The following is a 43,842-nucleotide window of genomic DNA, read 5'->3' on the forward strand; positions in this document are numbered from 1 at the left end:
AACTATATCTACTTGTTATTGCCATTACTGTCCCACTTTATATCGTGCGTCGTCTATCTATGCATGGTGCTGTCGCCGTCTTCAATTTTTGTTTATACCCCCTAATCTTCTCCTATTTTTACCTTCTTGTACCAGCATTTATTCCATTTGTCACCTCCCTGGACAATTCACTGGCGTTGAGTGCGAATTCGTTTCAGGTAATTGATCAGCTAGCCGCTTGGAGCGTTTCCATTTTCTTTCTTGGATATATTTTATCTAAAGAACGTCACATCGCCTTCAACCAGAAACTAATATTCCCTGCTTTTTCCGTTTCCGTCTCACGAATTATTCAGGTAATTACAATTATCGTGTCCATGGTAATTCTTATAAGGCATGGCCCAGACCTGTATTCAATTTCCGGCGATCGAGGTATTTCTTATGAGTACTATTCAACAGAAATACTAAACGCATATAGACTCCCTGTGGTTTTTTCGTTTTCCATAATTAGTTCAACCTTCCTTTATCTACATCACCGAAATATAAATTACCAACTTCCAATCTTGATATTCTGCATCTTAGATGCATTGCAAGGAGGACGGGGGTATTCCTTTGCCGCGGTCACAATTATTGGGTTAAATTACCTAGCACTTAATATGAATAAATTCAAGCGAACCATCGGTATGGTACTCATATTTGTTGCGGCACTATTTCTATCTGCATTTATCCGGCGGTTTATGGCGGTAGACGAAACGGCTGACCCTATTGTCATATTGTTGGGTGAATTTTTTTTCACCCGTTTAACCGCTCAGATTACCTACGATACTTTTTCATCGCACGGCGATCTATTAACCTATTTGCTACTCGCCATGTCGAAAATGCTGCCGCAGTTTATCGTTGCCCCACTATTCAGCGAGGCTGTGCTAACCCCATACCACGTACTGGTTAACCAATGGGCGGATGCTGGTTTTGGCTTGGCCGGCAGTGTAATGGCTGAAGCTATCTACTACGGCGGCGTAAAATTTGGAATAGCAAGCCCGTTAATAATTTCTGCTATATTTCTGACAATAAATAGATCCACGCTAATTCTTCGACTTCCTGGCTATTTGTTCTTTCTGGTCGTAACTTCGTCCATGTACCTGATATTCAGAACAGGATTTTATACAAATTTTTTCTCGATCATATACGTGTTTTTATTTTATTATTCGATAATAATTTTCCCGTCACGCAAGAAACGGGTGTTTTTAGTTACCAAGAAAAGATAGTTGTATAAAATGGCAAAACGAGAAAAGATTCTCTTGTTTTTCACCGGCTTATATCCATACGGCCGGCAAGAAGCATTTATCGAGAATGAAATACCGTTCTTGGCAGAATGCTTTGACCACATTTGTTTATTACCGCAATTCTCGGCAGATTCATGCCGAGAGGTTCCGCGCAACGTTGCGATTACACCACTCCCTGAGATTCGGAGTTGGAAAAAGGCTGCAACCATTATTTCCAGGGCCGCCCTATCGATGATTTTTTGGAGGAATATCCATGAAACCATGGCCGGTTGCGATATTTTGTATCGACTACGAACGTTGGCGTCCTATGTTGGATTGGCTGGTGTTTATAAAGATTTCGTAGTAAGTAAGGTTATCCAAAAATTACCGAAGGACGCGGATATTTATCTCTATTCTTACTGGATGGACAGAAACGCATTGACCATGTTTTTTATCCGAGAACAAATATCAGTTAAAAAAATTGTTTGCCGCGTCCATAGATTCGATGTCTACGAAGAAATAAATCCGGATTCGTATTTGCCGCTAAGAGCATTGCTTCTTCGGCGCATAGATACCGTCCATTCGATCTCTAAACATGCGGTAGATTATCTGGAGAGTCGTTACCCAGGCTTAGCAAATTATGAAATCTCGCGGCTCGGCACCACGCGCGGTGATTTTCACGAACATATACAAAAGGAATCAAATGTCTTTCATATCGTTTCTGTATCGAATGTTATCCCCGTAAAACGAGTCCAATTAATTCTTGAAAGCGTGCAGTCATTTTCACGCCTAGCTCCACTGACCCGCGTTAAGTGGACTCACTTTGGCGATGGCTTGCTGTTTGAAGATCTTAAGCGGCAAGTTAGTGAAATTGATCTTCAAAATCTTGCTATTGATTTACGGGGCGGTCAATTGAACGCGGTTGTAAAGCAGTTTTATGAGCAAACACCAGTTGATCTATTTATAAACCTTAGTGAGTCAGAAGGAATCCCCGTTTCATTCATGGAGGCGATGAGTTTCTCGGTACCTGTGTTGGCAACAAACGTAGGTGGCGTTGGCGAAATACTTGATCCGTCCTGCGGCTATCTATTGACTGGAGCCATAACGGCTGATCAGGTCGCGGCTCGGATTCACGAAATCGCGACCGATCCGGTTCAGTTGCGGGCGCTTTCAGCGCGCGCACTGGCTGTGTGGAAAGACAAGTACAGCGCTGATACGACTTACCGCAGCTTCTGCGACAATTTGCTGAGCGCGATGTGATGGGCCTAAGAGCCAGATTGCTGCCCTTGCTTGGAGGTAATGTTTTTGCGCAGCTTCTACAAATAGCGGCGATTCCACTCCTGACACGTTTTTACGGTCCCGAGCGGTATGGGGAATATGGTCTTTTCGCTGCAAGCCTCCTCTTTTCCAGCATGGTCGCCACATTACGCTACGAGCTGGCGATACAACTGCCAAAGAGTGACTCATTGGCAAGCTGTATCGCAGCTTTATGTCTAGCGATCGCCAGCATGCTTTCGCTGGTTGTCTTCGGGCTGGCCTTTGTTCTGCTTCCCCGAATAAGCAACATTGTCGATGTCGGCCAGTTCTCCATCCTGCTGGCAGCAAGCACTCTGTTTTTGGGCGTCCACAATATTCTTAATGCCCTATCGCTGCGCTTTGGTCAGTACCGTATCAACGGCTTAGTCAAGATCGTTCAGGTCGGCGTCGGGTCTGGCTCTGCTCTTCTGCTGTATTGGGAAGGAAACAATAGATTTGGATTAATGTACGGGAACGTACTTGGCTACCTCATGGCGAGCTTGCTTCTACTCTTGCGATTGCGAAAACGGCTACTCTTTACTTCAGTGGGTGGTGACACTCTGCGTGCAATAAGAGTCGTTGCAAAGCGCTATTCTAGTTTTGCCATTTTTAATGCCCCGCAGGCATTGTTAGATGGGATGAGACCAATGCTAGTGGTTTCATTCATACAGAACACCTACGGCGGTAGCGCCGCAGGGTTCTATCACATTGCAAATCAACTCTTGCAAACCCCTGCATCAGTAGTTACACAAGCCTTTTCGCAGGTGCATTTCCGTTACCTTGTAGAGAGCATTGGCACAAGCGGTATTCGGCCGCTGATGCGCCGTCACCTGCTTCTACTAAGTTCGGTGGCTTTCGTCGGGGTTTTAGCGACTTTTCTAACAGCTGCACCACTGACAACACTTCTTTTCGGTTCTAAGTGGATTGGCCTCGATCAAACGTTAACTGCCTTAATCGTACTTGTGGCTGTAAATCTTATAGTTGCCCCCTTGGTTTTTGTGTTTCATGCAAAGCGCAAGCATCGCGAGTTTTTCGCCTGGGGCAGCATCTACAACTTGATGGCGATCGCCTCAATTTGGTTTGGCTGTAGCTATTTTTCGGAAGTAAACAATGCGTTGCGTTTCTATGCATTTGTTTCTTCTTCGATCTTGTTGGCGATCGGAGTGCATTCTGTAAAGCTTAGTCTAGAACAAAAATATTAAGCGAAAATTTCATAAGTGGGGTCAGCCAATCAGATGAAAGTATTATATCTTGCCGAATGGGACGTTTATTCCAACAGTGGTGTAGTTAGAAAAATTAGGGCCCAATTTGATTCATGGAAATCCTTAGGTGTGGATGCCCGTCTTGTGATTGTCTCACCGAGAACTATTGAGAAGAACCCGTTGATCTCTGGTGATGGAATCACAGTAATCTCGCATCGACGCGCTCGTTTCGGGATTGGAAAAATATTTAAGGCTCTGGCACTCCGCTCGGCAAAAAAAGCTGTACTGGAATTTTTGCCTGATGTTATCTATTACCGCCAGTCATCCTGGACCCCCGGGATTCTAAGCCTTTTGAAAGTTGCACGTTCTGTTGTAGTTGAAATCAACTCAAATGATGTGTTTGAGGTGCACCAGAACGGCTGGCTTAAGGCACGTTATCACTTAACTACTCGGACCTGGCTGATTGGAATTGTTAATGGATTTGTCTGCGTCGGCAGAGAATTGGGAGATTTTTACAATCAATATGGCAAGCCGGTTTGTGTAATTGGTAATGGTTTCGATACGAGTTCGGTATCGAGTCGTCCGCCGCCCTTCAACTTAAGACCTCAACTGATCTTCGTCGGATCAAAGGGGCAAACATGGCACGGGGTTGATAAATTGCTGAATGTTGCTGCTGTGCTGCCAGAAATGGACTTCCACATTGTTGGACAAGACGTCCAGGATGTTCCGGTAAATGTCAAAGCACATGGTTTTTTAACGTGGTCTCAACTTGACGATATTTATAAGAAAATGGATGCGGGATTTGGGAGTCTGGCGCTCCATAGGATAGAAATTGACGAAATAACTCCACTCAAAACGCGTGAATATCTGGCGTATGGTATTCCTGTAATTGGCGCCTATCATGATATTGATTTAGAGAATTGCTCGTACTATTTGCAACTACGCAATCAAGAAAATGGAGTTATAGAGTCCGTCGATTTGATTCGAGATTTTGTCTGGAAATGGAAAAATCGATCGATTGATAATAATGATGTAGTCATCAGGATTGGCTCGATGAACAAAGAGAGAAGGCGGTTAACTTTTTTCAAAAATATATCCATATCCTAAGTATTCTGCGGCTTCGGGAGTGAAGCCGGTTGTAAACTTCACAATTAGTCAATGGAGTCGGCCCAGTGATTGTAGGTATCGATGCTTCCAATATAAGGGTAGGAGGGGGAGTCACTCATTTAGTCGAGCTACTTCGAATTGCTGATCCAATAAAATCAGGAATTCAGAAAGTGGTAGTGTTTGCCGGAAAAAAGACACTTGACAGGATTGAGGCTCGTGAAGACTGGCTTCGAAAAGTTCATGTTCCTGATTTGGATAAAGGGCTCGCCTTACGAATGCTGTGGCAGCGCTTTAGGTTGTTATCCGCACTGAAAGATGAGGACTGTGGTGTTCTGTTGGTTCCTGGCGGCGTCCACTCTGCGGGCTTTTCCCCAATAGTGGCGATGAGCCAGAACCTGCTACCTTTCGAATGGCGAGAGCTTAGGCGCTATGGTTTGTCGTGGATGGCGCTAAAAATGACGTTGCTGCGATTTGTTCAAGGCAAGACGTTCAGGGAAGCCGGCGGAGTCATTTTTTTGACAAACTATGCCAAACGCGCCGTCACTAATGTCGTAGGGGAAGATCTTCGCAGCATTGCTGTCATCCCGCTTGGTATCCACAATCGCTTTTTGGCCTCGCCAAAAGACGCGTTGCCGATTTTACGTTATTCAAACGACGATCCATTCCGTCTGCTTTATGTGTCGGTCATCGATGTTTATAAACACCAATGGCACGTTACTGCCGCGGTTGCCAAACTTCGCAGCCTTGGATATCCGGTTGTTCTTGACTTGGTTGGTTCTTCGCTCCCGCGCTCTTTAGTTCGGCTTACGGAGGCGATTGCCCAGGTGGACCCCACTGGTACATTTATTCGATATCGCGGCCCGGTCGCACATGAAGAATTGTCATTGTTATACAGGCAGTGCGATGTGAATGTATTCGCATCAAGCTGCGAAAATATGCCGAATATTCTGATTGAAGCGATGGCCTCCGGATTGCCAATTGCATGCTCGAACCGGGGCCCGATGTCGGAGGTCCTGCGCGATGCGGGGGTCTATTTTGACCCAGAAAACCCGGATGAAATTTCGTCAGCGATCAAGGCGTTAATTGACTCGCCCGATGTTCGGGCAGCGAACGCAAAAAAGGCATTCGCGTATGCGCAAGAATACTCTTGGGAACGTTGCGCGGAGATGACTTTTGCATACTTACGTGACGTGGCAACCCGTGATTAACGGCAGGCCATATTAAACGTAGTGGAATTCAGGAGAAGTTTATGAAGGTGTTGATTCTGGGTGTTAGCGGCATGTTGGGAAACACCATGTTTCGTCGACTTTCCCTAGACCCTTTGCTTGCGGTCTTTGGTTCGGCGCGCACCAGCCACAGTGCGAGGTATTTCTCAAATGAGCTTCAGAAACAAATGGTGACCGGCGTGGATGTCGAGAATCACGACTCGCTTGTCAACTTGTTTGCAAAGATTACGCCGGACGTTGTAATTAATTGCGTCGGCCTTGTTAAACAGCTTTCGGACGCGAACGATCCATTACAAGCTGTGCCGATCAACTCTTTGTTACCTCACAGGTTGGCGGCACTTTGCAAATTGGCATCGGCTCGGTTGGTTCACATCAGCACGGACTGTGTCTTTTCCGGCGCTGCAGGCGGATATTTGGAGACTGACTTCCCCGATGCCTATGATCTTTATGGGCGAACCAAGCTTTTGGGGGAGGTCGACTACCAGCATGCAATCACGCTGCGCACCTCAATCATTGGCCATGAACTCGACGGTGCTAGGAGCTTACTGTGCTGGTTTCTCGCACAGCAGGACTCAGTAAAGGGATTTACGAAGGCCGTTTTCTCCGGTCTTCCAACGAATGAGCTGGCCCGGGTGATTCGCGACTTTGTGTTGCCAAATCCGCATCTTCATGGGCTTTATCACGTTGCATCGCAACCTATCGACAAGCATGCGCTGCTCCGTTTGGTTGCAGATATCTACGGCAGGTCCAATGAAATCATTCCGGACGATTGCCTGGTAATCGATCGCTCGTTGTGTGCAGATCGTTTCCGTGAGGCAACCGGGTATGTGGCACCGGCGTGGTCAAAATTAGTGCAAGAGATGTGTGAATTTAAGTAACGGAGATTGCTATGTTTGCTGGAAAAGTATTGATGATTACTGGTGGTACAGGCTCTTTCGGGAGTGCTGTTCTCAATCGTTTCCTCGAGACTACTGTTAGAGAAATTCGTATCTTTAGCCGCGATGAAAAGAAACAGGAGGACATGCGGATCGCCTACAGCAATCCGAAGCTCAAGTTTTACATTGGGGATGTTCGAAACTATGATTCCATATCCGAGGCGATGAAGGGCGTGGATTACATCTTCCATGCTGCTGCCTTGAAGCAGGTCCCTTCTTGCGAGTTCTATCCGATGGAGGCCGTTCGTACCAACGTTCTTGGCGCCGAAAATACAATGAATGCGGCGGTTGCAAATGGCGTAAAACGGGTGGTTGTATTGAGTACGGACAAAGCGGTTTATCCAATCAATGCAATGGGGATTTCCAAGGCGATGATGGAGAAATTGATGGTTGCCAAGTCCCGTATGCGCGATGCAGGCGAGACGGTGCTATGTGCGACGCGCTACGGGAACGTGATGGCTTCTCGTGGCTCGGTGATTCCGCTGTTCATTTCCCAAATCAAAGCAGGCACACCATTGACGGTTACAGACCCGTCGATGACGCGTTTTCTGATGTCCCTCGAGGATTCGGTCGACCTGGTGTTGCACGCATTTGAGCACGCACAGCAGGGCGACATCTTCATTCAGAAGGCCCCCGCCTCGACAGTGGAGGTGCTCGCTAATGCCCTAAACGAACTGTTTGGCAAGAAGACTGAGGTCAAGATTATTGGAACCCGACATGGTGAGAAGCTCTATGAGTCGCTGGTTTCCCGCGAGGAAATGGCTAAAGCTGAGGATAGGGGTCGGTATTACCGTATCCCGGCTGACAACCGGGATCTGAACTACAACAAGTATTTTGTGGAGGGTGAGACAAAGATCTCGGAATTCGATGACTACACTTCACACAATGCCGAGTGCCTCGATTTGGATGGTGTTAAAAAACTGTTGCTTGAGCTGGACTATATCCAGGAGCAGCTGCATGCTTAAGGTAATGACCATCGTTGGAACACGGCCAGAGTTGATCAAGATGAGCCGCGTTATAGCCGAGATGGATCGGCATACTCAACATTTGCTTGTTCATACGGGACAAAACTACGACTACGAGTTGAATCAGGTTTTCTTTGAAGATTTAGGTATTCGTAGGCCTGATTACTTCTTGGAAGCCGCTGGCGCAAATGCTATTCAAACAATTGCGCAAGTTATTTCAAAGAGCGATGAACTGTTTGAAAAGGAACGACCAGATGCAGTTCTGCTCTACGGGGATACAAATTCCTGCTTGGCTGTTCTCTCCGCTAAGCGCAGGAAAATTCCAGTATTTCATATGGAGGCAGGCAACCGGTGCTTTGATCAGCGAGTTCCTGAAGAGCTAAACCGCAAGGTTCTGGATCATCTCTCCGACATTAATATGGTGCTTACTGAGCATGCGCGGCGCTATCTTCTTGATGAAGGTATCCGACCCGAGACGATTATTAAGACGGGCTCGCATATGGATGAGGTGTTGGGTTTTTATATGCCCCGCATTCTTCAGTCGGATATTCTTTCACGCCTTGGGTTGGTCACAAATAAGTACTTTCTGGTTAGTGCACACAGGGAGGAGAATGTCGATTCGCCGGAAGCTCTCAGCGACTTGCTGGATGCCTTGAATGGTCTGGTGGATAAACATGGGTTCCCAGTTATTTTTTCGACTCACCCACGCACTAGAAGACGTCTTGAGGAAATTGGGCTCTCTGGCTTGAGCAACAAGGTTGAGTTTAGTAAGCCCTTTGGCTTTCATGATTACATTTTTTTGCAGATGAACGCTTTCTGCGTTCTTTCGGATAGCGGAACCATTACGGAAGAGGCTTCAATCCTGAATTTACCGGCTGTGATGATTCGCAATGCTCATGAGCGACCTGAGGGCATGGACGTTGGCACCTTGATCATGTGTGGTTTGAAGAGGGCTCAGGTATTGGATGCAGTTCGCGTTATTGCTGAGCAATATGTTCCGGGGAATAGATCAGTACTTCCTGTTGCTGAATACTTGAATCCCAATGTTTCCAGGCAGATAGTCAGAGTTGTGCTCAGCTATGTGGACTATGTGAATCGTACGGTCTGGTCAAAGTGAGGTTTCAGTGCGTATAGCTCTCCTTTCAGACGCGTATCCGCCCATACGAACCTCGGGTGCCGTGCAACTCAGGGACTTGGCGCAGGAGTTTGTGCGCCACGGGCATGGCGTAACGGTCATGGTGCCGTCTCAGGATCTGGCAAGCGCGTGGTCGCTTGAGTCGCTCGATGGGGTGCAGGTGCTACGCCTCGCCGCACTGCGCACCAAGGATACGGGCTACGTCAGGCGCACCTTGGGCGAGATGCTGCTGTCGTTCATGATGCGGCGTGGTTTGAGGACGAGCCCGCTGTGTGACGTTAAGTGGGATGGCGTCATATGGTATTCGCCGACGATTTTCCTCGGACCGCTGGCGGCGTCGCTCAAGCGTTCGTCGCATTGCGACGGCTATCTGATCTTGCGCGACATTTTTCCTGAATGGGCAGTGGATATGGGTCTGCTTAGCAAGGGGCCGGTCTATCGGTTCTTCAAGCTGGTTGAGCAGTATCAATATGCCGTGGCTGACACCATTGGTGTGCAGTCGCCCTCGGGTCTGCCTTACATGACGCCTTGGTCGAAAAAGCCAGGGCGACGCCTCGAAGTCCTGCAAAACTGGCTGGCACCAGCGCCGAATACCGGTTGCCGGCTTGCGATTTCCGAAAGCAGCCTGGCCGGGCGGAAGATTTTTGTCTATGCTGGAAATATGGGCCTGGCGCAGGGGATGGATGTGGTGCTCGACCTGGCAGAGCGCCTGATTGATCGAACGGATATCGGTTTCCTGTTCGTTGGTCGTGGCAGCGACGTAGCTCGCCTGTGCGCACTTGCCGCGGAGCGTGGACTAAGCAATGTGCTTTTTCACGACGAGGTCGAGCCGTGCGAGGTGCCGGGTTTGCTTGCGCAATGCCATATCGGGCTGGTGGTACTCGATCCACGCCACAAAACGCATAACGTTCCGGGCAAGTTCCTGACTTATATGCAGGCGGGGCTGCCGGTTCTGGCACGAATCAATGCTGGTAACGATCTGGCTGATCTGATCCGTAAGGAAAACGTGGGTACCGCCTGCATTGGTGATTCGCTTGATGAGCTGCAGGCGCTGGCGCTTGGGCTTTGCGACAACGTCGCTGGGCGAGCAGCAATGTGCGAGAGGGCGAAAACTCTGTCCGATTCTCGCTATTCGGCAAGAACTGCGGTTTCGCAGATTGTTTCGGCTTTGTCGGCAAGACCGTAGCTGGTATGGCCTCGCGACTGCGCCTCTTTTGGTGGAGCCTCGCGGGCTTTCTGCTGTTCTTCTTCTCCCTCGGAACAATTCTCTCGCTTCACACAGGCTCGGCAGGATCGATTCAATTGGTAGTAGTACTCGGTGGCGGCGGTCCGGAGCGGTTTGCCACCGGCTTGCAGATGATCCAGTCGGGCAAGGGCACTGACCTCTTGCTGATCCATCCGCTGGCGTCGCAGATCAGGGCGGCCAAAGAGGCCGCTGGGGCTGATCGGATGGCGGTGTTTACCGACGTGTTGTCGCACAGTTCCTGGGATGAGGCAATACGGACTCGAGCCTGGATGAGTGAGCACGGCGTTACGCGCGTCGCGGTGGTGAGCGATCCGCCGCATCTGCTGCGGCTGGCCTATATTTGGTCGCGCGTGTTTGCTGGCACCTCTCTGAGTTATTCACTGGTTGCGACCCAGCCGGCTTGGTGGTCCGCCTGGTGTTGGTGGGCCAACCGCGAGTCGCGCCTGTTTGTGGGCAACGAGGTGCTGAAACTGGCGTACTACGTTTGGCATTACTGAAAACGCTGATCCGGATCGTTGGGATCGTTTCTCCGCGCTTCCTGTGCGCTGGCGGTTCGTGAAAGAGGAAGCATAGAGATGCAGGCGGTTGGAAGACGCAGCCGAGGCGCAGACGATCGTCAGGCGGGCCTTGATCATCGTTCCGGCCACCTACCGAGGAGCGCCGCACGCCAGTCCGGAGTGGTCTATCCGCGGTACGCAATGCCGAGGTCGCCGGCGAGGCTGGGGTGCGGCGCTTCCAGCGTCGTTCCACCCGAGGGCGCGCGTGCTCTCGCCACTTCGCCGGAGCAGTGCCGCGAGCGTGGCGCGGCCGGAACGATGATCAAGGCCGTCAGGCGCCTCGGCCGGCGGGCTTGGAGTATTTTCGGTTGGGCGTTGGTACCAGGGGCGCAAACCACAGCAATCTGCAGGAGCCCGATTTATCGGGCGATAGGCGTTTGGATGCCGGTGCCGGGTGGGGAATGGCCAAGGTGTTTTCGCGGTTTGGAGGGCTTATCGCCCGATGAATCGGGCTCCTACAGGGGGTTGCGGGCAAGTTCGAGATCCCATTCCGGTGAGAAATGTTCTGACGACGCGATGCTGAAGTCGCCGCTTCCCGAATTACTATACTTTCTGGAGATATGTATAGTAACCGCTGAAGGAGCCGGGAATGCGATTCACGGATTTGTCTTTGTCGGCACAAACAGCGTTCGCAGAATTGAGCGAACAGGCGCACGCGGGCGAACTGCGCCTCGCTCTATCAGGCTTCCCGGGCAGCTTCCACAAGCGCTCGATAAAGGGGCGCCAGTACTGGTATTTCGGCTACCGTGATCTGCATGGCAAGGGGCGAATGGCCTATGTCGGCCCAGATAGTGCGCGGGTGCGTATTTTGGTCGATCGCTTTGCGACCCGGAAAGGTAGCCAGCCCTTGCGCCCCTTGACCGGCGCGGCAGTTGCCTTGGGCTGCGAAGTCGTGGCATCGAAGCACTTTCGCATGATCAAGCGTCTGGCTGATTATGGTTTCTTTCGCGCGGGAGGCCTGTTGATCGGCACGCATGCCTTCATTGCCATTGGCAATGTCCTGGGTGTGCGTTGGGCCGATAGCCAACGTACTCAGGATGTTGATTTCGCTCATGCCGGCAGGAACGTGTCAATTGCCTTGCCGGCCAAGTTGCAGTTGAGTGTCCACGATGCCTTGACGTCCCTCGAAATGGGTTTGCTACCGATTCGACAGTTCTTCGCTGGTGCGGGCGCGCAGTACCGGAATCCGAGTGATCCGGAATTGCGCCTCGACTTTGTCAGTTGCGCGCATCGCAAGGATGAGCCGCTGCTTGTGCTCACCGAGCTCGGTTTGGCGCTGCAACCGCTCAAGTTCATGGAGTTTGCTTTGCAGAATTCTACCCAGGGGTGTGTTCTGGCACGGGACGGTGCGTGCACAGTCAAGCTGCCGGACCCGGCCCGCTACGCCGTTCACAAGCTGATCGTGTACGGGGAGCGTCCGCTCAGGGAGCGCACAAAAGCGAGCAAAGATCTGCACCAGGCCGCCTGTCTGGCATCTTTTTTTGCTACGCGGGGGCCGGTGGAGAGCTTTAACCTAGAAACCTTTGTTGATGACACGAGAGCCCTTCGACACGCCCGCTACGCGGGCTGCTCAGGGCGAACGGAAGCTTACCCGTTGGGTGAGCCAAAAAATCCCGTTCCTGCTGAGCCTGTCGAAGCATGAACGGGATTTTCCCCCGCCAACAGAGGTTTTTAGGTTTAACGAGGCGTGGCGCGATGCCCTCGCGCGTGGCCACGGTTGGAAGACAAGGGCCCTGCAAGGCAAGACTGCTCTCCTGTCGCTGGCTCCTGATCTCGATGACAAAATGCTGTGGATTAACGATTGACGGTTGCGCGCGAAATCGGGGCGTGTATTGTGTGCTTGGGCGCTTGTAGGAGCCCGATTTATCGGGCGATTGGGCGTTTGGATGGCGCAGGGGCTCGGGCCGGCGTTGTCGCGGTTTGAAGGGCTTATCGCCCGATGAATCGGGCTCCTACAGTGGTGCACGGGTTGTGCACGTATCCTGGAATGTTCGTTCGCGCCTGCGTGGCCCTGCTCGATTTCATCGGCTCCGCCCGAATGCCGGGGTCCGGCGGACTTCGCCGTGGCGTGCAGTGCGACTGACAATGATGTTCCTGCAGAGTGTCAATAATATACATACGCACGAAAATTTCGTGAGTATGTATAATTCACCGGATGTTCCCTCGGCATCTCCTCTCGACGCTGCATCGCCTTTCGGGCTGCTTTCCGGTGGTCGTTATTACCGGGCCAAGGCAGTCGGGGAAAACAACGCTGGCCAGGGTCGCTTTTGGTGATAGGCCTTACGTCAGCCTGGAAGACCCGATCGAAAGGGCGTTCGCCATTGAAGATCCGAGAGGGTTTCTGGCCAGGTTTCCGGACGGAGCGGTGTTTGATGAGGCACAACGGTGGCCGGAGTTGTTCTCTCATCTGCAAGGCGTCGTGGATCGGTCGCGGCGACCCGGGATGTTCGTTCTGACCGGATCGCAGCAGTTTGGATTGCTTGCCGGTATAACCCAGTCCCTGGCGGGACGAGCAGGGTTGACCCACCTCTTGCCGTTGTCTCTTGCGGAGATCCCATCGGCAAAGGAGGCGGTGACTTCGCTCGATGCCCTATTGGTGAGGGGCGGCTATCCTGCTCTGCACGCTTACACAATCGATCCGGCGGACTGGTTCGCCAGCTACGTGGCCACCTATGTAGAGCGCGATGTGCGGCAGGTGCTGAACGTGCAGGATCTGTCGACGTTTCAGCGTTTCTTGCGCCTGTGCGCAGGACGTACGGGTCAGTTGCTCAATCTCAGTGCCCTGGCGGGTGAAGCGGGAATTTCCCAGACCACCGCACGTGCGTGGCTGTCGGTACTCGAATCGAGTTATCTGGTGTTTCTCTTGCCGCCATATCACCGGAACTTCGGTAAGCGACTGGTCAAGACGCCCAAGTTGTACTTCACGGATGTGGGGTTAGCAGCCTGGTTATTGGGCATTCGTTCGGCCGACGTGCTAGCGCTGCACCCCTCGCGCGGTGCCTTGTTCGAGACGCTGGTGGTCGGCGAGTTTCTCAAGGCGCGCTTCAATGCCGGGTTGCCGGCCGATCTCTATTTCTGGCGGGACAATAACGGCCTGGAGGCTGACCTGGTTTTTGAGCAGGGCCAGCGCCTGCAAACGATTGAAATCAAGTCGGGCCAGACTGCTACGACTGACTACATTCGCGCCGGACAAAGGTCGGCGCACTTTGCCGGCGACGCGGCCGCTCCTCCGTGGCTGGTTTACGGCGGGGATCAGGCTTATGTACGAAGCGGCTTGAGGGTGATGGGCTGGCGAGAACTGACCAATGATGTCGACTTGCTATCAACATAAAGGGACAGAATCGTCAACTCATGGTCGCATGCTTCCCACGGTAAATTTGTTCTGCTGCTCACCTGCTGAATTACCGTCATTCCCGCGTAGGCGGGAATCCAGTTCGTTTATCCAGATCGGTCTTTTAACATCTGGATCAGATGGATGAATCTGGATTCCCGCCGCGGCAGGGGGCTTTCAGCCTCGTTCGACGAACACGGCGTCCAGGGTCTGTGCGTCGAGCACGCGTTTCGCCCATGCCTCCATGAGCGCCGGTTCGGCGTGCGCCAGTTTGGTCTCGACCCAGGCCGGCGGGGGGCCGAAGCGCCAGGTCAACAACTGCGTCAGCAGGCGTGCCTCGCCTTTCTCGATCCCTTTTTCGATCCCTTTCGCGATCCCCTTCTCCATCCCCTTCTCTATCCCTTTTTCCATCGCCTGCTGTTCCCATTGCTCTGCAATCGTCAGCATCAGTTCACCTCCACCACTCAAAGTCTGCGTCACTGCCTGGCGCAATTCGTCACCGGTCAACCGGTCGATACTCGCCGCCTGCGCCAGGTACCGCAGCAGCGTGCGCACATAGTCCAAGCCATTCGAACTCTGCGCCAGGTCCCGCAGCAGTCCCAGAATTTCCGGCAGCCGGTCGCGCAACTCGTCCCGGAAAATGTACTTCAGGGTCAGCAGCGCCGTGTGCAGCATGACTGCACCCTGCAGTTCGTCGTCGCGGTAGCCGCTCAGGTCGATCAGGTGATACAAACACGCCGGCACGTAGGCACGCAGCCCGGGAGCGTCTACGACCTCATCGGCGAACTGCTGGCTCACGCCCCAGGTCGCCGTGCCGTGATAGACCACGACCGGCACGATCACCGGCAGGCGGCCAGCATTCCCGGCGTTGAGCCATTGTTCCCAGATCCGCACCCGGTAACGCAGCAGGTCCAGTCCGATGCGCGACTCGACATAGCTCTTGTGTTCGAACAGCACGTGCACATAGCTCGTCCCGCCACCGTGGAGGTCGACGGCGTAGAGCAGGTCCGCCGGATGCAGCACCAGTTCCGGGTCGAGAAACGAGTCCTTGGCCGCGCGCAACGTCTTCCAGTCCAGCGCCTGCACCGCGGCCGCCGGCAGATAGCGCTCCAGAAATTCCGCCGCCACCTCGGCTCGCCCGAACACTGCCTTGAAAAAGCGGTCGTGCGGGCTATTCAACGTCGTCATGTTCGCCCTCCACCAACCCGTTGGACTTCATCCTACCACTGTCAGGACTGACGTCGCTACTCGGAAACGAGAGGAAATTCGGGGCCGGTGCACTCAACTGTCCACCAGCCCTCGCAACCTGGCTCACGCGTTGCGCCAGGGGGATACGCTGTTATTCGCCACCGAATGAAGTGACTTCAAGAATCGTCGCCGCGGTGCATCACGGAACGCTACAGTTCATCGGCGTCGGCACGCCGCCCGACGAGGACGGTTCGGCCGATCTCCAGTACGTGCTGACCGCGGCGCGCAGCATCGGCCAGCACATGAGCGACTACCAGGGGATCGTCGACACGAGCACGGTGCCGGCCGGCACCGCCGACCGGGTGCGCGCGGCGGTCCAGGAAGTGCTGGCGGAACGCGGTGTCCGCGTGGACGTCGCCGTCGTCAGCAACCCGGAGTTCCTCAAGGAAGGCGCCGCGGTCGAGGACTTCATGCGTCCCGATCGCATCATCATCGGGGCCGACGACGAACGCGCCAGGTTGTCGATGCGGGCGATCTACGCGCCGTTTTCGCGTAACCGCGACAAGCGGCTGCGGATGGATACGCGCAGCGCCGAACTCACCAGGTACGCGGCCAAGGCCATGCTGGCGACGCGCATCCGTTTCATGAACGAACGGGCGCGGCTGGCCGAGCGCGTCGGCGCCGACATCGAACGGGTGCGCCACGGTATCGGTAGCGATCCGCGCATCGGCATGCACTTTCTCTACGCCGGCACCGGCTACGGGGGATCGTGTTTTCCCAAGGATGTCAAGGCGCTAGTCCGCACGGGCCACGACTTCGGCGTCGACCTGCGGGTGCTGACTGCGGTCAAGGCGGCGAACGATACCCAGAAGCGGGTGCGGGTCGACCAGGTCGTCGCCCGCTTTGGCGACGATTTACAGGGACGCCGCTTCGCCCTCTGAGGCCTAGCCTTCAAGCCGGACACCGACGACCTGCGCGAAGCGCCGAGCCAGGTGATCGTGCACGGGCTGCTGCGCCGCGGCGCGGCGATCCGGACTTACGATCCGCTGGCGATGGACGAAGCGCGGCGGGTGTTCGGCGACCTACCGGGGCTGAGCATCGCCAGCCACCAGGCGGACGCGCTGCGCGATGCCGATGCGCTGCTCATCGTTACCGAGTGGCGCGAGTTGAAGAGCCCGGACTTCGAGCAAATGCGGGCACTGCTCAAGCAGCCGCTGATCTTCGACGGCCGCAACCTCTTCGACCCCGCCCTGGTCCGCGGCCTCGGGCTCGAGTATTACGCCATCGGGCGAGGGGAGGGGCCTCGGGAGAGGGCGGGGCAGGACTGTCACCGAATTCCAAGCTGAAAAGGTGGAGGATGCAACGGGGCTTGATGTACAATAATTCTGTACAAGTTATCTGGAGTTGGACATGACCATCGAGACAACCTATAGCCAGGCCCGCGATCAGTTGAAAGCGCTGATGGATCGGGCCGTGGATGATCGCGAGATTGTGGTGGTGCGTCGCCGTTCCGGCGGGGCGGTGGCCATGATTGCTGCGGACGAACTGGAGAGTCTTACAGAAACCGCTCACCTTCTGCGTTCCCCCAAGAACGCAGAGCGAATGCTCTCTGCCCTGGGACGCGCTCGGGCGGGCGAGGTGCAGCCGACGCCTGTGCATACCCTGAAGCAGGAACTGGGGCTTGATGGCTAAGGTCGCCCGGCTTGCGGTTTTCCAGCCGGAATTTATCGAGGACCTGCGCTATTGGGTGGAGACTGATCGCCGTACAGCCAGGCGTCTGCTTGAACTGGTAGAGGCGGTGTTGGGGGATCCATTTGACGGGATCGGCAAACCAGAACCTTTGAAGTACCTGGGGGGTGACGTATGGTCGCGGCGCATCACTCAAGAGCATCGCTGTGTCTACCTGGTGAAAGCCGATCGCGTGGAGTTCTTGCAGGGGCGGTATCACTATTGAAACTCACGTGACTCGGCGGCGCCGCTAGCCTGGCCTAGGAAAAAAGCGAAAAAAGGGGACAGAAAAAAGGGAACCCTATAGTTAACTCCCCACGAGCCCTCGCCACTTCCCCGGCGTTGCGTTAGCCGGATACGCTGTCGATCGCCACTGAATGCGTCTACAGCGGCAACAGCCGCATGCCCTTCGCCGAACGCGACAACGTCGATCACCTGGTAATTCGGGGACAGTATATGTATCTCTGGGGGCTTTTGGCCGCAGGTAGACAGCAAATGTAGATACCGTCCGCACTATTGCGCGAACATCGCGTCGGCGCGTGGGGCCAGGACGCTCCCGCTCTCAGACCGTCGTGGGAGTCCCGCAGGGGATGTTGAACGACCGATTGACTGGCGCAACGAAGGAATCCGGGTCAGCGTGCGCGCTACCGCGCAGCCGCTCATGAATCGTGATCGGCCGGATGCGCTGATAGTGGGCCTGAACAAGGATGGCACGCTGGCGGCGCCGGGCGTCAAGGCGGCTTTGGCGACAGCGTTGTTCCCTGCAGGACATCTGTCGCTGGCCCGCTCGGCGCGCCTGGCCGGGATGACGATGTCGCACTTCGCCGCCCATGTTTCACGGCTCGGCATCGCGGTCATCCAACTGGATGCCCAGGAGGCCGTCAGCGACCTGGATACCCTGGAGCAATGGCTCGCATCGTCCTGACTAACGCGAGTCCGCTGATCGGTTTGTCGCTGGTGGATGGTTTGCCATGGCTGGCTGCGTTGTTTGGCGAAGTATGGATGCCCGAGGAATGATGGATGAGCGGGCCGGGCGGGCAACCCGCGCTGGAAATGGGCCTCCAGGTAGCCGGCACGGCGGCGGTCATCGGCATGGCCAAGACCCGAGGACTCGTCGCCTCCGCTCGAGACGTGTTCAGCGCCTTGCACCAGTCCGACTTCCGTATTTCCGCCGAAGTGATCCGGATGGTGCTGACCCGAGTGGGTGAGTAGCCAAGTAACGGTTCATCCTAGAAACCTCTGTTGATGACACGAGAGCCCTTCGACACGCCCGCTACGCGGGCTGCTCAGGGCGAACGGAAGCTCACCCGTTGGGTGAGCCGAAAAAATCCCGTTCGTGCTGAGCCTGTCGAAGCATGAACAGGATTTTCCCCCGCCAACCGAGGTTTTTAGGTTCATCGTTCACAGGTGGTGGCGGGTGGGAGGATGCAGCCAGGCTTTCCGTCCGCGCTACGCGATGCCGATGCGCTGCTCATCGTTACCGAGTGGCGCGAGTTCAAGAGCCCAGACTTCGAGCAAATGCGGGCACTGCTCAAGCAGCCGCTGCTCTTCGACGGCCGCAACCTCTTCGACCCCGCCCTGGTCCGCAGCCTCGGGCTCGAGGATTACGCCATCGGGCGAGGGGAGGGGCCTCGGGGTGGGTGGCGCTGGAGCGGTAGAGGGCGGCGGCAGGGGCAGCGGCTGGGCGGTCCGAGTTTGCAAGTGAGAATACTGTCACTGAATTCCGTCCACCGTATTCGCTACCGCAAGCGACTTGGCGGCGTTGGCAGGGCAATTTCCGCTTGCTTATGCCCAATATGGGTTTTAACATGCCCAAGATGGGTACGATAGAACAGCCTGATCCGTTGCATCAACCAGCCAGCATGGCGGACTCCCTGTTTTCGTCCACCCGGCAGCGGGTGCTGGGCCATCTGTTTGGCCAACCGGAGCGGAGTTTTTTTGCCAACGAGCTGATCGGTCTGGTTGGAGCGGGATCCGGGGCAGTGCAGCGTGAACTGAAGCGGCTGGCCGAAAGCGGGCTGGTAACGGTGACGCAGCGCGGCAACCAGAAGCATTTCCAGGCGAATCCTGCTTCGCCCATTTTTGCCGAGCTTTGTGGCATCACGCAGAAAACCTTCGGGCTCGCTGGGCCGCTGCGCGAGGCGCTCGCAGCGCTGGCTGATCAGATTGACGCTGCTTTCGTGTTCGGGTCGGTGGCAAAGAAAAGCGACACCGCGGCGAGCGACATCGACTTGATGGTGATAAGCGACAGCCTGACTTACGCAGACTTGTTCGGGACGCTGGAAGCGGTGGCCGGCAAGCTTGGCCGACCCGTAAACCCTACGGTTTATTCGCCTGCGGAACTGGCTCGTCGGGTTGGCGAAGGCAATGCCTTCGTGACGCGGGTGCTGGCGCAGCCCAAGCTATGGCTGATCGGGGATGAGCATGACCTCGTCGCCGCTTGAGAATCTGTGCTGGCCAGGCAAGCCGCTGGCGAAAGAGCCGCCGGATGCACGTGAGGTTGCAGGCTTGAAGCGCTCGGCCCTCGCTCGTCTGAAGGATGCGGAAACCCGGCCAATTCGCTGGAAAGCCGCTTCGACCTGGCCTATAACGCGGCCCATGCGCTCTGCCTGGCTGCACTGCGTTGGCATGGCTACCGGGCCGGCAACCGCTACATCGTGTTTCAGGTGCTGCCGCACACCTTGGGTCTGGGCCCGGAGGTTTGGCGTGTGCTGGCCAAATGCCATGCAACCCGCAATCTGGGCGAGTACGAAGGCGATCTGAACGTGGACGAGCGGCTCGTCGCCGACCTGATCGAAGCCTGTGGCAAGGTCGCCGCCCGACTGGGCGGGGTAACACGTAATTCGGGTAACACGTAATGCCGTAATTCGGAAACAGTATATGTATCTGGGGTGTTCAGGATCCTTCGACGAATACGGCGTCCAGGGTCCGTGCGTCGAGCACGCGCTTCGCCCACGCCTCCAGTAGCGCCGGTTCGGCTTGCGCCAGTTTGGTCTCGACCCAGACCGGCGGGGGCCCGAAGCGCCAGGTCAACAACTGCGTCAGCGGTCGTGCCTCGCCTTTCACGATCCCTTTTTCCATTGCCTGCTGTTCCCATTGCTCTGCAATCGTCAGCATCAGTTCACCTCCACCACTCAAAGTCTGCGTCACTGCCTGGCGTAATTCGTCACCGCTCAACCGGTCGATACTCGCCGCCTGCGCCAGGTATCGCAGCAGCGTGCGCACATAGCCCAAGCCATTCGAACTCTGCGCCAGGTCCCGCAGCAGTCCCAGAATTTCCGGCAGCCGGTCGCGCAACTCGTCCCGGAAGATATACTTCAGGGTCAGCAGCGCCGTGTGCAGCATGACCGCACCTTGCAGCTCGTCGTCTCGGACCAGCGCGTGCCGCTGCTCGATTTCATCGGTGCGATCGAAAGCGCTTTCGGCAAGACGGCGACAAAGCGGCTATTGCCGATGCCGGATAGCGACGACCAGGCCACTTGGGCCGAGACGTCGTTGCTCAAGGATTGGATCGACTTCTCGCACCGAGCATCCCCCATTGAGGAAGGCGTCAGCCGCTTCGTCACCTGGTATCGCGACTGACGAGGTTTGAGCGAGGTCTCGGGGAATAGTCTGCTCCGCCCGAATGCCGGGGTCCGGCGGACTTCCCAGTGGCGTGCAATGCGACTGACAATAAGGTTCCCACAGAGCGTGGACAATATACATATGCACGAAAGTTGCGTGAATATGTATAATTGCTCGGATGTTCCCTCGGCATCTCCTCTCGACGCTGGATCGCCTTTCGGGCTGCTTTCCGGTGGTCGTTATTACCGGGCCAAGGCAGTCGGGGAAAACAACACTGGCCAGACTCGCTTTTGGCGATAGGCCTTACGTCAGCCTGGAAGACCCGATCGAAAGGGCGTTCGCCATTGAAGATCCGAGTGGGTTTCTGGCCAGGTTTCCGGACGGAGCGGTGTTTGATGAGGCACAACGGTGGCCGGAGTTGTTCTCTCATCTGCAAGGAGTCGTGGATCGGTCGCGGCGACCCGGGATGTTCGTTCTGACCGGATCGCAGCAGTTTGGATTGCTTGCCGGTATAACCCAGTCCCTGGCGGGACGAGCAGGGTTGACCCACCTCTTGCCGTTGTCTCTTGCGGAGATCCCATCGGCAAAGGAGGCAGTGACTTCGCTCGATGCCCTATTGGTGAGGGGCGGCTATCCTGCTCTGCACGCTTACACGATCGATCCGGCGGACTGGTTCGCCAGCTACGTGGCCACCTATGTAGAGCGAGATGTGCGGCAGGTGCTGAACGTGCAGGATCTGTCGACGTTTCAACGTTTCTTGCGCCTGTGCGCAGGACGTACGGGTCAGTTGCTCAATCTCAGTGCCCTGGCGGGTGAAGCGGGAATTTCCCAGACCACCGCACGTGCGTGGCTGTCGGTACTCGAATCGAGCTATCTGGTGTTTCTTTTGCCGCCCTATCACCGGAACTTCGGTAAGCGACTGGTCAAGACGCCCAAGTTGTACTTCACGGATGTGGGCTTGGCCGCCTGGTTATTGGGCATTCGTTCGGCCGACGTGCTAGCGCTGCACCCCTCGCGCGGTGCCTTGTTCGAGACGCTGGTGGTCGGCGAGTTTCTCAAGGCGCGCTTCAATGCCGGGTTGCCGGCCGATCTCTATTTCTGGCGGGACAACAACGGCCTGGAGGCTGACCTGGTTTTTGAGCAGGGCCAGCGCCTGCAAACGATTGAAATCAAGTCGGGCCAGACTGCTACGACTGACTACATTCGCGCCGGACAAAGGTCGGCGCACTTTGCCGGCGACGCGGCCGCTCCTCCGTGGCTGGTTTACGGCGGGGATCAGGCTTATGTACGAAGCGGCTTGAGGGTGATGGGCTGGCGGGAACTGACCAATGATGTCGACTTGCTATCAACATAAAGGGACAGAATCGTCAACTCATGGTCGCATGCTTCCCACGGTAAATTTGTTCTGCTGCTCACCTGCTGAATTACCGTCATTCCCGCGTAGGCGGGAATCCAGTTCGTTTATCCAGATCGGTCTTTTAACATCTGGATCAGATGGATGAATCTGGATTCCCGCCGCTGCAGGGGGCTTTCAGCCTCGTTCGACGAACACGGCGTCCAGGGTCTGTGCGTCGAGCACGCGTTTCGCCCATGCCTCCATGAGCGCCGGTTCGGCGTGCGCCAGTTTGGTCTCGACCCAGGCCGGCGGGGGCCCGAAGCGCCAGGTCAACAACTGCGTCAGCAGGCGTGCCTCGCCTTTCTCGATCCCTTTTTCCATCGCCAGCTGTTCCCATTGCTCTGCAATCGTCAGCATCAGTTCACCGCCACTCAAACGCCACTCCCTCGGTCAACGACGACCACCGCGGAAGCCACCGCCACCGAAGCCGCCACCGCCAAAGCGATCGCCACCCCCGAAACCGCCACCCCCGAAGCGATCACCGCCACCAAAGCCGCCACCGCCAAAGCGACTATCACCGCCTGCGGCCCCGGCGAAGCCACCGAAACGGTCATCGCCGCTGCTCCTCGCCGCCGCTTCCCGGTCACCCCACGACGAAGCACCGGGCGAACTCGACCATCCGTTTGACGAGTGTTGCTGCCAGCCATCGCCGGTGTTGGTGTGCACGTTGCCGTTGATATCGGCATAATGGTTGTTGCCCATGGAGCCCGTGCTCCAGGTGTTGGTCTTGCCGGTGTTGGCGTTGTAGGTCGATCCTTCACCGGCGTGGGCGTAGCCATCGGGGCCGGCGGTCGTCGCTCCGCTGCGCTGATACGTGCTGCCGCCGGCGCCGGTGGCCGAGACGCTCGACGCCGTCGATCGCTGTCCGGAATAGACGTTGTCATTGCTGGCGCGGGCCACATTCCCGGAACCACCGGCGGCGGTGTTCATCGTGCGGTCGTAGCCGCGCGTGTAGTTGCCGGTGTTGGCGTTGAACTGTTTGCCTGCGTCGTAGCTGCCGGAGGTGCCGGTGCGCTGGTTGTAGTAGCTGCCGCTGGCGGTCGTTCCGGCGACGCCGCCACCGGTATACCACGAGCGCGTGCCGGCGGTCACCGTGTTGCCCCAGTGGCCGTAAACATTGGCGCTGGCGGAAGCGCAGCACGGGTAGCCACCCCAGTACGCCGGATGGTAGTACGCGCCGTAGACGGCATATGCGCCGCCGTAGTAGGGCGTTGCCCAGGCTGCCGTGGCCAGTCCGACGGCAAAGCCGAAGGTGAAGCCGACATAGGGGTTGTAGACCGGCGCCGCAGCGACGGTATAAGTCACTGGCGCCGGGTACCAAACCGAGCCGATCCACGGCGTGTAGGCGTAGCCGGTGCCGTACACAACGGTTCCCGTGGGCTCGACGACGGTGCCGAGATAGCCGGGGGTATAACCCGTGTACACCACGCTTGGCGTCGCTTCGTAAATGCGCACATAGGTGACGTAGTGCAGCGGTGACGACGGCGGGATCGTGTAGATGACCGCAGGTACCGAGCTTGCGACCCGCCATGGCCCGGTCAACTGCGATGCGGTGAACCATACGCCGGCCGAGACCGCGTAAAAGCTGTTCGCGTTCACCTGCACGACCGGCACCGATGCGTTGGCGACATAGGTCAGCGGCGTGCCGGGAATCTGCGCGTACTGCGGAGGACCATCGAAGGACGGCGTGAATTGCGGCCCGTTGTTGAGAGGAACGGTCGCCGTCTGCGGGATCGAGTTGGCTATCGCCGCTTCCTGTGCCTGTGGCGTACCAGCCACTGAAGGTAGCACGGCAGCGGCCGCCGACCCGGTCGGAATCTGCGCGAAGCCTGCTGGCAAGGCATTGCTGGCGACGAAGGTCCACGGTCCGGTGAGCGCAGCGGCGCGGAACCAGCGACCGGCGAGGAGGACGTAGTAGGCGTTGTTGTCGAGGTCGATCAGCACGTCGTTGGTCGTGTTTGCCGCCCACAGCAGTTGCGTGCCGACGACCGGAACGAAATCGGGTTGGCCATTGAAGATGACCAGCTCGGCCGGGCCCTGGACGGTATAGATCGTCGGCACGCCGTTGGCCAGTGATGGCTTCGGGCTGGCCTTGGGTCCGCCGTCGAGCAGGTCGACCGTCGCCGCCTTGGCGAGTTGCTGGGCGACGGCGTCGGCGACCTTTCTCTCCACTGGCCCGAACGACGCCTGCGTCCACGGACCGCCGAGCGAACTCGATGTGAGCCATCCGTCATAAACGTGAATGTAGTAGCTGTCGCCCACGCCGCGTTTGAGGATCAGGGCCCGCGTATTGATCACCCGTTGCAGCAGGGCGTGGCCTGGCACCGGCTTGAGTACCGGCGCGCCATCGATCGGCACCAGGATCGCCGGCGAGTAGCTGATGATGACCTGCGGCGGTGTGTTGTCGACCGGCACCGTCGACGGCTTGATCCCGGCCGCAGCCAGCGACGCCTGTAGCCGATCGAGCGAAATCGTCCTCAGGTCGGCCGAGAAGCGCGTCTGCAGTTCGGCTGCATACGCGGCGCCACGATCCGGCAGCGTCGGGAAATCGCTGCGCGTGATCTTCAGGTTTTCGAACACGACGGTACGCGCCACCTTGTCGACCTGCGTGCGCGCGGTCGCAAACACCACTCCGAAAGTCTCCTGCTGCGCACCGGTCGGCTTGATCGCCAAGGCGGCGCGAAAGTCGATTCTATTGTCGGTCCACTGGTTTATCTGCGGCTGATAGACGAGTACGGCCGCGTTGCTGAGGCTGAGATCTCGCGGCCAGGGATCGGCCGGCGGCGCCGTATTCGGCGTCTGCGCGAGGGCGCTGATCGCCAGGTTGGCAATCAGAAAGCCGGCAAAGATGATGGCTGCGACGAGGCGATGAACATTCATGGTTGGACTCTCAGGTCAGGAGGTCAGGAGGTCAGGATTGGGCTCGAAGGAGGACGAGGGTTCCTCACGCCACGAAGAACGCATTTTTCGAAACACGACATCGAATCTGGGCGCCGACGGTGGGTATCGCCGAAAGTCTGGCGCCGGCCTGGCCCGGCATCGGTGGCGAGATTAGCATGCCTTGTCTTCTCCGGGCAAGGCGACTGACGGGCGGGGGTGCTCTTGAAACACTTTCAGTCGCACACCGAGTGGCGTCCGGCAAAACTCGATGAAAGGCCGATCTGTTATCATTGCGTCAGCCTCACTTCCACCCGTTGGCGACACGAGATGCGACCGTTGCTGAGGGAACTTTCACCCTCAGTCGCGCGCATCGCTGGATGACCAGAAAACTCACCAAGAAGGCAACACCGCAGGCCTTGCCATCGACAGCCGCCAATGAGCACCCGCAGCGCAAGTGGTTCGTCGCCGCTGGTCTGGCGCTGTTGCTGGCGATCGCCGGCGGGTTGTTCCTTGGCTCTTCGTCCAGGGCGCCAGCGCCCTCATCACCGGCGTCGCTATCACCCGTCTCAGCCGCAGACGCCGCGCTGCCGGCCAATGCCACTTATGTCGGTGCCCAGTCGTGCCAGACCTGTCACGAGCCCCAATTCAAGGCCTGGTCGGGTTCGCATCACCAGCTTGCCATGCAGGAGGCCAAGGCCTCGACCGTGCTCGGTGACTTTGCCAATGTCAAGTTCAGGAACAATGGCGTCGAGTCCACGTTCTTCAGACGTGGCGACCAGTTCATGGTGCGCACCGATGGCCCGGACGGCAAGTTGGCAGACTACGAAATACGCTACACCTTCGGGCTGTATCCGCTGCAGCAGTATCTGATTCCCTTCCCCGGCGGGCGCTACCAGACGCTGCCGATCGCCTGGGATACGCGGCCGAAAGGCGAGGGGGGGCAGCGCTGGTTCCACCTCTATCCCGACCAGAAAATCGATCACCAGGACCCGCTGCACTGGACAGGCCTCTACCAGAACTGGGCACTGCAGTGCGCCGAGTGTCATTCGACCAATCTGCGCAAGGGCTATGACGCGGCGAGCAATACCTACCGGACCACTTTCAGCGAAATCAACGTCGCCTGCGAAAGCTGTCACGGCCCGGCTTCAGCGCACGTGGACTGGGCACGGCACGCCAAGCCGCCATACTCCGCCGCGGACGACAAGGGTCTGCCGTCGCTGAACAGCCGCTGGAAAGAAGCGTGGCAGTTCCCCTCGGAGGGGGCGAGATTCGCCGCACGCGACCACCTGGCCGACCCCGCCGCGATGAATTCCTGCGCTGCCTGCCACTCACGCCGCTCGACGCTGCGCGAAGGCGGCAAGGCTGGCGCGCCGCTCGAGGACACGCATCGCCTGGCGATGCTCACTGCTCCAAACTATCACGCTGACGGTCAGCAGCGCGAAGAGGTCTATGTCTGGGGATCGTTCCTGCAGAGCAGGATGTATCAGCGTGGTGTGACGTGCATGGATTGCCACGATCCGCACTCGCAGAAGTTGCGCGCCGAAGGCAATGCGCTCTGTACGCGCTGCCACAACGCTACCGAGTTCGATTCCCCGAAACACCACCAGCACAGCGCCGGTGGCAAGGGCGCACAGTGCGTCACCTGCCACATGCCGACGCAGAACTACATGGTCATTCACGCCCGGCAGGATCACAGCATGCGCGTGCCACGGCCCGACCTGTCGATCTCGCTTGGCAGCCCGAATGCCTGCACCCAGTGTCATAGCGACCGGAAGCCGCAATGGGCGGCCAGCGCGATGGACAAATGGTACGGCAAGGCCTGGCGCGAGCGGCCGCAGTATGGCACGACCCTGCACGCAGGTCAGACGCAGGGGGCGGCGGCCTTGCCCGGCCTGCTCGATCTGGCCGCTAGTCCGGCGGCACCGGCGATCATTCGGGCGACCGCGGCGACGCTCGCCCAGGCGCACGTCCACCCCGGCGCGCTGCCGGCAGCGCGGGCGTTGCTGCACGATGCCGACCCGTCGGTACGCGTCGCCGCTCTCGGCATGATCGCGCCGATCGATCCGCTGAATCGAGTGCTGAGTGCCTCGCCGCTGCTCTCCGATCCCGTTCTCGGCGTGCGTATCGAAGCCGCGCGAGTCCTCGCCGACGTTCCCGATGCCCAGATCCCTGAGGGTAGGCGGGCGGCTCGCGAAGCGGCCTTGCAGGAGTATGTCGCCTCACTGCAGCAAGAGGCCGACTGGCCCTCGGGCAATGTGAACCTGGGCAACCTGCGCCTGCGCCAGGGGCGCATGGACGAGGCGGCTGCTGCTTTCGAGCGCGCCATCGCGCTTGACCCCGGGTTTGCCGGCGCCTACGTCAATCTGGCGGATGCCTGGCGTCAGCAGGGGCACGAGGCCGAGGCGGAAAAGGTTCTGCGCCGGGGATTGGCGGTGATGCCGCGCGATGCACACCTGCACCATGCGCTCGGTCTCGCGTTGACGCGCCAGGGCAAGAAAGCCGCAGCGCTGAAGGAGTTCGTCGAGGCCGCCAGGCTGGCTCCGGACAACGCGCGCTATGCCTACGTTCAGGCCATCGCCTTGCATTCTGCCGGCAAGCGCGACGAAGCACTGGCCCTGCTGCGCCGTGCTAACCAGCGCCATGCCAACGATCTCGACATTCTCGCTGCCTTGTTCTCGATGAGTCGTGAGGCGGGCGACCGGCCGGCGGCGCTGATCTATGCAAAGCAGCTCGCCGGGATCATGCCGGACAACGCCGACCTGAAGCGCTTGGTGACCGAACTCGAAGGGCACTGAGGGCACCCGGAAACATTTTATCTGCCCATCGAAGCGTCCATCCGTCTGGAATTAGAGGCTGCGCGGGACCGGAATGCCAGGGCAGTCAGGCGTCATCACTTCACCGGACCCATCACCTGCAGCGCGGTGACCAAGGGCGAGCTCGACGCCTTCATCATGCCGCTGGTCACGCTGTTCAGTTCGAGCACGAGGAAGATGGCCGCCGAGGCGGACAAGGAGCAGAGAACCAGAATGGTGGTCACCGTCTTGTTGCGCGGAGCGAAGAGCCCGAAGGTAGCAAACAGGATTACCAGCCAGACCACCAGGATGAGCACGAGGGGATTGGGCAGCGGACTTTGCGCCTTTTCGACCAACGACCATTGTTCTTCCGAGAGCTGACTGGTGAGGGCCAAGGCTTCGGCTTGGCGCCAGGTTTGTGCATGGTCCTGCGGGCTGAGTTCAAGGAGGATGTTCTGGATTCGTGCCAGAACGTCGCTCGTTTTACGCAAGTCTTCCAGCCTCCCGGATTCGACGGAGGCTGAGTGGGCGACGCTGGCCGTTGCAGTCGGTTCGCCGGTCGGCGCAAACCCGGCCAACTGTTGTGCATCTTCCGGCCAGTTGCGCAGAACCGCCGTCAGCGTATGGTGACGCAGGAAGGCACGCGCCTCGCTGGTTTCCGGACCGTAGTGCGCCAGCACACGATCCAGGGCGATGAGCTTGGTGCCCATTTTTTCCAGCCCGCCGTTGAATGACTGAAAGGACTCGTTGGCCGAGGCGACCAGCAGGCCGAGCAGCAATGCAGTCAGGGTGGCGACCAGCCCGGTGCTGAGCACGACGATATCCTTGGAATCTTCGCTGACATGGTGCTCAGGCAACCTCTGGCGCAGAAAAGCGCCGAGCAGCACGCTGCCGAAGGTACTGAGAAAAACGATGACCGCGATGACGATAGCTGGCATGATGCTCCACCTGGTGAGCCGGAAATTGGACACGGCAGCTCCGAGTATCTCTGCTTCAGGTAGCGGCCGTCAATCGGCGATCGATTGTTCCCGCTTTTCGCTGAACGGAACGATGCCGCCGCTTGACAGCATCTCGTGCGCTGCCGAATTTCCAGCGTGGGCAGATTGAAAGGGCTATCGATGACCAACATTTCCGACTTCAATAGCGCGTCGAATGCCGCTACCGATGGCGAGCACGACGTTCAACTTGGCCTGTTGCAGGCGCTGTGCGGCGCCGTCGCGGCGCATCGCGATGCCGCTTCGGTCAGCGAGATTCTCGATCAGTTGATCGCCTACAGCGAGGCGCACTTCATGTCCGAGGAACTGCTGATGCGTCTGAAAAGCCATGATGATTACGCGGACCATGTCGACGATCACAGCCATATGCTCGACGTGTTGCGGCAGATCGCCGCCGATCATGCTGCGGGCAGTTCTCCGCTGGTGGCGGCAAAGGCGGCAGAGGTTCTCGATTTCATCGGTAATCACATCGCCACGCGTGACCGGCGCTTCGCCGACCAGTTGCGCAACGGACAGTAGCGCGGTCAGTGGCCGAGGCTTTCCCTCGCCTACACAGGAAAGTCTGACCGTCCGGGTGTTCGCCCGCTAACCGCCGGCGGGTCGCTTCGGAGTTTCCGCCAGCATGCGGGGCGCGTAGTGTTGCGTCAGGATCGGCCCGAGGATCGCGGTCACCAGCACCACGATGAGGACGGCATTGAGCATGCGGTTGTCGAGCATTGCCTGGCCGCTGGTATCCAAGGTCTTGTGCGCGACCAGCGTCGCTGCCAGCGTCGCCGCAATCTGCGGCAGCGTCAGCGACCACACCGTTCGGCGCGCCGCCAGAGGGTAGCCGAAAGCACGCCCACAGGCTTCGGCGGCGATCCATTTGCCGGCGATGAGGGCGCCGAGGATCCCCGCTGCGAGGAAAAAATCCTGACTGATGCTGCGCGCCAGGGCCAACGGTTCGATAAGGAAGCCGGTCACGATGAAAAACATCGGGATGAACAGGCTGCTGCCGAGAAACTCCAGCTTGCCCTTGGCCGGCTTGTCTCGAACCGAGGCGTTCACCGCCAGGCCGGCGAGGAAAGTGCCGACGATCCCCGGCAGGTTGATCCACTCGGCGAGCAAGGCCGTCACCGCGAGAAGGCCGAACATCAGCATGAAGTAGGTCTCTTCGTCGTTCTCTACGCGGCGCAACAACCAGGCCCCGGCGCGGCCCAGACCGAGCAGTACGAGCGGGATGAAGACGACGATTTCGAACACCTGGATGGCGGTCCCGGAGATCGAAAAGCCGTGGGTGTACAGGGGCACGCAGACAGCTAACACAAGCAGGGAGAGCGTGTCGGAAACCATCGTCGCTCCGAAGGTGACGACCATCGGTTCAAGGTTCCTTGCCCCGAGCCTGGCGATGATCGTCGATCCGAGCATCGTGTGCGAGGCGATCAGTGACCCGACGACGATGGCCGGCAGCAGTTCATAGCCGAACCCCAGGGTGACCAGCGTTCCCAGCAGCAGGGGAAGCGAGGTGGTGATCACGCCGAAGCCGAGCGCGCGGTAGATTTTCTTCCGAAAGAGCGTCAGGTCGAGCTCCAGCCCGGCGAAGAACATCAGGAACAGCGCGCCCACTTCGGCGAAGAATTTCAGAACCGGATGCTCGTGGGGAAAAATGTCGAGCACATGCGGCCCGAAGAGCACGCCGCTGAGCAGCAGGCCGACCGCCTCGGGCAGATGGACGCGGCGCGACAGGCGCGGAACGATGACGATCAACACCATGCACAGCGCAAACCTGGCCAGGGTCGGCAGAACTGCGACCAGCTTGTGCAGGTAGTCGAGGAGCCACATGCCGGCCTTCCGGGAAAGATTTACTTGGGGAACATGAACTGCACCTGCGCGCGAATCTGCCAGTTCGCACCGTTATCCGGCGTCACCACGTTGTAGTAGGCCGATAACTGCGTGTTCACCGGCAGCCTGCCGAAGTGGAAGATCTTTCCCACCCCGCCGCCCAGCGGCACCGTCCAGCGCTGGCTGCTTTCGGCCTTCCAGTTGGCAGTGATGATCGGCGCGCTGGTGATGTAGAAACCGCTGTCGAAGTTGTAATTGACGAAAGGCTGCATCAGGCCGTTGTTGTACGAGCCGCCCTGCTTGTTGCTGGACAGCGACCAGATGTTGTTGACCAGCACGCCGTAGACCCAGGGATCGCCCTTTTCGAGGTGGAGCACCACCACCGACGGGCCGAGGCCCCAGTTCTTGTTGCCGAGTTCCGAATTGCTGTTCGTTGGCAGTTGCACCACCGGCCCGGCGCCCCAGATGAAGCTGCCGGGCTTGGCCGGCGAGAGGAAGGCTGTGAACACCGTATCGCCGATGCCGTTGGTCCGGTCGTCGCCGGGGTAGAGCGAAGGCATCGAGACCACCGGCACGATGGTGCGGGTGATGACGTTCCACTCGTCGCTCACCGAGACCGGAATCACTGGCTGGATGTTGAGGACGTTCTGCGTTCCCTTTTCGGGCCCGAAGTTGAGATTGGTATTGTTCTGGAACGGCACGCTGACCAGATTGCCGACCGGGTTCTGCGCCAGCTTGGCCAGTTCCTCGGCGCTCATTTCGGCGAGGGCGGGGGGGGCGGTGAACAGTGCGGCGGTCGACGCCGCCAAGAAACGCAAGCTGGTTCTGGTGGTGAATATCACTCGATGCTCCCTGACAAGAAAGAGTCCCGACCGGTGAATGGCCGGGAGGGTAGTGGTTACAGCAGGTAGGACGCGCCCCCCAAGCTCACTTTACCATGCGGACGACCGGCGGCTTCCAGGTGCCGTCGAGGATGGCCTGGCCGGGCCAATATGTGCGCAGCCAAATCGAGAAGTTGCCTGTCGGCGCCGGCAGCCAGTTCGACTCCTTGTCCCTGCCCGGCGACTTGTTGCCGAGTTCTTCAATGCAGAGACTTTGGGTTGAGGTACGCCGAGGACAGTGGCAATTTCGCGCTGTTTCAGCTTTCGGCAATTAACGTTACGTCCGTCTGATCTCAGGAAAGATCAAATCGAGCTAGCCCCAGCGTCTCACTTGCGTCGCACAAGCGGCGGTCAAGACTGGCGATGCGGGCACCCAGGCGGCGGGCAACCGCCAAATGCAGCGCATCTCCTGCACGCAGGGCGATGGGTGTTTCAATGAACACGGCGGCGGTGCGGAAATCCGCAGGTTCTATTTCCGTCATGCCCAGATTAATTGAGACAAAACGCTGAAAATTAGCCAGTGCCTGCTGGCGGGTACTGGCGTCGATGGCGCCCGTCCGCTGTTTGATGCCGCCAATGCTGGCCATTTCGGTCAATGTCCAGGCCGAAATCATCAGTCGCGCTTTGCGCTGTTGCTCGAGTCGCGTCACAAGATCGGCCGCGCCAGGTTCGCGAAAGAAAATTGCCCCCAACACCGAGGTGTCGATATAGATCACAGCAGATCGCGTTCGCGCATCTCGGCAACCGTCAGGCCCGACAGAGGGGGGGCGGACACCCAAAGGTGCAATTCAGCCCAGTCAAACCCCCCCGCTCGCGGCTCCGGGATGAGACGCGCCACAGGGATTCCCCGACGGGTGATAACCACGCCCGCACCGGCCTCGTCGGCCTCCACTTCAGCCAGCACGGCGGATAGATGCGACTTGGCATAAGCTACAGTGGCAGTTTTCATCGATCAGGCTCTTCGTAATGGTCATCACAGTGCTTAGTTTTTACCAAGTTGGTCATTTTGTAAAGCGCAAGGACAATTAGTTGTAGCTAATTGTTAGCCCTCAACCTCGTCCCCGGAAAGCTGTTGCAGCCGCTCGGCCAGACGGCCGAGTTCGGCTGCCGAGCTGACCTTGAGTTTCGCCATGCACTGCGCGGGCTCGGCCTTGGCGGTGCGTTCGGAGATCGCCAATTCGTCGGCAATCTGCTTGTTGAGCCGGCCGGCGACGATGCGATCGAAGACCTCGCGTTCGCGGGGGGTGAGCGAGGCAAAGCCGGCACGCAGTTGCCGCGCTTCGTCGCTCGCTGCTCGCTGCAGCGCTATACGGAACAGCGCCCCGCCGCCGGGCCGGTTCTCGGCATGCAGGCGGCCACCGTGGGCTTCGACGAGGGTGCGTGCAATCGACAGCCCCAGCCCCATGCCCTGGGGATCGATCAGCACCTGCTGGATCTGGATGCGGTCACCGACCAGCGTGGCGCTCGTCGGTGCCGTTTGAATGTCGAGGCTCATCCCTCGTCGCTGGATTTCGCTACGCAACAGGGAAGCCATCTTGCTCGCGACGTCATTGAGGTCGAAGGCTCGCCGCTCGGCCTCGTGTCGGGTGAGCAGCAGGCGCAGCCGGCGGATGACTTCACTGGCGCGCATGTCGTCGCGGCGAATGTCGGCAAGAATTTCGCGCAGCTCGTCGCGCCGGTCAGCGCCGGATTCAAGCGTCAGTTCGGCGGCGTCTGCGTTGCTCAAGATGGCGCCGAGCGGCTGGTTGATCTCGTGCGCGATCGAGCCGGTCAGCTCGCCGACGACCGCCAGCCGTGAGGCATGGGCGAGTTCGAAGCGCTGCTTCTGGATGGCCTGTTCGCCCAGGCGGCGGTGACGCCGCTCGAACAGGAGCTGGGCAATCAGCGCGGGCGGTCGGGTAGCGTACTTCGCCCGCAGGTAACTCACCACGGCGTCGGTGTCGGCGCGCCATTGTTCACGAGGGATAACAGCCGGTTTGTCTCTGCGATGATCCATTCCGGTGCGATGGGGTGTAGAATATACTTTTATCCATGTATATCTAACTGGAGATTCGTCATGCAAGTTGCCAAGTGGGGTAACAGTCTGGCGGTGCGATTGCCCGTAGCCCTGGTGAAAGAACTGGGCATTTCAGAAGGTGACGAGTTGATGTTGCAGCCTGTCCCGCAGCAAGCGGGGCTGCCGGCCTGCGTATCCGTTGCGCGCCAGCCCGGAAAACTTGAGCAACTCCAGGCCATGCGTGGGCTTCGTGCGCCCTGGCCGGCTGATTTTTCTTTTGACCGCGAAGAAGCCAACGCGAGGTGAAAACATTCATCGACACCAATGTGCTGGTTTACTGGGTGGATGACAGCGCGCGGGCTGATGCTGTTGAACAATTGCTGGCAGGCGAGAGCGTCATCAGCGTTCAGGTGCTCAACGAATTTGCCAACGTGCTGCGGAAAAAACGAGCCATGCCCGTGGCGGACATCCAGACATTGAGCAACACCCTGATCAGCGCTTGTGAGGTTCATGACCTGAGCGTACGCACGCATCAGGCCGCCCTGGCATTGATGGCGCGCTACAACTGGTCCCTGTATGACGCCAATATCGTTGCTGCAGCCGGTCTGAGCGGCTGCGCCATTTTGTGTAGCGAGGATATGCAGGACGGCTGCAACATCAAATTTCCCGAATCAGCGGGGGGCGCCACGCTGACGATTCGCAATCCCTTCAGGGCTTGATTCAGTACGGCGTGCGCAAGGTTTCGCGATGGGTAAACGATAAAAGCCGCACATCTTCGTCATTGGCAGAAGGGCTACTGATCCTGATTGTTCGACAAGCTCACAACCCAGGCCGAACGCCTTTTCGCTGAGACCGGCGGCTACTCGCCGGAAAGCTGTTGCCGCCGCTCGGCCAGACGGCCGAGTTCGGCTGCCGAGCTGACCTTGAGTTTCGCCATGCACTGCGCGCGCTCGGCCTTGACGGTGCGCTCGGAGATCGCCAGCTCGTCGGCAATCTGCTTGTTGAGCCGGCCGGCGACAATGCGATCGAAGACCTCGCGTTCGCGCGGTGTGAGCGAGGCAAAGGCGGCACGCAGTTGCCGTGCTTCGTCGCGCGCTGAGCGCTGGAGTGCGTCGACCGCAAGCGCACGCCGCAGCGCATCAAAAAGGGTGTCGCGCGTGACCGGCTTGGCCAGGAAGTCCACGGCGCCGGCCTTCATTGCCCGAACACAGGAGTTGACGTCGGCGTAACCGGTCAGAAATATCACCGGCAAGGTAATCCCCTGCTGCTGCAGCGCCGCCTGCAGGTCGAGGCCGGATGGCCCCGGCAGGCGGACGTCGAGCAACAGGCAGCCGGGGCGGTCAGTCCGCGGATGCAGCAGGAAGTCGCCGGTCGAGGCGTAGCCGCGCGCCTCGAAACCGGCCGCTGCGAGCAGCCGCAGCAGTGCGTTGCGTAGCGACTCGTCGTCATCGACGACATGGATCAGCGCTGTCGTATTCATTCCGTCTCCGCTGAGGATTTTGCCTTGGCGTCGGTCGCCGGCCATTCAATACGGAACAGCGCCCCGCCGCCAGGCGGGTTCTCGGCATGCAGGCGGCCACCGTGGGCTTCGACGATGGTGCGCGCAATCGACAGCCCCAGCCCCATGCCCTGGGGCTTGGTCGTGAAGAACGAATCGAAGATCTGTGGCAGATACTCGGGTGCAATGCCGTGACCGCGATCACTGACCGCGATGGCGATGGCATCGGCCCGCGAGGAGACGGAGACGAGTATCGTGCGCCGGTTCTCGGGCAGGTCGGCTACCGCGTCCATGGCGTTAAGCACCAGATTGATCAGCACCTGCTGGACCTGGATGCGGTCGCCGACCAGCGTGGCACTTGTCGGCGCCGTTTGAATGTCGAGGCTCATCCCCCGTCGCTGTACTTCGCTACGCAACAGTGTAGCCATCTCGATCACGACGTCATTGAGGTCGAAGGCTTGCCGCTCGGCCTCGTGTCGGGTGAGCAGCAAGCGCAGCCGGCGGATGACTTCACTGGCGCGCAGGTCGTCGCGGCGAATGTCGGCAAGAATTTCGCGCAGCTCGCCGCGCCGGTCGGCAGCGGATTCAAGCATCAGTTCGGCGGCGTCGGCGTTGCTCAGGATGGCGCCGAGCGGCTGGTTGATCTCGTGCGCAATCGAGCCGGTCAGCTCGCCGACGACCGCCAGCCGCGAGGCATGGGCGAGTTCGAAGCGCTGCTTCTGGTTGGCCTGCTCGGCCAGGCGGCGGTGACGTCGTTCGAACAGGAGCCAGGCAATCAGCGCGGCCTGCAGCAGGAACACGATGGCGCCGGCGATCAGCTCATTATGGTGCTCTTCCCACAAGCCGGGTTCGCGGAAATGCACGATGGCGTCGCCTGGAATGGCGGTCTCGTCGATACCCCAGCGGCGCACCTGCCGCCAATCGACATTAAGGGTCGTCGGCATGATTTCGGGCAAGCGCAGCGCGGCAGGTGCGGCGCCGTCGAGCAGGGCGTTGACGATTTCCCCGGCCTGCCGGCCCATGGCCGCGTAATTCGGCATGCGGCCACCGACGATGCCGGAGCCGATGAAGGTGTCGAACGGCCCATACACCGGCGCGGTCGCCGCTGAAGCCATGGCCTCGGCGGATTCGCGCGGTGTGAAGTTGCGGCCATCGCCATCCTTGAAGTATCCGGGGGTAAACACCACGCTGTCGCCTCCGAGTTCACCCAAGCGCTTCAGCAGCGCTGCGGTTGGCATCCCCGCGAGAAACTCGACCGTCGCCCGGTCCTTGAAACCGGGGACTTCGGCTTGCAACCAGCCCTCCCACCCCCGATCCCATACACCGGTGCCGGTAACGAACACCAGACGCCTAGCCCGCGGATGCCAGCGCAAAGCCTGGTCGATGGTGCTGGAAATATCGTACTTGATCGGGACGCCGAACACGTCGGCGGGTAGCGCTGGGATCGACCGCAGGAACGATTTGGGAGCGCTCATGAAGACCACCGGGACTTCTGGAAAGAGCGCTGCGCGATTCTCGAGAACGAAACTGAGCGCCTCTTGATTCCCCACAACGATCACCGCAGGCGGTCGGGTCGCGTACTTATCGCGAAGGTACGTGGTAACGGTGCGCGCGTACGCCTGTCCGCCGAAGCGGGGCACGTCGAGAAACTCGTCGAACAGCGCGACCGGTCGATCTGCAGAAGTCCGGATCGTCTCGCGGAGCCCGTGATCGAGCTTGATGTTCGCCGGGAGCAAGCGACTGTTGGCATAGAGCACGAGGACGTTGCGGGTTTCCGCCGCGCTTGCCGCCTGTAGACCCACAAGGGCAAGGGCAGCCGCGACGACCCAGGGACAGACCAGCCGCAGCGGAGTCGGCGGCAACGCCGTGCGCATTGCGGAATTCGACCGCCGCCGAAGATTCGTCGTCATCCTCCAGGGCTCACGTGCAGCGGGGATGGGGTCTCGCTTACAGGTGAATGAGCTACTGCTGCAGCCTGTACCGCGCCAAGCGGGTTGGCCCGCCTGTGTGACCGTGGCGCGCCAACCCGGAAAAGCTGAGCAACTGCAAGCGATGCGTCGGTTTCGTGCGCCCTGGCCGGCTGATTTTTCTTTTGACCGCGACGAGGCGAACGTGCGTTGAGTAAGGTTCATGACCTCAGCATGCGCACGGATCAGGCCGCCCTGGCCTTGATGGCGCGTACAACTTCTCGCTGTATGACGCCAATATCGTTGCAACCGCTGGCCTCAGCGGTTGCGCCATCTTGTGCAGCGAGGATATGCAGGACGGCTTGAATATCACATTCCCCGAATCAGCGGGGGCTCGATGCTGTCGACTCGCCATCCCTTCAGTGGGTGATTCAGGTCGGCGCAACGGCATCATCGTCGATCAGCCGGACCATGCCAGTAGCCGCCACTCGACCATCATCGCTGACCACCAAGGTCTTGGCTGAGCCCGCGCCAGTTCACTCAGTTGAGGTCGGCATCCTTGAAGAACTTGGTCCCCGACACGGTCAGCGTGGCGGAGAGACCCGTCTCGGTCAGTTGGTAGAGGTACACGCCGGGGGCCACCGAGGCGGCGCCGCTGAACATGCTGCCCTGACCGCTAGCCATCGCCGAGAGGTTGGCCTGGCCACCGAACTCCCAGCCCTGATTGATGAAGTTGCGCAAGGCCTGCTCGTCGGCGAAGACGAAGATCAGGCGGTTCTTGGCCACACCGAATCCCAGCCCTCCCTGTACCTGCGCCATCTGCATGAAGGTCTGGCGACCGGTCATCTGGTTGACGACCATACCTTTCCCGGTCGTTCCCCCGGCAAAGAAGAGCTTGATCCCGAAGGTGCTGAACACCGCGTAGCCAGCCGAGCGCTCGATGGCACGCTGCGCACCCGGTGCGATCTCATACAGCGAGCTCAGTGCGTCCTGTGCCATCTCCCGGACCTGATGCCTGGCCTGAATGACCTTTCCTTCATTCGGTACGCCCTGGGGCAGGGCGTTCTCGACATCCTTCATCGGATCCCAGGACCATTGCTGGGCGGCCAGCGGTGGCGAGGCGAGACAAAGTGCTGCGACGAACATCATCAGTCGTGCTTTCATGGTTTTTTCTCCCGAACAAACGGTTGTGGCATAAAACGCTGGGTTGACCGCACGGCAGGACGACGTGAAGTCGACGATCCGTCTGGCTGGTCGCGCGGCGACGCCAGGCTTTCCGTCTTGTTCAGCCGCTGCCTGCATCGCCGAGAGCGAATTATAGTGGATGCCGGCGGCGTCAAGGCTGCGGCCCGGCTGGACCGGGTCCGTGGTTGACCCACCTCGCGCGTGTTTTACCGGTGGATCGGCTGGACGCTGACGGTCAGGTAATCCCAGATATCGAGATCAAATCCGAGCAACGCTTCCATCGCTTCGCTCGCGCCTCAATCCTTGCCGTCTTCAAAAGGAATCCGTGCGTCTTCCTCGAAGCGCGCCTTGCGCTTGCGACCGAACGCCCAGATCACGACGCCGATGAAAGCGGCGATGATCAGCCAATGATAGATGCTCAGTTCCACGGCATTCATCTCCGCCTAGTTGTGTGGCGGCGCCAGGCTTTCCAGCTCATTCAGCCGCTTCATCGCCTGCATCGCCTTCAGCGAGTCGTAGTTGATTCCGGCAGCGTTGAGGCTGCTGCCCTGCTGGAACGGATACTCGGGCAAGGTCTTCAGGAATGCGCCGAGCTTCTGCTGCACCGGAACGAACAGCCAGATGTTGTCCGCGTACCAGCGCAGGTACAGCCCCGATTCATGCGGCGCTTTCTCGTAGGGGTCGGCGCGCAGATTGACGATCACCGGCCAGCCCGGAACGTCGCGCACCGCGGTGGCGATGTTGCCGTTGGTGACCGCGAAATGGACCTTCCAGTCATTCCAGCGCACGGCATTCAACTCGCCACCCTGGCCGAAATAGAAGATCTCCTCGCGCGGGCCCTTCTTCGCCTCGCCCCTGAAGTAGGGCAGGAAGTTGTAGCCGTCGAGGTGCGCCTTCCAGGTCTTGCCGTTGGCGCTGTAACCCTGCTTGAGCTTGTCGGCGATGTCGGGTACGCCGGCCGCCGCGAGGAAGGTGGGCAGCCAGTCTTCCTGCGAGAAGATATCGTTGACGATCGTTCCCGGCTTGATCGTTCCCGGCCAGCGCACGAGCATCGGCACGCGGAAACCGCCCTCCCAGGTGGTGCCTTTCTCGCCGTGGAACGGCGTCGTTCCGCCATCGGGCCAAGTGCCGGTCTCGGCGCCGTTGTCGGTGCCGTAAACGACGATGGTGTTGTCGGCCACCTTCAGGTCATCAAGCTGCTTGAGCACTTCACCGACCATGTCGTCGTGCTCGACCATGCCGTCGGGGTACAGGCCGATGCCGGTGCGGCCCTCGGCGGACTTCTTCAGCCGCGTCCACACATGCATGCGCGTGGTGTTGAACCACACGAAGAAGGGCTTGCCGCTCCTGGCCGCGTCGGCGACGAACTTCTGCTCGGCGGCGAAGATTTCTTCGTCGACGGTTTCCATGCGCTGCCTGGTCAGCGGCCCGGTGTCCTCGATCTTCTGCCCGCCTTTGCCGTCGCTCCAGGTGTGCAGCACGCCGCGCGGGCTGAATTTCTTGCGGAACGCGGGGTCCTTCGGGTAGTAGTAGGTCTCGGGTTCTTCTTGGGCATTCAGGTGGTAGAGGTTGCCGAGGAATTCATCAAAGCCGTGCACCGTGGGCAGATGCGAGTTCTGATCGCCGAGGTGGTTTTTGCCGAACTGGCCGGTGACATAACCCTGCGGTTTCAGCAGGTCGGCGATGGTCGGTGCCCAGCTCGGGATGCCCTGCGGCGAGCCGGGCATGCCGATGGTCAGCAGGCCGGTGCGGAACGGATGCTGGCCGAGAATGAACGAAGCGCGTCCGGCGGTGCAGCTCTGCTGCGCGTAGGCGTCGGTAAAGATCGCGCCCTCCCTGGCGAGGCGGTCGATGTTTGGCGTCTGGTAGCCCATCACGCCGAGGTTGTAGGCGCTGATGTTGGAGACGCCGATGTCGTCTCCCCAGATGACCAGGATGTTGGGTTTCTTTGCCGGCGCCTGTGCGAAGGCAGGCGTGGCGCCAGCCAGCGCAAGCCCGATCGCGGCGGTCATCATGACGACGAATCGTTGCAGGATCATTTCCTTGCTCCCAGGAGTTGTACCGTTGTTATACCGTTACTCGATCGGACCGTGCGCTTGCCTCACTCGAAGGCGAAAATTTTCTTCCAGTCGTTCTTCATGCTGATGACCGTCCAGCCCTGTTTCTTCGCCTCGTCGTACAGCGCCTGCGTGAAGGTGCCCACCTTGGTGTCGGGTAACCCCTGCGCCGGCCCGTAGGCGTATTCACGCTTCGCATCGTCGTGCAGCACGAGCATCGACAGTCGCGCTCCGTCGCCAGCCTGGGTGTACTCGAGCATTTGCTGGTCGCCGGTCGAGTTGCCGACGGCCATCACCGGGCGGCGACCGATCATCAGGTGGATGCCTTCTGGCTTGCCAGCGTTGTTGTCGTTGAGCAGCAGCTTCGGCGCCTTGGTCAGGAAAGGCTTGCCGTCCCTGGCGTAACCGTAAGTGGTGCCGCCGGCGGTGCCGATCACCTGCTCGGGCGGGATGCCATAAACCGCTTCAGCGTACGTACGCACGAAATCCTGGCCACCGCCGGTGACGATCCAGGTCTTGTAGCTGCTGGCGCGCAGATACTTCAATACTTCCTGCATCGGCAGGTAGGTCAGCTCGGTATAGGGCTTCTTCCAGCGCGGGTCCCTGGCTTCGGCAAGCCATTTTTTCGCTCCGGCGTTGAAAGTGTCGACCGGCATGCCGGTCAGCGTGGCAGCGGCCAGCTTCTCAAGATCGGCCACGGTCAGCTTGGCGATGGCCGCACGGTCACCTTTCAGGATCTCCAGCACCGTCGAGAACTGGGCGACCTTGGCCAGTTCGGGCTTGGCCTTGACCAGCGCCGGGACGCTCTCGAGGATGTACATCACCTGCGAATACATCGGGTGCTCGACCCACAACGTGCCATCCTGGTCGAAGGTGGCGATACGCTCGGCGGGCGGGACGAACCTCGTACTGCCGGGCGTCGTGGTGTCTTTCACGAAATCCACGATCGATTTCTTGGCTGCGCCGTCATTCCACGAGGGTAGCGGGTCGGTCTGCGCCTGGGCAGGCAGACCCAGCGTCAGTAGCGCGCCCAGCGCAAAGGTGCGGGCAAGCGCTAAAACAGGGTACGTGCTCTTCATGATCCAGATCCCTTTATCCATGGTCGGTTATCCGCTGTTGAATGGAAACGGGCGGCCCTTCGAGCCGCCCTCTTGGCAGTATCACAAACGCCTTGCCAAACCACCCTGCTGGCTACGTCTTAGTCTCCACGGGAGCGAGTCCTCGCCATTTGATTTTTTACCTCCACGAGGACCTGAGCCAGGCTGTAGGACGCCGGGGACTGCAGCGCCGGGAATGGCCCGTAAGACTCAAGTTCCTTCAGCCACAACGCCTGGCCGATGGGAATGATGTTCCAGTCGTAGATGTAGGCGGTCATTGGTCCGGCAAGCGCGCCGCCTGTGCCGAGAAGGGTCTTCGGTTCGAAACCGACGGACCCCTCGAACGGATCGCGCTTGATGTTGTTGACCAAAGGCCAATGGAAGGTATGGACCCCCATCAAGCCGCCGGTCGCTGCCTCGGATGCCATCGCGAAGTAGATCTTCCAGTTCTTGTAGCGCACTGCCGAAGGCACAGCGCCTCCGTAGTAGAAGAACGTATCGCGTGCCGACGTCGCCGACTTGCCGGTCAGGTAGTCAAGCTGGTTGACCCCTTGAAGCTTGGTCTTGACGATGCCGGGATACTTGCCCGCCATGATCTGCTCGTTCAGTGCATTGCCCTTGGCGCCACCGGCAATTTCAACAAGTGTCGGCATCCAGTCATACGACGCGAACATGTCGTTCAGAACGGTGCCCGGCTTGATGTGCCCCGGCCAGCGGATCACCGCCGGAGCGCGCATGCCGCCTTCCCAGGTGGTCAGCTTGCCGCCCTTGAACGGCGTGTTGCCGCCGTCGGGGTAGGTGATCACTTCGGCGCCGTTGTCGGTGGTGAAGACGATGATGGTGTTGTCGAGTTCGCCCATCGCCTCCAGCTTCTTGATCACCTCGCCGATGTTGTCGTCCACCTGCTTCATGGCGGCTTCGTTGGCGCCCCAGTCCTTGCCGCCTTTGGTGCCGACCATGGCCATGTACTTGTCCGACAGCATGGTGGTGACGTGCATGCGCGCCGGGTTGTACCAGACGAAGAACGGCTTGTTGGTCTTCTTCGGGTCGTTGCGGTCGAGGAAGTCGATGACCTTGGTCGAGATTTCCTCATCCACGGTCTCCGACCGTTTGAGCGTCAGCGGACCCTGGTCGCTGCAGGTCTGGTTCTTCTCGGTGCCGTCGGAAGACGTGCAGGCGAGCACCGGTCGTGGCGGCGTCATGCACAGCGTGGTCTTCGCGTCCACTGCGCCGGGGGGATCGCTGAGGCCACGCACCGGTGTGTTCTTGCACGGTGCGATGATGGCCTGCTCGGTGGGTGTCTTGTTGATGTCGGGGAAGCTGACGCCCTGCATCGCGTCCAGGTGGTAGAGGTAACCCCAGAATTCCTGGAAGCCGTGCGCCGTCGGCAGCGCCGCCGAGTGGTCGCCCAGATGGTTCTTGCCGAACTCGCCGGTGGTGTAGCCAAGGTCAAGCAGAAACTTGGCCAGCGACGGCGTACCGGGCTGCAGGAAGGACGGGCTGCCGGGCAATTGCGGCGGGATCATGCCGGCGCGCAGCGGCGTCATGCCGGTGAAGAAAGCGGTGCGCCCAGCCGTGCAGCTTTGCTCGGCGTAATAGGTCATGAACTTCGCGCCCTCGTGCCCGATACGGTCGATATTGGGCGTCTCGCCGACCATCAGGCCTTGGTGGTAGATGCTCGGCTGCATCCAGCCGATGTCGTCGCCCATGATGAACAGGATGTTGGGCTTCCCCGTCGCTCCCTGCGCTTGCCCGGCAACCAGGGCCAGCGTGGCGATCAAGAGGCAACAGAATCTCGTTAGGCAGTTCAAGATCAAGATCTTCTCCTTGACAATTGGGTGTTTGGCAAACAAGCGGCAACTGCTGAAAACAGAACCGTCGCCGTCCTTGAAACAGATCCAAAGCTCGACGAGCCTACACTTTATCATGTAGGGCGTGTGGAGAATTCCGCTGTCCACCAAGGCCGCTTGCAAGCCGGCGTACAGAAAGAAGAACACAACGGCGCTCCCGACGACCACGGCACGTCGGCCGCCACCGCTGCGCCTCAATTTCCTTTCAATGCTGGTGATCTGTATGCCCATCGGCGGCTGCGCTGAGTAGCGGCGTAAACCGCGCTTGCTCGGCTTTCGCGCTGGCGAAAGTGACCGACACGACGACTTTCATCTGGGGATCCGACGCATAGCTGCCGACCCCGGTCAGCTTGTTGTCGCCGGACGGAGCCAGAGGGACGGTGATTTTCGATTTTGCTGCCAGAATCGTCGCCGTACCAGTAGCGCCGGCTGCGGGGATCTTCTTGTCGCCATGGTCGGTGAGATAGACCGTGACCGGGTTGTCTTTGGCTTCCTTGCTGTTCTTGGCGACTACCAGCTCGAAATGATAGGGCCCAGCCATGCGCAACTGGCCGCCGTTGGGCCCACTGATTTTGTCGAGAGCCGCATCGTCATGGGCGAAGGCTGCGTTACCGAAGAACATCAAGGCGGCAGTCATGGCCAGGCTGGAAATCAGGGTGCGGTGCATGGGTTCTTCCTCACAGGATCGGGTTAAAAGGACTCTTCAGCTTTTTCGGCCAGCAAGCGTTGCAGGGGTTTGTCACCGAACAGCCAGAACATGACCGGCGTC

The 43,842-nt window shown here is 58.8% G+C and carries 42 protein-coding genes and 3 pseudogenes; 26 read left to right on the forward strand and 19 right to left on the reverse strand.

Features of this window, described 5'->3' with window-relative positions; translation table 11 throughout:
* The 12 genes from ACCAA_RS16240 to ACCAA_RS16295 form a co-directional block, all read left to right on the forward strand.
* Nucleotides 1–1,241: O-antigen polymerase (locus ACCAA_RS16240; protein WP_186408302.1), on the forward strand; the 1,241-nt coding region annotated here is incomplete at its 5' end.
* A gap of 9 nt (nt 1,242–1,250) precedes the next feature.
* Complete coding sequence (locus ACCAA_RS16245) at nt 1,251–2,498, forward strand: glycosyltransferase (RefSeq protein ID WP_186408303.1); 1,248 nt, start codon at nt 1,251–1,253, stop codon at nt 2,496–2,498.
* Between the two features lie 17 nt (nt 2,499–2,515).
* Complete coding sequence (locus ACCAA_RS16250) at nt 2,516–3,736, forward strand: lipopolysaccharide biosynthesis protein (RefSeq protein ID WP_186408304.1); 1,221 nt, start codon at nt 2,516–2,518, stop codon at nt 3,734–3,736.
* 33 nt (nt 3,737–3,769) lie between these two features.
* Complete coding sequence (locus ACCAA_RS16255; protein ID WP_186408305.1) at nt 3,770–4,843, forward strand: glycosyltransferase family protein; 1,074 nt, start codon at nt 3,770–3,772, stop codon at nt 4,841–4,843.
* 65 nt (nt 4,844–4,908) lie between these two features.
* Nucleotides 4,909–6,051: a glycosyltransferase family 4 protein gene (locus ACCAA_RS16260; protein ID WP_186408306.1), complete on the forward strand. Its 1,143-nt coding sequence runs from the start codon at nt 4,909–4,911 to the stop codon at nt 6,049–6,051.
* 41 nt (nt 6,052–6,092) lie between these two features.
* A complete protein-coding gene (locus ACCAA_RS16265) occupies nt 6,093–6,947 on the forward strand; it encodes a dTDP-4-dehydrorhamnose reductase family protein (protein ID WP_186408307.1) in 855 nt (284 codons plus the stop codon).
* Between the two features lie 11 nt (nt 6,948–6,958).
* Entirely contained in the window at nt 6,959–7,969 is a 1,011-nt protein-coding gene (locus ACCAA_RS16270) for a polysaccharide biosynthesis protein (RefSeq protein WP_186408308.1), read from the forward strand.
* The gene (gene wecB / locus ACCAA_RS16275; RefSeq protein WP_186408309.1) at nt 7,962–9,086 is read left to right on the forward strand and encodes a non-hydrolyzing UDP-N-acetylglucosamine 2-epimerase; all 1,125 of its coding nucleotides are present in this window, start codon (nt 7,962–7,964) and stop codon (nt 9,084–9,086) included. Before ACCAA_RS16270 ends, wecB begins: the two co-directional genes overlap by 8 nt.
* 241 nt (nt 9,087–9,327) lie before the next feature.
* Nucleotides 9,328–10,290: a glycosyltransferase family 4 protein gene (locus ACCAA_RS16280; protein WP_245754623.1), complete on the forward strand. Its 963-nt coding sequence runs from the start codon at nt 9,328–9,330 to the stop codon at nt 10,288–10,290.
* Nucleotides 10,291–10,295: 5 nt separating this feature from the next.
* Nucleotides 10,296–10,847 (forward strand): YdcF family protein, encoded by a 552-nt coding sequence (locus tag ACCAA_RS16285; RefSeq protein ID WP_186408311.1) that lies wholly within the window; start codon nt 10,296–10,298, stop codon nt 10,845–10,847.
* A 649-nt stretch (nt 10,848–11,496) separates the two neighbouring features.
* The gene (locus ACCAA_RS16290; RefSeq protein WP_245754617.1) at nt 11,497–12,549 is read left to right on the forward strand and encodes a GSU2403 family nucleotidyltransferase fold protein; all 1,053 of its coding nucleotides are present in this window, start codon (nt 11,497–11,499) and stop codon (nt 12,547–12,549) included.
* Between the two features lie 513 nt (nt 12,550–13,062).
* Nucleotides 13,063–14,238 (forward strand): ATP-binding protein, encoded by a 1,176-nt coding sequence (locus ACCAA_RS16295; RefSeq protein WP_186408312.1) that lies wholly within the window; start codon nt 13,063–13,065, stop codon nt 14,236–14,238.
* Between the two features lie 177 nt (nt 14,239–14,415).
* Here ACCAA_RS16295 and ACCAA_RS16300 read toward each other — a convergent pair whose 3' ends face one another.
* Entirely contained in the window at nt 14,416–15,426 is a 1,011-nt protein-coding gene (locus ACCAA_RS16300) for an Rpn family recombination-promoting nuclease/putative transposase (RefSeq protein WP_186408313.1), read from the reverse strand.
* Nucleotides 15,427–15,599: 173 nt separating this feature from the next.
* Here ACCAA_RS16300 and ACCAA_RS16305 point away from each other — a divergent pair.
* The 8 genes and pseudogenes from ACCAA_RS16305 to ACCAA_RS16340 form a co-directional block, all read left to right on the forward strand.
* A pseudogene (locus ACCAA_RS16305) lies at nt 15,600–16,772 on the forward strand (UDP-glucose dehydrogenase family protein); the annotation flags it as partial.
* A 64-nt stretch (nt 16,773–16,836) separates the two neighbouring features.
* Nucleotides 16,837–17,118 carry a type II toxin-antitoxin system Phd/YefM family antitoxin gene (locus ACCAA_RS16310; RefSeq protein ID WP_186408314.1) on the forward strand — a complete coding sequence of 94 codons (282 nt, stop codon included), beginning with the start codon at nt 16,837–16,839 and terminating at the stop codon, nt 17,116–17,118.
* Nucleotides 17,111–17,380: a Txe/YoeB family addiction module toxin gene (locus ACCAA_RS16315; RefSeq protein WP_169071575.1), complete on the forward strand. Its 270-nt coding sequence runs from the start codon at nt 17,111–17,113 to the stop codon at nt 17,378–17,380. Before ACCAA_RS16310 ends, ACCAA_RS16315 begins: the two co-directional genes overlap by 8 nt.
* 435 nt (nt 17,381–17,815) lie before the next feature.
* Entirely contained in the window at nt 17,816–18,079 is a 264-nt protein-coding gene (locus ACCAA_RS16320; protein ID WP_186408337.1) for a UPF0175 family protein, read from the forward strand.
* A gap of 95 nt (nt 18,080–18,174) precedes the next feature.
* A complete protein-coding gene (locus ACCAA_RS22755; RefSeq protein ID WP_425394491.1) occupies nt 18,175–18,366 on the forward strand; it encodes a DUF3368 domain-containing protein in 192 nt (63 codons plus the stop codon).
* A 234-nt stretch (nt 18,367–18,600) separates the two neighbouring features.
* Nucleotides 18,601–18,774: pseudogene (locus ACCAA_RS22195) on the forward strand (UDP binding domain-containing protein); the annotation flags it as partial.
* A 242-nt stretch (nt 18,775–19,016) separates the two neighbouring features.
* Nucleotides 19,017–19,598, forward strand: a complete 582-nt coding sequence (locus tag ACCAA_RS16335; RefSeq protein WP_245754619.1) for a nucleotidyltransferase domain-containing protein — start codon at nt 19,017–19,019, stop codon at nt 19,596–19,598.
* A pseudogene (locus ACCAA_RS16340) lies at nt 19,579–20,012 on the forward strand (hypothetical protein). The gene ACCAA_RS16335 and the pseudogene ACCAA_RS16340 overlap by 20 nt, the downstream one beginning before the upstream one ends.
* A 37-nt stretch (nt 20,013–20,049) precedes the next feature.
* On the opposite strand, the gene ACCAA_RS16345 reads toward ACCAA_RS16340, so the two are convergent.
* Nucleotides 20,050–20,499, reverse strand: coding sequence for an RpnC/YadD family protein (locus ACCAA_RS16345; protein ID WP_186408316.1), 450 nt, complete (start codon nt 20,497–20,499; stop codon nt 20,050–20,052).
* On the opposite strand from ACCAA_RS16345, the gene ACCAA_RS16350 reads away from it, so the two are divergent.
* Together ACCAA_RS16350 and ACCAA_RS16355 are read left to right on the forward strand one after the other, a co-directional pair.
* Nucleotides 20,491–20,736 (forward strand): hypothetical protein, encoded by a 246-nt coding sequence (locus ACCAA_RS16350; protein WP_186408317.1) that lies wholly within the window; start codon nt 20,491–20,493, stop codon nt 20,734–20,736. The genes ACCAA_RS16345 and ACCAA_RS16350 overlap by 9 nt on opposite strands.
* A gap of 160 nt (nt 20,737–20,896) precedes the next feature.
* Entirely contained in the window at nt 20,897–22,072 is a 1,176-nt protein-coding gene (locus tag ACCAA_RS16355; RefSeq protein WP_186408318.1) for an ATP-binding protein, read from the forward strand.
* A gap of 177 nt (nt 22,073–22,249) precedes the next feature.
* On the opposite strand, the gene ACCAA_RS16360 is transcribed toward ACCAA_RS16355, so the two are convergent.
* Together ACCAA_RS16360 and ACCAA_RS16365 are read right to left on the reverse strand one after the other, a co-directional pair.
* Nucleotides 22,250–22,471, reverse strand: coding sequence for a hypothetical protein (locus tag ACCAA_RS16360; protein WP_186408319.1), 222 nt, complete (start codon nt 22,469–22,471; stop codon nt 22,250–22,252).
* Nucleotides 22,472–22,504: 33 nt separating this feature from the next.
* The gene (locus ACCAA_RS16365; protein WP_186408320.1) at nt 22,505–24,994 is read right to left on the reverse strand and encodes an autotransporter; all 2,490 of its coding nucleotides are present in this window, start codon (nt 24,992–24,994) and stop codon (nt 22,505–22,507) included.
* 377 nt (nt 24,995–25,371) lie between these two features.
* Between ACCAA_RS16365 and ACCAA_RS16370 the strand changes: the two genes are divergently transcribed.
* A complete protein-coding gene (locus ACCAA_RS16370) occupies nt 25,372–27,789 on the forward strand; it encodes a tetratricopeptide repeat protein (RefSeq protein WP_245754620.1) in 2,418 nt (805 codons plus the stop codon).
* A gap of 95 nt (nt 27,790–27,884) precedes the next feature.
* On the opposite strand, the gene ACCAA_RS16375 is transcribed toward ACCAA_RS16370, so the two are convergent.
* Nucleotides 27,885–28,724 carry a bestrophin-like domain gene (locus tag ACCAA_RS16375; RefSeq protein ID WP_186408321.1) on the reverse strand — a complete coding sequence of 280 codons (840 nt, stop codon included), beginning with the start codon at nt 28,722–28,724 and terminating at the stop codon, nt 27,885–27,887.
* 180 nt (nt 28,725–28,904) lie between these two features.
* Between ACCAA_RS16375 and ACCAA_RS16380 the strand changes: the two genes are divergently transcribed.
* Nucleotides 28,905–29,300 carry a bacteriohemerythrin gene (locus ACCAA_RS16380; protein WP_186408322.1) on the forward strand — a complete coding sequence of 132 codons (396 nt, stop codon included), beginning with the start codon at nt 28,905–28,907 and terminating at the stop codon, nt 29,298–29,300.
* Nucleotides 29,301–29,366: 66 nt separating this feature from the next.
* Here ACCAA_RS16380 and ACCAA_RS16385 read toward each other — a convergent pair whose 3' ends face one another.
* The 6 genes from ACCAA_RS16385 to ACCAA_RS16410 all read right to left on the reverse strand — a co-directional run bounded on the left by ACCAA_RS16385 (nt 29,367) and on the right by ACCAA_RS16410 (nt 33,479).
* Nucleotides 29,367–30,602, reverse strand: a complete 1,236-nt coding sequence (locus tag ACCAA_RS16385; RefSeq protein ID WP_186408323.1) for a cation:proton antiporter — start codon at nt 30,600–30,602, stop codon at nt 29,367–29,369.
* Nucleotides 30,603–30,622: 20 nt separating this feature from the next.
* Nucleotides 30,623–31,444 (reverse strand): transporter, encoded by an 822-nt coding sequence (locus ACCAA_RS16390; RefSeq protein ID WP_245754621.1) that lies wholly within the window; start codon nt 31,442–31,444, stop codon nt 30,623–30,625.
* A gap of 85 nt (nt 31,445–31,529) precedes the next feature.
* Complete coding sequence (locus ACCAA_RS22760; RefSeq protein WP_186408324.1) at nt 31,530–31,754, reverse strand: DUF1214 domain-containing protein; 225 nt, start codon at nt 31,752–31,754, stop codon at nt 31,530–31,532.
* A gap of 22 nt (nt 31,755–31,776) precedes the next feature.
* The gene (locus tag ACCAA_RS16400) at nt 31,777–32,199 is read right to left on the reverse strand and encodes a type II toxin-antitoxin system VapC family toxin (RefSeq protein WP_186408325.1); all 423 of its coding nucleotides are present in this window, start codon (nt 32,197–32,199) and stop codon (nt 31,777–31,779) included.
* Complete coding sequence (locus tag ACCAA_RS16405; protein WP_186408326.1) at nt 32,196–32,432, reverse strand: type II toxin-antitoxin system Phd/YefM family antitoxin; 237 nt, start codon at nt 32,430–32,432, stop codon at nt 32,196–32,198. Before ACCAA_RS16405 ends, ACCAA_RS16400 begins: the two co-directional genes overlap by 4 nt.
* Before the next feature lie 93 nt (nt 32,433–32,525).
* Complete coding sequence (locus tag ACCAA_RS16410) at nt 32,526–33,479, reverse strand: LuxR C-terminal-related transcriptional regulator (RefSeq protein WP_186408327.1); 954 nt, start codon at nt 33,477–33,479, stop codon at nt 32,526–32,528.
* A gap of 60 nt (nt 33,480–33,539) precedes the next feature.
* Between ACCAA_RS16410 and ACCAA_RS16415 the strand changes: the two genes are divergently transcribed.
* On the forward strand, nt 33,540–33,785 hold the full coding sequence (locus tag ACCAA_RS16415; RefSeq protein WP_186408328.1) for an AbrB/MazE/SpoVT family DNA-binding domain-containing protein: 246 nt from the start codon (nt 33,540–33,542) through the stop codon (nt 33,783–33,785).
* Nucleotides 33,782–34,198, forward strand: a complete 417-nt coding sequence (locus ACCAA_RS16420) for a PIN domain-containing protein (RefSeq protein ID WP_186408329.1) — start codon at nt 33,782–33,784, stop codon at nt 34,196–34,198. The genes ACCAA_RS16415 and ACCAA_RS16420 overlap by 4 nt, the downstream gene beginning before the upstream one ends.
* Before the next feature lie 140 nt (nt 34,199–34,338).
* Here the strand turns inward: ACCAA_RS16420 and ACCAA_RS16425 are convergent, their stop codons facing one another.
* From ACCAA_RS16425 to ACCAA_RS16460, 8 genes are all read right to left on the reverse strand, one after another.
* A complete protein-coding gene (locus ACCAA_RS16425) occupies nt 34,339–34,959 on the reverse strand; it encodes a response regulator transcription factor (protein WP_186408330.1) in 621 nt (206 codons plus the stop codon).
* A complete protein-coding gene (locus ACCAA_RS16430; protein ID WP_186408331.1) occupies nt 34,956–36,851 on the reverse strand; it encodes a sensor histidine kinase in 1,896 nt (631 codons plus the stop codon). Before ACCAA_RS16430 ends, ACCAA_RS16425 begins: the two co-directional genes overlap by 4 nt.
* Nucleotides 36,852–37,424: 573 nt before the next feature.
* Nucleotides 37,425–38,048 (reverse strand): lipid-binding SYLF domain-containing protein, encoded by a 624-nt coding sequence (locus ACCAA_RS16435; RefSeq protein WP_186408332.1) that lies wholly within the window; start codon nt 38,046–38,048, stop codon nt 37,425–37,427.
* Nucleotides 38,049–38,365: 317 nt separating this feature from the next.
* Nucleotides 38,366–38,497, reverse strand: coding sequence for a cbb3-type cytochrome oxidase subunit 3 (locus tag ACCAA_RS16440; protein ID WP_425394492.1), 132 nt, complete (start codon nt 38,495–38,497; stop codon nt 38,366–38,368).
* A 15-nt stretch (nt 38,498–38,512) separates the two neighbouring features.
* Nucleotides 38,513–40,108, reverse strand: coding sequence for an arylsulfatase (locus tag ACCAA_RS16445; protein WP_186408334.1), 1,596 nt, complete (start codon nt 40,106–40,108; stop codon nt 38,513–38,515).
* 62 nt (nt 40,109–40,170) lie between these two features.
* The gene (locus tag ACCAA_RS16450) at nt 40,171–41,205 is read right to left on the reverse strand and encodes an HAD family hydrolase (RefSeq protein WP_186408341.1); all 1,035 of its coding nucleotides are present in this window, start codon (nt 41,203–41,205) and stop codon (nt 40,171–40,173) included.
* A 119-nt stretch (nt 41,206–41,324) separates the two neighbouring features.
* On the reverse strand, nt 41,325–43,001 hold the full coding sequence (locus tag ACCAA_RS16455) for an arylsulfatase (protein ID WP_281193209.1): 1,677 nt from the start codon (nt 42,999–43,001) through the stop codon (nt 41,325–41,327).
* A 277-nt stretch (nt 43,002–43,278) separates the two neighbouring features.
* Nucleotides 43,279–43,740, reverse strand: a complete 462-nt coding sequence (locus ACCAA_RS16460; RefSeq protein ID WP_186408335.1) for a hypothetical protein — start codon at nt 43,738–43,740, stop codon at nt 43,279–43,281.
* Nucleotides 43,741–43,842 lie beyond the last annotated feature (102 nt).

The sequence above is a fragment of the Candidatus Accumulibacter aalborgensis genome (assembly GCF_900089955.1).
Taxonomy (GTDB): Bacteria; Pseudomonadota; Gammaproteobacteria; order Burkholderiales; family Rhodocyclaceae; genus Accumulibacter; species Accumulibacter aalborgensis.

Coding starts and splice junctions, on each gene's coding strand:
- ACCAA_RS16415 (WP_186408328.1), top strand. CDS start 33,540: ATGCAAGTTGCCAAGTGGGGTAACAGTCTGGCGGTGCGATTGCCCGTA.
- ACCAA_RS16345 (WP_186408316.1), bottom strand. CDS start 20,499: ATGCTGCACACGGCGCTGCTGACCCTGAAGTATATCTTCCGGGACGAG.
- ACCAA_RS22755 (WP_425394491.1), top strand. CDS start 18,175: ATGAGCGGGCCGGGCGGGCAACCCGCGCTGGAAATGGGCCTCCAGGTA.
- ACCAA_RS16370 (WP_245754620.1), top strand. CDS start 25,372: ATGACCAGAAAACTCACCAAGAAGGCAACACCGCAGGCCTTGCCATCG.
- ACCAA_RS16430 (WP_186408331.1), bottom strand. CDS start 36,851: ATGCGCACGGCGTTGCCGCCGACTCCGCTGCGGCTGGTCTGTCCCTGG.
- ACCAA_RS16435 (WP_186408332.1), bottom strand. CDS start 38,048: ATGAAAGCACGACTGATGATGTTCGTCGCAGCACTTTGTCTCGCCTCG.
- ACCAA_RS16425 (WP_186408330.1), bottom strand. CDS start 34,959: ATGAATACGACAGCGCTGATCCATGTCGTCGATGACGACGAGTCGCTA.
- ACCAA_RS16320 (WP_186408337.1), top strand. CDS start 17,816: ATGAATCGTGATCGGCCGGATGCGCTGATAGTGGGCCTGAACAAGGAT.
- ACCAA_RS16245 (WP_186408303.1), top strand. CDS start 1,251: ATGGCAAAACGAGAAAAGATTCTCTTGTTTTTCACCGGCTTATATCCA.
- ACCAA_RS16310 (WP_186408314.1), top strand. CDS start 16,837: ATGACCATCGAGACAACCTATAGCCAGGCCCGCGATCAGTTGAAAGCG.
- ACCAA_RS16410 (WP_186408327.1), bottom strand. CDS start 33,479: ATGGATCATCGCAGAGACAAACCGGCTGTTATCCCTCGTGAACAATGG.
- ACCAA_RS16265 (WP_186408307.1), top strand. CDS start 6,093: ATGAAGGTGTTGATTCTGGGTGTTAGCGGCATGTTGGGAAACACCATG.
- ACCAA_RS16270 (WP_186408308.1), top strand. CDS start 6,959: ATGTTTGCTGGAAAAGTATTGATGATTACTGGTGGTACAGGCTCTTTC.
- ACCAA_RS16290 (WP_245754617.1), top strand. CDS start 11,497: ATGCGATTCACGGATTTGTCTTTGTCGGCACAAACAGCGTTCGCAGAA.
- wecB (WP_186408309.1), top strand. CDS start 7,962: ATGCTTAAGGTAATGACCATCGTTGGAACACGGCCAGAGTTGATCAAG.
- ACCAA_RS16300 (WP_186408313.1), bottom strand. CDS start 15,426: ATGACGACGTTGAATAGCCCGCACGACCGCTTTTTCAAGGCAGTGTTC.
- ACCAA_RS16405 (WP_186408326.1), bottom strand. CDS start 32,432: ATGAAAACTGCCACTGTAGCTTATGCCAAGTCGCATCTATCCGCCGTG.
- ACCAA_RS16285 (WP_186408311.1), top strand. CDS start 10,296: ATGGCCTCGCGACTGCGCCTCTTTTGGTGGAGCCTCGCGGGCTTTCTG.
- ACCAA_RS16315 (WP_169071575.1), top strand. CDS start 17,111: ATGGCTAAGGTCGCCCGGCTTGCGGTTTTCCAGCCGGAATTTATCGAG.
- ACCAA_RS16365 (WP_186408320.1), bottom strand. CDS start 24,994: ATGAATGTTCATCGCCTCGTCGCAGCCATCATCTTTGCCGGCTTTCTG.
- ACCAA_RS16280 (WP_245754623.1), top strand. CDS start 9,328: ATGCTGCTGTCGTTCATGATGCGGCGTGGTTTGAGGACGAGCCCGCTG.
- ACCAA_RS16355 (WP_186408318.1), top strand. CDS start 20,897: ATGTTCCCTCGGCATCTCCTCTCGACGCTGGATCGCCTTTCGGGCTGC.
- ACCAA_RS16295 (WP_186408312.1), top strand. CDS start 13,063: ATGTTCCCTCGGCATCTCCTCTCGACGCTGCATCGCCTTTCGGGCTGC.
- ACCAA_RS16450 (WP_186408341.1), bottom strand. CDS start 41,205: ATGAAGAGCACGTACCCTGTTTTAGCGCTTGCCCGCACCTTTGCGCTG.
- ACCAA_RS16255 (WP_186408305.1), top strand. CDS start 3,770: ATGAAAGTATTATATCTTGCCGAATGGGACGTTTATTCCAACAGTGGT.
- ACCAA_RS16380 (WP_186408322.1), top strand. CDS start 28,905: ATGACCAACATTTCCGACTTCAATAGCGCGTCGAATGCCGCTACCGAT.
- ACCAA_RS16360 (WP_186408319.1), bottom strand. CDS start 22,471: ATGCTGACGATTGCAGAGCAATGGGAACAGCTGGCGATGGAAAAAGGG.
- ACCAA_RS16385 (WP_186408323.1), bottom strand. CDS start 30,602: ATGTGGCTCCTCGACTACCTGCACAAGCTGGTCGCAGTTCTGCCGACC.
- ACCAA_RS16335 (WP_245754619.1), top strand. CDS start 19,017: ATGGCGGACTCCCTGTTTTCGTCCACCCGGCAGCGGGTGCTGGGCCAT.
- ACCAA_RS16445 (WP_186408334.1), bottom strand. CDS start 40,108: ATGATCCTGCAACGATTCGTCGTCATGATGACCGCCGCGATCGGGCTT.
- ACCAA_RS16460 (WP_186408335.1), bottom strand. CDS start 43,740: ATGCACCGCACCCTGATTTCCAGCCTGGCCATGACTGCCGCCTTGATG.
- ACCAA_RS16375 (WP_186408321.1), bottom strand. CDS start 28,724: ATGCCAGCTATCGTCATCGCGGTCATCGTTTTTCTCAGTACCTTCGGC.